Source organism: Acinetobacter sp. CWB-G5 (assembly GCF_019209785.1).
In the GTDB taxonomy this organism is placed as follows: domain Bacteria; phylum Pseudomonadota; class Gammaproteobacteria; order Pseudomonadales; family Moraxellaceae; genus Acinetobacter; species Acinetobacter johnsonii.
Map to the genome: position 1 here is coordinate 1 of NZ_JAHUTF010000008.1, position 56,829 is coordinate 56,829.

Consider the following 56,829-nt stretch of genomic DNA (forward strand, 5'->3'; position numbering starts at 1 on the left):
GTTTTGTTAATTATTTTCAAACTCATTCAAGACCTCCAGATTCTACCGCTTGGGCTAAATCCTTGTTTCTCAACAAGTTTTAATCAACATCACCGCCGATGGATGTGCATTCTACAGCATTTCTAATCCCTTGCAACACCTTTTCTTAATAAATATTTCTGCATGTTTATTTTTCAAACTCATAAAAATATAAGCACCTGTTATTTATGTAAAATATTTTTTAATAAATTTATCTACTTCCTAGTTAGCGCCATAAACCGCACCATCACATTCGCACAAATTAAACTTAACATATTGTTTTAGTTCATTTAAATAACAATATATCGAAATAATATTTAAATATTTTATTTAAATCGCTGTTTCTTTCTACTTTTTATGGTGAATATCCACTCAAAATGCTGTTTTCTCAGTCAATTTCTATCTTAGAACCCAAAACAGCCATTCTATTTCTAGAATGGCTGTTTCCAATCATCACAATATATTTAGAATTTCATACTGATACGCGCCCAATAATTACGTCCAATATTGTTGAATTGTTCTGTTGCAGCATAACCAAAGCCTGAACTTCCAAGTTTATTCAAATGCTCGGCATAGTTTTTATTCAGCACATTATCTATTCCGACTGAAAGGTCTAGATCTTTTTGGATATTATAAGTCCCATTTAAAGACAAGGTTCCAAAACCTTTACTGTCTTCTAAATCGTATCCAATGATATTGCCTTCTCGATAGCTGGTACGATCTTGTGCTGCCACCACACGCCATAACAAACCGAGATTATATTTCTCTTGCACATAGCGTAGATTGAAACGTCCTTCTAATGGTGCAATTTGCGGTAAAGCGGTGTGATCCGTTGTATTTTCACCCCATGCATACATGGCACTGATGTCCGCTTGAATTTGATCAGTAAACTGGTATGCCACACCTGCTTCAGCACCTGCAATGGTTGCATCGACATTTCGGCTTTTGGCTTCCAACCGCCCCATTGAACCTGTCGGAGTATATGTCACTAATATATAGTCTTGAATCAAACCTGCATAAACTGAAGCCCAAGATTTAAATGCACCCTGTTCATATTGATAACCTGCATCAAACTGCGCAGTTTTTTCATTCTCTAAATCAGCAAAGGTCGTACCTGTACTTTGATGGTATTTGGTACTAAACAATTCCCAATAATCAGGCACACGCTCTACATAACCCAAACCTGCGTAAGTTTTAACATGTTCCGCAAGTTCACTTTCAATTCGAATAAAACCACTTGGCAGGGTTTCTTTACGCTCTGTATCAGTGGCTAAGTTATCGATCTTCGCTTGATCGAGGCGTGCACCTGTCACCAGTTTATGCTGATCATTGAATGCATAACTCAGCTCACCGAAAGCCCCATAAGACTCAAAATCCATATCTCCGACACGAGCTTTATTTTGATAAGGAGACATTAAGCTGCCACTACGTTTAGTGTGCTCATTTTTTTGACTATCAATACCTGAAATAAGTTGCAATTGTCCCCAGTCCTGCGTCATAGCAACCCGTGCATTTAAAGTCCTACGAGCAACATTTGAAGCCATCGGCATTGACATACCATCTGCGGGATTAAATTTTCGCAAACTAAAATTATCCATGACATGATCGTTATAGCTATAGTCCACTTGCGCTTCGACTTTCTTGATCACCTCACTAATGTTTTTCTTTTCAACATGTAAACCCAGACTTTCGCGAGCAAACTTAGAACCATCCATACTACGTCCAGCATAGACTGCCTCACCATCACTCTTCCCACCTTTCAGCTCTATCCATGTGTCCTCATTCGGAGTCCAACCCAACGCGAGATCTGCATTCCACTTTTCCCAATCGGACGGAACCGTGTGACCCGCTCCATCTTGATAGCTATCTGCAATCGAACGGTTGGCATTTAAACGTGCGTATTTCGCTTCATCACCAACAGCGGCTTCAATATTCTGATCCAAACGACCATAAGAACCAAGCATGACACTGGCTTGCCCACGATAAGGTTTCGCCGAAGTGAGCTGTTCAGGCTCACGTTCAAAAATAACGGTTGCGGCTGAACCGGTATGCGCATACTGAACGGTTTGTGGCCCTTTCACTACTGTGATTTTGTCATAGCTTTCAGGAGAAATATAAGAAGCTGGATTATCCATACGACCTGGGCATGCGCCTAAATTTTCCGTACCATCTGTGAGGATTTTAATACGTGAGCCAAACATACCGCGGAAGGTGATGTCACCATTCGCGCCGCCATTTTTGATTTGGTTAAAACCCACAATACTTTGTAGGTAGGCTGCACCATCAACCGCAGGAATTGGCTGAGTGGGTTGTTTAGGGTCGGCATGTACAATCAGACCATGGGCATGATTGCCCTGCTGAGCCGTCACCACGATAGGCGCTAAAATGTGTGCGCTGTCTGCGTCAGCGGCAAATACTACGCTTGAAAAACAAGCAAGAGAAATCGCAGCCGCAAGAGGCTGTAAAAAGAATGTAGGCTGAGCCATTTTTATTCTCACTGAATCTATAAATACAACTAGGCTAGAGTCCGTTAAGACCCGAAAAATATATGTCTAGGTTTATACAAACAGTGGGGGTGCTCGCCCTTGAGGCAGTAAGAAGAGTTGTTGCAGTGCAAACCAAACATGCGCAAAGGCTTTTTGGAATGCAATTAAACGGACTTGAATACGGTCAAGTACCGCTTTTAACTCTAAATCAGGCGGCAACACGAGATTGCCATATACCGTACAGTATTGGCATTGATGACTTGCATCATGATGATTGTGTTCGGCAGGTTGTGAACTGAGTTCATGCTGAGCCTGCATTTCATGATGATGTGTGGAATGCTTTTCAGCATGAGAACTGAGATGTTCAACTGGTTTGAGTAAAAGCGCACGCGAAATAGTTTCACAGACCGGCGCAATTTGATATTGCGTCGGTAGTAAAGGCTGTAAAAAAACAGCAATCTGTAAAAACACGGCTACACAAGACAGTAGCAACGCAGCTCTAAAAAACAATCCATTCCATCCGAATTGAGAACGCGGCCAGTATAACAAAGCCCAATTGAAATTGGGCTCACTTTAAAGATGATTTTTAAGCAAAAAACTTAACCGCGTTTTACAGCCACTTTGTCTTTTTGGCGCTGACGGGTCAATTTTTCCACTTTTTCACGTGCGCGTTGGCGCTTTAGTGGTGACAAATAGTCGACGAACAATTTGCCATTTAAGTGATCCATTTCATGTTGAATGCAAACAGCGAGAAGTTCGTCAGCTTCGATCTCAAATGCTTGACCTTCAAGGTTAATTGCTTCGATCTTTACGCGTGACGGGCGCTCAACTTTGTCGTATATTTGGGGAACTGATAGGCAGCCTTCTTCATAGGGCTGCGTTTCTTCAGTCAATGGGGTAACTTTGGGGTTAATGAATACCAAAGGTTGATCTTTATGTTCAGATAAGTCCATGACAATCAACTGAATATGGCGATCAACTTGTGTCGCGGCAAGTCCAATGCCTGGCGCTTCATACATGGTTTCAAACATATCTGCAGCCAGCTGACGAATTTCATCAGTAACTTCTTCGACGGGTTCTGCAATGGTACGAAGACGGGGATCAGGAAAACTTAAAATAGGTAATAAGGCCATACTGCGTCCTCAATTATGCCATTGATCAAAAAACCAAATGAAGGGAATGCTTGATCAAAAAAATGTGTGTAATATCGTTATTATAACGCAACTACATACATAATTTTAGGAATTATGATAATGAAAAAGGTTTTTATGGGCATGCCATCTTTTAGTGCCTTGGGGTTTAAGCAACACATGTTAGCACTTGCGGTTTGCGTAAGTGTTGGCGCAGGCGTCATTTCAACAGCTCAAGCTGCACCTACACGAAATTACAATCCACCTGCTTTAAAAGCCAATGCACCGAATGTTTATGTGGTGAAAAAAGGCGATACCCTGTGGGATATTTCTAAACGTTTCCTAAACAATCCTGTGCGCTGGCCTGAAATTTGGGCCAGCAATAGACACGTCAAAAATCCGCATTGGATTTTCCCGGGTGACCGCTTACTGATGTGTACTCATGAAGGCCGTCCAATTATTGGTAAAGACGAAGGCGATGGCTGTGAAGGGATTATTCGTCGTTATACAGGCGGCACTAAACTTCAACCTCAAGCACGCGTTGAGTCTTTAAACAATGCCATTCCTGTCATTCCACTGGAATACATTAAAAACTGGCTTGAACACAGCACTATTCTTTCAGAGGAATCTCTAGAAGGTACACCATATATCGTTGGTGCTGCCGATCAGCGTGTCATTGCAGGTAAAGGTCAAACCGTTTATGCACGTGGCCAAGGCATTGAAGTCGGTCAACGCTACGCGATTTACCGTGAAGGCGAACCGTACATTGTGACGGATGCAGAGGGCAAAAAACAAAATCTAGGTCTAGAATTGACTCAGGTTGGCTCAGCCATTGCCATTCGTGGTGAAAATGACATGTCCACTTTAGAAATCACAGATTCGTATAATTCTGAAGTACGTCGTGGTTATCGCGTACTGCCTGAATACGACGCCATGCTTCCAACCTTGTTCTACCCAACACATGCACAAGATGTGACTGGGGGTGGACAAGTGATTCGTGTTCAAGGTTCGATTGGTCTAGCTGCGAAGCATTCAGTTGTAACCATTGACCGTGGCACAGTGGATGGCGTTCAATCGGGTTATGTGTTCTCGGTTAGTCAAAAGGGTCAAGAAATTCGTGATCCGAAAACCAATGAAAAACTGACCCTTCCAACGGAGCGTATCGGCAACATCATGGTATTTAAAACCTTTGACCGTGTCAGCTATGCTTATGTGCTCGACAGCGAACTACCAATGAACTTGGGCGCGAAAATTTCTCCCTCTGTAGTGGATGAATAATCCGTTGCCTTAAGGTGTATATATGCTGAACTCTTTATCACATGAACAGATTGCAACAATCACCCTGTGGTATTTAGTTCAGCATTCTTTATCGAGCTTTCAAAAACTACAGCAGCATTTTGGCACAAGCGCAAAGGCTGTTGCTGCCTCCAATCTTCAGATCTGGCCAAATCTCGGCTTACACAAAAGCCATCTACAACGTGTCGCAGAAATCCAAACGCCTGCTGGCCAACTCAAATTACAAACTTTACTGCAGGACGTCCAAGCCAGCTGTGATTTTATTTTACTTGATACTGACAGTCATTATCCCTCGCAGCTGCTGCCCTATGCTGACCGACCACCGATTTTATTTGGTCAGGGCAATCCACAAAGTTTACTCCAACCTCAAGTTGCTATCGTCGGCAGTCGAAAACCCAGTCCGCACGGCAAACAAGTGGCTTATGACTTTGCTTATTACCTCGCCGAAAAAGGCTTTTATATTTGCAGTGGTTTAGCTGAAGGCATTGATGCTGCGGCGCATCAGGGCGGCTTAAAATATCAACGTACCATTGCAGTGATGGGCACAGGCTTAAATCTCACTTACCCTTCCCAACATCAAGCCCTGCGTACGCAAATATTAGAAAATAATGGCTGTATTATTACTGAATTTTTACCACATACACCGCCTTTACAGCATAATTTTCCACGGCGGAACCGCATCGTCAGTGCATTGAGTTTAGGGGTTGTGGTTGCAGAAGCCGCACTCAAAAGTGGCTCTCTAGGAACCGCCCAAAGAGCTGCAGAACAAGGGAAAATCATTTTTGCGATTCCCGGTCATATTTACAGCGAACACCATCAAGGTTGTCATCAACTGATCCGAGAAGGGGCGATTTTGATCGATCATCCTGAGCAAATCATTGAAGACTTGGCACTCCCCACTCAATGGCATAGCCAATCCCAGTCACAAGAAACCACCCCAAGTGCTAGTATTGAGATCCCATCTGATTTACTCGAACTTTATAATCAACTGGATTGGGTTGGACAAAATATGGATCAACTTAATTTCAAACTTAACATCGATATTGCCACACTCACTAGCCAGTTAATGGAACTGGAGATTTTAGGACTCGCACAACAACAGGCTGGCAATTATCTGCGTTGCCGTTCCAGCCAATAAGGTTCACAATAACCCTTTATGAATCAATAAAAGGTACAAATTGTAATGATTACCACCTCTGTGACTGAAGCGGCGCAATGTTTAAAACAAGGTCAAGTTTTAGCATATCCAACAGAAGCAGTATGGGGTTTAGGCTGTGATCCGTATAACGAACAGGCCTTTCTAGATATTTTACAGATTAAGCAGCGCCCGATTGAAAAAGGGGTGATTTTACTGGCTGGGCAAATTGCTCAAGTTGAACCGCTTTTAGAACATTTAGATCCTCGCATCCGTCAGCAAGTGATCGACAGCTGGAGCGATCGTAGCCCATCAGAACGCGCAACCACGTGGTTACTACCGGCAAATGAACTCATTCCGACATGGATTAAAGGCAATCATCCTAAAGTTGCTGTACGGGTAACTACGCATCCGATTTGTGTAGCGCTTTGCAATGCTTTTCAAGGCTTTATTGTCTCCACCAGTGCCAACCCCGCTGGATTATCACCTGCCCGTTCACTACAAGATGCCAACCACTACTTTGCCCAACAGGTCGATTATCTGAATGGTGACCTAGGCTTGAGCCAAGAACCGAGTCGCATACTCGATGCCGAAACTGGCGCAGTGGTTCGTGCCTAAAAGCATGCTCTTTCTCAGGATTTTTACTGAAAAATAGACAAAAAAAAGCTCAGCCATATAGGGATGGCTGAGCATAAAAAAGGATGTGTAATCACATCCAGAGGGTCTGAAAACTGATGAGCAAACACTTAATACCCGTTTTGACATTGGCCTAAGTTTGCAGTGGGCGTATTATGTAGCAAATTGCTTTTCTAAACAAATAGATTTTTTATATTAAAAACAGCGTTAAAACGCTGATTAATGGAGATAATTAAATTATAATTCAAATTATCTACCTATTTTTAATCAGCTTTTGCATACATTAAATACATAAACTATCTGAAATAGCATTAATAAATTAACTTATTAATGAATTATTCTATTAAAAAAACAACTCAAATGATCGTTTTTCAACCAATATCAATCCATCGAGTTTGCTAAAGGTGGCGTTTTTAATACTGTTTTACGCTGTGCCAGTAAAATACCACAGATAATGACCACGCCACCGACCGTATGATAAACCGTCCACGCCTCTTTCAACCAGACATAGGCAATCACTGCGGTAAAGACAGGCATCAAGTTCATGAAAATACTGGTTCGATTCGGCCCTAAATGGGTAATGGCTAACATCCACAGTAAAGGCGCAACCAAAGAAGGGAAAATACTGGCGTACATGACACTTGCCGCGTTTTGACTATTGATTGAATCGAGACCGAAATAGACAATGAAAGGTAAATGGTAAAGCAGTGCAAAAAAGATCTGCACATAGAGACTCAGCATCAAGGGAATTTGCAATTGCCACTTTTTCAAAAACACCCCATAAAAGGCATAGAAGAATACCGCAACCACCATCAGGACATCACCTAAATGCCCGCCCGATTGAACTAGGCCTGCAAGATTGCCCTGCCCAATGATATAAACCAAACCTGCAAAAGATAAAATACTCCCGATCATCGCAAAACGATTTGGAATATCTTTTAAGATCAGCAGTGAAACAAAAATGGTAAAGATCGGAATAAAGGCATTAATCAGTCCCATATTGGTTGCAGTCGTATAATGCGCTGCGGTATAGGCTAAACCCTGATACAACACCAGGCCAAATGCACTTAGCACTGCCAACTGACCTAAATGTGCTCGAATTAATACCCACTGCCGACATAAAGGTCGCACGACAAAAGGCGTTAACAGAATGAAAGCAAAGAACCACCGATAAAAACTAATACTGACTGGCGAAATGAAATCTGCTACATAACGCGTAACGACAATATTGATCGACCAAATGAGTACGGCAATGATAGGGAGACTCAAAGCCCAATACATACGTTGTGGTGTGGTACTCATTCTTTTTCCCGTTTAGCTTTTGTTTGCAAAATTTAAATGAATGGTAAAACATTTTTATGATTTATTCGAATATCATTTGGGTATCACACATAATTGATACATTTATCTTAAAATATAAAATTCATAAAAAACATAATATTAAGACAATATAAAACTATACATTTCAATAAATTGATGTATTTCAGCAGCTTCACTCTACAAAAACACCATAGAACAATGTCAACGATCTCTGCATCGTATTGATGCTGTTCTAGCGAACGTATTTTTTAATTGATTGGTCATTGCTCTTAGACTCTGGCCTACAAAAACATATTTCCCGATAGAAGGATGTCGTTATGAAAAAGTTACTTTTAACCACAGTTTGTATGGCCACACTTACTTTGGCTGCGTGCGAAAAAAAAGGAACTGAGCCAGCCGTTGAGCAAACGACGTCTGCATCTGAAGCGACCTCAACCGAAGCAACCACTATCGTTGCTAATCACAGCAATAACAATATTGCCGATATTCAAGCCGATTTGTTAGCTGTACAAACGCTATCGAATGCCAAAGCTCAAGAAGCCGCCGCGTTTCAAAAAGAAGTGAGTGCAACCTTAGAGAAAAAGGATCCCGCTCAAATTAAAAATATGGTTGAAAAAACAGAAACCTATGTGAAGCAATTTAATGATGAATTAGATGCCTTAACCTTAAAAAGTGCTGAAGTAGATGCTTTACGTGAAAAAATGCAGGACGCCAATGATCTGGGTGTCGAGCTCACCAAAGAAAGTACAAAAACAACGCCAGATAGCGCGAAAATCACCGAACTTCAAAACAAAGCCACTGAATTGCAGAAATCGATCATTGCTGACGTAACGGCTTTGGAAGCGAAAGTCAAAGCGGCTCCAGCGTCTTAATGACCCCCCTACCCTTTAAAGCAAGCCTTGGCTTGCTTTTTTGTTGCGATCAATCCGCAAATGGGCGTGACTTTGTCGAACGCTTCCAACACAATAAAATGCACATCGTATAAGGACACGCAAATGAGCACTTCGATTTATAATATTCCAGTCAAATCCATTCAGGGCGAAGACATCAACTTAAACCAATACCAAGGTAAAGTTCTCTTGGTGGTGAATGTGGCATCTAAATGTGGCCTCACACCGCAGTACGAAGGTTTAGAAAAACTCTATCAATACAAAAAATCACAGGGTTTAGAGATTCTAGGTTTTCCTGCCAACAATTTCTTGGCACAAGAACCGGGTTCAGACGCTGAAATTCAAGAATTCTGCTCTTTAAACTATCAAGTGGATTTCCCGCTTTTTTCAAAAATCTCGGTTGCTGGGGATGATAAGCATCCGTTATATGAAACGCTCACCCAAGCGGTGCCTGAACGCATTGGTGAAGGCCCTTGGTGGAAAGACTTGGTGGACTATGGTTTAACACCGAACGAACCACCTGAAGTGCTGTGGAACTTTGAGAAATTCTTAATCAATAAAAATGGCGAAGTGGTTGCGCGTTTTGCACCAGACATTACGGCCAATGATCCGCGTATTGTCGATGCTATCAATGCTGAATTGGCCAAATAAGCCGGAAGCTGTTTATAAGCAGTCAGATTTAACGGCTGCTTATATTTTATTTTTTAAATGAATAATGGCACTCGAATCGGTTCGATCTTCATGATTCCTTCTTTATTTTGATGATTTTACAACACTTCATTCACGATCAATCAAATACTTCACTCTATGATGCATCTATCCGCTCAAGACAACCAAAAGTGAAGCTCATGAATACATTTATAAAAGCAGCTATTTTATCTATCTCAACCGCATTGATTGCCCTTCCTGCACTAGCAGCACCACAAGAACAACATCAGCAACATCAAGCAGCTCAGTCACATGGACATGCGCAAAAGCAGACATCAAATGGACATCAACAGCCAACCCAAGCCACTGTAAAGAAAGCCAACCGTCCATCTCAAGACTGGAAAGCAGGTCAAAAACTCCCAAGCCCTTACCATAGCAATGCCTATAAAGTAGATCACCAAAAATACAAAAAACTCAGCAAACCCGGTAAAAACCAACAGTGGATTAAAGTGAATGGCGACTATGTACTGACAGACATTCGCAATCATTCCATTATTAAAATCATTGCTGGTTAAACTGCTGTAAATGAAGAGTGCTCAGGCACTCTTTTTTTTGTTTTAAAAAGTTTTGTTATGACTTTGAAACCCAGCATTTTATCTACACATTTTGCCCTTATATTAAAAAACACATAGCCCAATATTGATTTGATGATGAAAAAGCTTTTACAAAACTTAGTTCTTCCTTTTGCACTGTTTAGTTCAGGCATCCTACTCATTGGCTGTGAGCAAGCAACAGAGCCGAATCAGCAAGACATCCAGACTGAGTCATCTGAGCAAAACCAATCTGCGAGTACACAAAACCCTGACAAAGCTGAACTGAAAAGTGGCAACATGCTCTATATCGTGCGTGATGTGGCAGATATGCAATTAAAAGCAGGTGAATACGTCACTCAGCTGCAAGAAACCCAAAGTGACTTGCAGGCCGCAATTGAACAGCACGATCAGCAACAGTTGCAACACGCCGCAACAGCTTTGCAGCAACAGCTCACAGGTTTCAATAATGCCTTGAATGGCCTGAATCTTAAAACCCAAGAAATCAATGATATCCGTGAAAAACTACTGTCTGCAAACCAACAAGTGTTAGCTTCGCCTTTTTTAAATGGACAAGTGGATTTCAGCCAAGTCGACTTTAAAAAGATGCAACTGCAAATGGGCACAATCCAATCTGAAATGTTGAAACTGGCTTCAATGATGATTCCTCAGCAAGCTGAGAATGATAGTTCAAACACAAACCAATCTTAAAATATGTAAATAGTGGTGCTTTCAGCAATAGAGTAGGAGAAAATGACTGCAACCATTTTCTCCTAATTTGATTGAGACACGATTTCACACGTGCAGCTGATTATTTTTATGGGCATCCAAGCTTCGGGAAAATCGAGCTATTATCTGCTGAATTTGGCACATAGTCATTTGCGCATCAACCTCGATATGCTGAAAACACGGCATCGTGAAAAAATCATTTTTGAAGCAGGACTGGCCTCAAAAACCAAAATGGTAATTGATAATACCAACCCTACGCCAGCCGATCGTGCGCGTTATATTGCCAGTGCTCAGGCCGCAGGCTTTGAAATTGTTGGCTACCTCTTTGAGACTGAGCTTAAAGGTACACTGGAACGCAACCACTTACGTGAAGGCAAAGCCTGCATTCCTGAAGTCGGAATCAGAGCCACCGCTCAAAAATTTGAACCTCCACACTACGCTGAAGGCTTTGATGCATTGTATAAAGTTCGTATTCTCGGGCAAGGTGAATTTTCAATTTTACCCATACAGATTTGAAGCTTTAATGAAAAAACATTAACTATTTCTCATTTTTAGGCTACCATGTACAAATAAGAAACACAGAAAAACATTTTTATAATGAAAAAAGTCATTCTTGTGATCGCCTGTTTAGCAATCATCGTCTTTGGCGGGATGCACTTTTTAATGCCTGAAAAAACCACGCCACACTTAACACAGTTTTTTTCTAAAGAGCATAAAGAAGTTCAACGTATTCAGGACTGGCTCAAATACAAACAACAGCAGCAGTTACTTTTGGTCGATGTTACAAGCCCTGTCAGCCCCAAACAACAAGGCGCTTATGCTGAATACATCAAACAAAAAATTGAGCTCAACCAGCAAAATATTCAGCGCCTGCAACTCAGCCGCTATCAAAGCAAAGCGTTTAAAGAGCTACAACAGCTCGAAATTCATGCGCTAGAGCAATGGAATACCTTATTCCAAACGCATATTGTAGATGCCTTCATTGAACAGCAACATTTCACTGAAATTCCAGTTGAAGAATACCAACAATTTGATGCTGAAGCGCGCTATGCCTTACAAAAGCAAGAAATTTTGGTTCTCGAACACTTACAACAATTGCTGCAACAAAACAGCCCTTATCTGTCTGACATCGATCATAGCCTACTCAGCGATTGGCTTTATTACCAACTGATGCAACATGAAATCCATCCGGTTATCTCTGAATGGTTGGAAGTCGAAACAGATATACCTCGACGAAGCCGTCAAGATGCAATGCAAGACTTAAGACTATATAAGCGGTTTAACCCGAATACTGATGAATATAAGTACATCATGTCACTCGAAACACAGCTTTGGCATGCCGAACACCCATCTTCAAATTTGCTTGCACAGCCGTCCAATACCATGTCCAATTCGGATATCGAAATCGATCCAGAGATTGTGATTCCTGAAGATGAACCTCAAGTTGAGCAAATCAAAAAGTTGATTGAGACTCAACACAATAGCGTTAGCCGCATGATGTTCAGCCAATTGCGTCAAAGCTTTTTGAAATAAATTTAAAACAATCCTTTGAGCTCACACCTCATCAAAACGAAGACTGTTCCTGAGTTTTGCTCTGCGCTAACCAATCTTTAAAGGCCTTTTGCATAGCGTGACGCTCATATGGCTTGGCTAAACGTGATTCCATCATTGAGAAATCACCTTTATAAGCTGCTTCAATCATGGCTTTGGTCAGCTCCTGAATGCTCGCGCGACCCCGATGTTCATATTGCAATATTTCTTCTGAAGTCAGTACCAAGTCCCAACACGACACCACTGAGCTCATGTCGACTGCAATACTCAGATAATAATGCTCAAAATCTTGGTAAAGTTCCCAAAAGTGGGATTCATGCGCAATCAGGTTCATCTTCATCTTCGCTTACAGAGAAGCTTTCAAAATATAACTTCTGTTGAATAAAAGATATGCAACTTTAGATAGTCGTGCCCCTGCTAAACGAAATATATCAAGCATAGGAGCGCTGGTTCAGCTGAGTTTCAAAAATTGAGTATTCAAAGTATTCTACAAGCCAGCGTACAGTTAAAGGACGAAGCACTATCATGCAAAACAAAGATTGCATGTATGCAGCAGACCAATCCAGTCCATTTGAACAATGACAGCTAAGAAACCAACAAACTCATCATGAAATAAACAATTGACGCATTTTTATCAACAGACATAAAAAAAGCCACCTTTCGGTGGCTTTTTTTAATCTCAAACCGTCTCTTATTGAGCGCGGTTTTTGATTTTGCGGATGGTTTCCAACTGAGCAGCAGTTTCTGCAAGAGCAGCCAAAGCAGCAGCAGAGTCCAAGTCGCTCTTTTGATTTGCAAGCAATTGTTCAGCGTGTTTACGCGCTTCAAGAATTGCTGCTTCATCTAAGTTTTCTGCACGGACTGCAGTATCTGCAAGAACCGTAACAACATGCGGTTGAACTTCTAAAACACCACCAGATACATAGATTAACTCTTCTGTACCGTTTTCAAGCAGAACACGGATTGTACCCGGCTTGAGTAAAGTTACTAGTGGCGCGTGACCAGGCATAATACCCAATTCACCACCAGCACCTTTAGCAATTAGCATCGTTACAGTGCCAGAGTACAAAGACTCTTGGACACTTACAACATCACACTGCATAGTCGACATGAGAATCTCCTAAATTAGGTAACTAATTAAAGTTTCTCAGCTTTAGCAATTACTTCGTCAATACCACCAACCATATAGAACGCTTGTTCTGGAATGTGGTCATATTCACCAGCTAAAAGACCTTTAAAGCCACGAATCGTTTCTTTAAGCGGTACAAGTTTACCAGGAGCACCAGTAAACACTTCAGCTACGTGGAACGGTTGAGAGAAGAAACGTTGGATTTTACGCGCACGGTAAACAGTCAACTTATCTTCTTCTGCAAGTTCGTCCATACCAAGAATCGCGATGATGTCTTTCAATTCTTTATAACGTTGAAGAACGTTTTGAACTGAACGAGCAATCTCGTAATGCTCAGCACCCACTACTAGTGGATCTAACTGACGTGAAGTTGAGTCAAGTGGATCGATCGCTGGGTAAATACCAGAAGATGCGATGTCACGGCTCAATACTACAGTTGCATCTAAGTGAGCAAACGTAGTTGCAGGCGATGGATCTGTTAAGTCATCGGCAGGTACGTATACCGCTTGGATTGACGTAATCGAACCAGACTTAGTCGATGTAATACGTTCTTGAAGAACACCCATCTCTTCTGCAAGTGTCGGTTGGTAACCTACTGCAGATGGCATACGACCTAGAAGTGCTGATACTTCAGTACCTGCTAGTGTATAACGGTAGATGTTGTCTACGAACAATAATACGTCACGGCCTTTGCCATTTTCGTCTTTCTCGTCACGGAAGTACTCAGCCATCGTCAAACCAGTCAACGCTACACGTAAACGGTTACCCGGTGGCTCGTTCATCTGACCGTAGACCATTGCTACTTTGTCTAGAACGTTTGAGTCTTTCATCTCGTGATAGAAGTCATTACCTTCACGAGTACGCTCACCAACACCAGCGAACACAGATAAACCTGAGTGCGCTTTCGCGATGTTGTTGATCAACTCCATCATGTTTACAGTTTTACCAACACCGGCACCACCGAACAGACCAACTTTACCACCTTTAGCGAACGGGCATAGTAAGTCGATGACTTTAATACCAGTTTCTAAAAGGTCAGTAGAAGCTGCTTGTTCAGCATAAGAAGGTGCTTGACGGTGAATCGGCAAACGCGCTTCAGTCGCAACTGGACCAGCTTCGTCGATTGGGCGACCAAGAACGTCCATGATACGACCCAAAGTCGCTGTACCCACTGGTACAGAGATTGGAGCGTTAGTATTCGTTACGTTCAAACCACGCTTAAGGCCTTCAGTAGAACCCATTGCAATAGTACGAACTACGCCATCACCAAGTTGTTGCTGAACTTCTAATGTAGTTTCAGTGCCATCAACGTGGAGAGCGTCATAGATCTTAGGAACGCTGTTACGTTCAAACTCGACGTCGATAACCGCGCCGATGATCTGAATGATACGACCGCTACTCATTGCTGTCTCCTCAATTCAAAATAATGTTAAACGGCAGCGGCACCACCAACGATCTCAGAAATTTCCTGAGTAATCGCGGCTTGACGCAGCTTGTTATAAATAAGTTGTAGGCTCTTGATCAAATCACCTGCGTTGTCCGTTGCAGCTTTCATTGCAACCATACGAGCTGACTGCTCACACGCGATGTTTTCGATCACGCCTTGATATACCACAGACTCGATATAACGAACCAATAAGCCATTTAAAAGCTCTTCAGCTTCAGGCTCATAGATATAATCCCAACCGTATTGACGGTTAAGGGTCTTGTTTTCTTCAGCAGTTGCTAAAGGAACAAGTTGTTCGATTTTTTGATTTTGAGTCATGGCATTGACAAAGCCGTTTGACACAAGATAAATACGATCTAACTCGCCTTTATCAAATGCGTCTAACATCACCTGTACAGAACCAGATAACTGTTCAAGGCTTGGTGTATCACCGACATTTGTCGTAGCACCCAGCACTTTACCGCCGTAGTTTTTAAAAAACGAAACCGCTTTTTGACCAATTAAAGCAAATTGAACTTCAATTGACTGCTCTTGTTGCTGTTGTACGTGTTTAACCACTTTTTTGAACAAGTTAATGTTCAAACCACCAGCAAGGCCACGATCTGAAGACACAATGATATAGCCAACGCGCTTAACCGGGCGTTCAACCATATAACGGTGTTTGTATTCAGGATTCGCTTGAACCAAGTGAGCAATTACACGGTGCATATTTTCGGCATACGGACGGCCTTGAGCCATGCGCTCTTGCGCACGACGCATCTTAGAAGCTGCTACCATCTGCATCGCGCGAGTAATTTTCTGCGTGCTTTTGATACTAGCTACTTTGGCGCGAATTTCTTTTAAATTTGCCATACGCTTAACCTAGTATTCGAAGGCCCTTTCGAGCCCTCGAAGGTTGATCCGTGAACCAAACCAAAACTAAATCCAACTGAAGTTGAAATTAGTAAGTTTGAGTCGCTTTAAAGCTTTCAATACCTGCTTTGATTGCAGCTTCGATGTCTTTGTTGTAATCACCAGTTTCATCGATGTTTTGCATTAACGCAGCATTTTCTGAACGGAAGTAAGAGATTAACGCAGCATCAAAGTCTACGATTTTCTTCACTTCAACGTCAGCCATATAGCCTTCGTTAGATGCATAAATTGAAACAGCTTGGTCAGCAATTGAATATGGAGCATATTGTTTTTGCTTCATTAATTCAGTTACACGTTGACCATGTTCAAGTTGCTTACGAGTTGCTTCATCAAGGTCAGAAGCGAACTGAGCAAACGCTGCCAATTCACGGTATTGCGCCAAAGCAGTACGGATACCACCAGACAATTTTTTGATGATCTTAGTCTGCGCTGAACCACCAACACGAGATACAGAGATACCCGCGTTCACAGCAGGACGAATACCTGCGTTGAATAATGATGTTTCAAGGAAGATCTGACCGTCAGTGATCGAAATTACGTTCGTTGGTACGAATGCAGATACGTCACCCGCTTGAGTTTCAATGATTGGCAATGCAGTTAATGAACCAGTTTGGCCTTTAACTTCACCATTCGTGAATTTCTCAACGTAGTCAGCAGAAACGCGCGAAGCACGCTCAAGAAGACGAGAGTGAAGATAGAATACGTCACCTGGATACGCTTCACGACCTGGTGGACGACGTAATAACAATGAAATTTGACGGTAAGCAACAGCTTGCTTAGACAAATCATCATAAATGATTAGTGCATCTTCACCGCGGTCACGGAAGTATTCACCCATTGTACAGCCAGAGTATGGAGCCAAGTACAACATTGCTGCTGGATCGGCTGCAGCTGCTGCTACAACAGTGGTATACGCCATAGCGCCAGTTTCTTCTAGCTTGCGCACAACGTTAGCAATAGTCGATTGTTTTTGACCAATAGCTACGTATACACATTTAATGCCAGAGTTTTTCTGAGCGATGATCGCATCGATCGCCATCGCTGTTTTACCAGTTTGACGGTCACCAATGATCAACTCACGCTGACCACGGCCTACAGGGATCATTGTATCTACTGATTTATAACCAGTTTGTACAGGTTGATCTACTGATTGACGCCAAATTACGCCTGGTGCTACTTTTTCAACAGCATCAGTTAATTTTGCATCAATTGGGCCTTTACCATCAATTGGGTTACCCAAAGCATCTACTACACGGCCTAAAAGTTCTGGACCAACCGGAACTTCTAATACACGACCTGTGCAACGCGCTTTTTGACCTTCTTGAAGGCTTAAGTAGTTACCTAAAACAACGACGCCCACTGAATCCTGTTCTAGGTTCAGTGCCATACCGTATAAGCCGCCGTCGAATTCGATCATTTCACCGTACATTGCATCAGCAAGGCCGTGAATACGCACAATACCGTCGGAAACCATAACAATGGTCCCTTCGTTTTTAGCGGTCGCGCTGGTGTCCAGATCGCCGATACGCTGTTTAATGAGCGCACTGATCTCGGATGGATTCAGTTGTTGCATTGCGCTATACCTCAATCTTTTTAAAGTTCAGTCTTCATATGCAATTAAGCAAGAAGACGAGTCCGCATTTTTTCTAGCTTGTTAAGCGCAGAATCATCTATCACTTGGTCGCCTGCACGAATAACAACACCAGCAATAAGCTCTGGTTTAACTTCTACAGAAACATTTACCGCAGCTTCGAATTTTTTCTCTAAAGCATGTGCAAGTAATTGTTCTTGTACAGAAGTCAATGGGAATGCAGATTCAATCACTACATCCACAGTATTGTTATTCTGTGATTTGAGCTGCTCGTATTCAGCAGAAATTTCAGGAAGAAGCGCCAAACGGTTGTTTTCAGCAAGCAATGTCAAAAAGTTTGACACTGCTGCAGTTTGGTCTTCGCCTAATACTTTTGCAAAAAGACTTACCTGCTCAGCAGGAGTAAGCTCAGGGCGAGTTAAGAAAGCTGAAAATGCTTCGTCTTGCACCGCAGCACTGAGCAAGTTCAATGCAGATGACCAAGAGTCAGTTGCATTTTGCTCAGAAGCGTAAGCAAATGCTGCTTTAGCGTACGGGCGTGCCAACGTCAAGAGTTCAGCCATAATCCGCCTCTCTTAAAGTTTAGCAGCCAGCTGAGTCAGCATGGCATTGTGAGCTTCAGCATCAACTTTTTGGCTAAGAATTTTCTCAGCGCCTGTTACTGCAAGATCAGCAACTTGTTGACGTAATTCTTCACGAGCAGAATTGATTTCTGTATCAACAGCTTCTTTTGCTTGTTGACGAATACGCTCACCTTCAGCTGACGCTTGAGTACGAGCTTCTTCTACCAATTGTGCACCGCGACGGTTCGCTTGTTCGATCAATTGAGCCGCTTGCGCTTTCGCTGCATCTAATTCAGCTTTAACTTGAGCTTGCGCATCCGCAAGATCAGCTTTTGCTTTTTCAGCAGCGTTTAAGCCATCAGCGATTTTACGCTGACGCTCACTAATCGCATTGATTAGTGGTGGCCATACAAATTTCATGCAGAATGCGACAAACATCGCAAATGCAATCGCTTGGCCAATCAATGTGAGGTTGATATTCATTGCTATTCCTCAATAGTTTAATTTAGGAATTAAGCTGATTAACCTACAAATGGATTAGCAAAGATGAAGAACAAGCCAATACCAACACCGATCATAGGCACAGCATCAAGAAGACCCGCGATTAAGAACATACGAGTTTGAAGTTGTGGAGCCAATTCTGGTTGACGTGCAACAGCTTCAAGGAAGCGACCGCCTAAAAGACCAAAACCAATCGCAGTACCTAAAGCACCAAAAGCGATCAAGATAGCAGATGCAATTGCAACTAGACCTAAAGTGAGTTCCATGATAATTCCTCAGAGGTTAGGTTTATACCAAATTAAATTAAAAAATTGTGCGCCCAACCATCCAGTGATAGTTGGGCATTACCATTAATGCTTTTCGCTTGCCATGCTCAAGTATACGATAGTCAGCATCATAAAGATGAATGCTTGTAGCGTGATAACAAGAATGTGGAAGATCGCCCAAGGCACAGACAACGCCCATTGGATCCAGAACGGTAATAATGCGATAAGGATGAAGATTAACTCACCTGCATACATGTTACCGAAAAGTCGCAGAGCCAATGAAACTGGACGTGCAAGAAATGTTACTAATTCAAGAATTAAGTTCACTGGAATCAATAACGCTTTTGCAACTGGGTTACTTGGGTTAAATGGGTTAAGTGCTAATTCGCCAACGAAACCACCAATCCCCTTTTCGCGGATACTGTAGAACAAGATCAGTACAAATACAGACAAAGACATACCTAGGGTAATGTTTGGATCTGTAGAAGGTACAACCTTGAAGTAAACGTGATGAGGATCCATACCAAATACACTTGCACCAATCAGTTGAGCTGTATACGGAATAAAGTCAACTGGGATTAAGTCCATTGCGTTCATGAGGAAAATCCACACGAAAATGGTCAATGCAAGTGGCGCAATTAAGCGTGATTTGCCATGGAAAGTGTCGCGAACACTTGAGTCCACAAACTCAATGATCATTTCAATTGCAGACTGGAACTTGGTTGGAACACCAGAGTTTGCAGCTTTCGCTACACACCAGAACAACAAACAGAAAATCACACCAAGAGTGATAGACCAACCCATTGAATCCAAGTGAATAGCAGTGAACCCCATCTGTTGAGCTTCTTCAGCAGTCTCAGCCAACTTCCATGAACCGTCTGGCATTTTGCCATAAGTCATATTCGTCAAGTGATGCTTGATATACTCGGTCGAAGTAAGGGCATGTTCTTCAGCAGCCATAAATCACACCTGGTCAATGTCAAATACAAATAGAGAGAACGAACATCGCGTGCTGCTTGATATCTCGTCCATCTCCTAAAAAACTTTTCAATTTTTTGTAGTGCTTATTAAACTCGTTTTTGTTGACGCGACACCCAAAATGGAGCAACCCACGTCATGGTTTGAACGAGCATAAAACCACAAAACAACGCCACCGCTGACAACGGTTTGACATTGCTTAAAATTAAAATGAAACCAACAATCACTATTGCAAACTTACCCATCATGCCTTTATACATGTTCGCAAGAACTTGTTTAGAAGCGCGAGCTCCTGCTGCTCGAAACGACTGCCATGAAAAATAGCAAGTCGCAAGCCAACACACGAGCGCACCTAATGCTGCACTCAGGGCTGCGGTTGAGTCTTTCACGACCCAGCCGATCAAGGCTGAAACAGGAATCATACATGCTTGTAAGAGGACTAAAGCTTTCGCTAATCGTCGGTCAATCAAGCGACTAGTTCGGCTCATTATTTATTCACTCACAACAATCATGCTTGACAAGTTTAGCTGATGATTATTTTTAATCGCAGGCATTATAGAGTTACACCCCTGAACATGCAATCTTTTCCCGACCTAAGTCGAGTTTTTTTCTATGTTTAAATTGCTTTTAAACTAATCAATTATTGTTTAATTTTTGCGTTACTTTCGCGCATTTAGCACACATTTATGCACATGATCGGCCAATTGCTTCCATGCGCTGACAAAATCCCCTGCCCCAGTCATGCTTTCATCAACCGCTTGGAAAACCAATGGGTTCAACTTTTGATATTGTGCTTGACTGGCATGCACTTCGGCCAAAAGGCACATCTTTGAATAAGGGCGGCTGTCATTTAAGTATTTGATTTGCGCAACCGTAGGGGCAATATGTGGGTCATCTGTCAAGGCGCCTGCAAAGCGTAAGTTTAAAGGTCGCTCAATGTATTGATAGGCATCATGAAAAGACCAATACGGGCGAGCTTGGGTACTTTGACTATATATAGCTGAGGCTTGCAACATTTTCTGAGCAAAGATTTTGGCATTGTTCCAGTAGCGCTCCTTATACTCAGGCATCTGCTGTGAACGCAGGCCTGCAATAAAGAAACCGATACGTACCGCATTGTTTGGGTCAAGCCAAACATGGGTATCAATGGTATTTTTTAAGGCATCACCACGGGTATTTCGTAGTGGTAAGGCATTGATAATGCCTGAATCTAAAATAGAAACTGCTTTATCATTGGGGGTCAGGAGTTTATCCAGCGGTGCTTCATGTGCTCGTCCCAACCAAATAACCAAGCCTGCATCCTGAATGATTTTACGATGCATTGGGGTCAAACTCACATCATGTCCAGATTGATCGGCCAACAATAAGGTTGGTTTTTCAATGCCTTTCGTCACTTCCTGTGCAATCAAGTAAATCGGCTGTGTAGAGACAACCAAGTCTTGCGTCCAAGCAACACTACTAAACAGCGCAAACGCAAAAAAAGCCAAGAAACGGGACATGGGGAGCAATCACTAGAAATACAATTAGTGTTATAATATAACAAATCGACAAAAATACCTATGCCTAATCGAAACTCTCTGCGCTTCATGTTAAGATTTAATGTCGTTTTTCTTTTATAAATTTTGCACTTGAGGTTTGTTATGAGCGCTTGTTCTCACGAACACCACCATGCTTTACATGATGTGCATGGTCATCACAACGTTGAGACGCGTTTGGCTGAAGCAGAAGTCTTGTGCGCAACAACTGGTGCGCGCCTAACCCCCTTAAGAAAAGAAGTCTTGGCATTGATCCTGAATGCGACAGGCCCGATGGGTGCGTATGACTTATTGGCTAAAATTAAAAGCAATGCCGATCGCCCTGCTGCCCCACCGACGGTGTACCGCACCTTAGACTTTTTATTAGAAAAAGGTCTCATTCACCGACTCACCTCGATTAATGCCTATATTCCGTGTTGCCATCCCCGTGAAGGCCATCAAGCCGCCTTTCTCATTTGCACTGATTGCAAATCAGTGACAGAGGCCTCTGCTCAAGGATTATTACAACAACTCGATGCACTTTCCGCAGCCGATGGTTTTACGGCACAACATAGCATTATCGAAATTTCAGGAATTTGTCAGCAGTGTCGCCACAAATAAGCCTCGATCCTGTTCTGGTCGAACTCTCCCAAATTAGTGTTCGTATCGATGAACGCGACATTTTAAAGCATGTCGATTTTGTCTTACATGAACGGGAAATTGTGACCCTGATTGGCCCAAATGGTGCTGGAAAATCCACGCTCATTAAAGTGCTATTGGGTATTGTGCACCCTAATACTGGCGACATTAAAACAACAAAGCCACTCAAGTTTTCTTATGTACCACAAAAGTTTAATCCCTCACATAGCCTACCGCTTAGGGTGAAAGACCTCTTGGCTTTGGAAAAATGTGATCCTGTAATCAAGCAAGAAATTATCTACGATACTGGGATCAGCAAACTTGAAAATTCTAAAGTACAGCAGCTTTCAGGTGGGGAACGACAACGCGTTTTACTGGCTCGTGCACTGTTACGTCAACCCGATATTTTGGTTCTCGATGAACCGATGCAGGGCTTAGACATTCAGTCTGAGGCTGAGCTGTACTACTATGTGCGCAGTTTACCCGCCAAATATGGTTGTGCTGTGCTCATGGTTTCACATGATTTGCAGTGGGTCATGCAAGGAACTCATCGTGTGGTGTGTTTGAATAAACACATTTGTTGTAGCGGCCTGCCTGAAAGCGTGCAACAACACCCTGAGTATCAAGCCATTTTTGGTACCAACCGCGTGTTCTATCAACATCATCATGATCACTGTGCACATGGTGATAGTGCAACGCCTTGTCAGCATGACGCTCGTCCACACATTCACCCTGAACCGGAAGCTTAAGTCATGATGGAATGGTTACAACTGCTGTTGCCTGCATGGATTATGGGCACACTTCTGGTCTTTTTAACTGCGCCACTAGGCTGTTTGATGCTATGGCGCCGCATGTCTTTCTTTGCCGACACCATGGCACATGGCACGTTACTGGGTGTCGCGATTGCAGGAGCAATGGCGTTGCCCCTGTGGATGGGTGTGGCTTTTATTGCGGGGCTGTTGGTGGCGATCCTTTGGGTTTTGCATGATCCACGTTTACCGAATGATGCATTACTCGCACTCTGTTCTGCGACCTTGCTCTGCTCGGGTCTGATGTTTATTCAACATATTCCAAGCTTAAGACCTGAGCTACTCAGCTATTTATTTGGTGATTTGCTCACGATCACATGGGCAGACCTGCCCGTTTTTGCCACTGTTATTGTTGTTGCATTGGCAGTGCTTTATAAAAGTTGGCAAGCTCAAATTCAAATCGCGATCGATCCTGATATGGCCATCAGTGAAGGTGTCAGTGCGAAATGGCAACGTTTGATTTTTATGTTGCTACTGGCTTTATTTACCATTTTGGCGCTTCGTGCAGTGGGTTCTTTACTGATGGGTGCCTTGCTTGTCATTCCAGCACTCACCGCTCGACTGCTTGCCCACTCTCCAAAACAAATGGTGATTTGGGCCTTTGTGATTGCGCAAATTGGGGTGACGGTTGGCTTATGGTCCAGTGCAGGGCTGAATACCTCTACAGGGCTCAGCATTGTTTTAACCATGTCGATTTTGTTTGCGTTGATTTTTATCGCGCAGAAGTTTAAAAAACTGACATAACTAAATGGGCCATAAACGTTATTTTATCAGCGCATGTCTACTCGGACAAAAAGTCCGTTATGACGGCAAAGACTGCTTAGTCTCTCAGTTAGTTGAAACCTTGCTCGATAAAAATTATGTCAGCTTATGCCCTGAAGTCAGTGCAGGACTTCCAACCCCGCGTCCCGCAGCAGAAATTCACCACGGGTCAGGTGCTGATGTTTTATTAGGCCACGCACAGGTTTTTTCCTCAGATGGTCATCAGATTAGCGAGGTCTTTATTCAAGGTGCTTACAAAGCTTTAGCATTAGCGCAAGCCAATCACGTTACCCATGCTGTGCTCAAAGCCAATAGCCCATCTTGTGGCAGTGATGGCATCTATGATGGCTCATTTACTGGGCAAAAAATTGTAGGGGAAGGAATCACTGCCGCCCTATTTCGTCAGCACGGTATACATGTGGTTACCGAACAACAGTTTTTAGTAGAATTGACGCAGACTAAACTTACTGATGAACCAAACTAAGCAGTCCCGCCGCACAACTGAACAATACTGCGAAAGTACGATTGAGATATTTTTGCTGTCGCGGTGATGTTAAGAGTTTTAAAACTTTCGCTGCCAATCCCGTATATCCTGCCATCACAATCAAATCAATCGTAACCATCGTGACGGCCATCATCGCATACTGACTCCACTGCGGTTTAGACAAATCCAAAAATTGCGGTAAAACTGCCAATAAAAAGACGATTGCTTTGGGATTGCTCATATTGACCAAAAAGCCATACATCACCAATTTGGAGCGAGACTTAGTCGATTGTTCTTGTTGAATTTCAATCGATTGGATGGGTGCCATCCATTGTAAATAAGCCAAATACAATAAATAAGCCACACCAAACCACTTCACGACCCAAAATGCCCAAGGCGTTGTGGCAAAAAGCACCCCTACCCCAGCGGCTACAATACCGATTTGCACCAACAAGGCGAGTTGTAAACCCAGCGCATTCCAATAGCCATGCCGAAAACCGTAGTTAAGGCCACTCGACATTGACGCAATGGCCCCTGCCCCTGGAGAAATACTAATGATCCAACATGCGAGTACAAAGCCAAGCCAAATTTGAAATGACATAGTGGTATTGAGAAAAAAATGACCTTTAGATTATATGATCTTTCATGCTTTTAGGGTTTATTATTCATCAATGAATTTATCACTTAAGGCTATGAAGCTGAAACTGCATAAGGCACAATAAGTACAGCCAATAGAAATAACAATTTTTTTAGGAGCCATGAATGACCGCCCAATCTGTAATTCTACCATTACCTTCAGATCATGCCCGTTTTATTGTTTTACGTTTAAAAGATTTAAGTATTGAAGAACTTAAAGAAAAATTAGAAGATTTATTTTCCACCCGTGATCGTCTTATTACCCAGCATCCACATGCGCAAATTAAAACGGCTGTTGCTTTTGGCCCTGAACTTTGGGCACAACTTCATCCTACAGCGCCTGCAGGGTTTAAACAGTTAGAGCCCATTTATGGCTCTTTCAATATGCCTGTTTCACCTGCGGATGTTTTAATTCATATTGCAGCTCAGCGTACCGATATTTGTTTTACCCTTAGTCAATCGTTCTTCGAAGGCATCCAAGATAAAGTTGATGTTTTAGATGAACGGGTCTGTTTCCGCAATTTTGATGGTCGAGATTTGACTGGTTTTATTGATGGTACTGAAAACCCGCAGTTCCCCGATGATCGTGCTGCAACGACCTTATTAAGTGAAGATGCAGGAGTATTCGCAGATGGTTCTTTTATCTTTGCACAGCGCTATTGCCATGATTTGGAAAAGTGGAAAAAATTAAAAGTTGATGCTCAAGAGCAAGTCTTTGGACGGACAAAACTTGAAAGTATTGAACTAGATGATGACGTTAAACCTGAAAATTCTCACGTTGCACGTGTCGTGGTTGAAGATGATGAAGGCGAGGAAATGGAAATCCTACGTCACTCTCTTCCATATGGCGATGGTAAAGGTGAGCAAGGTTTATTTTTTATTGCCTATACGAAAGATTTAAGCATTATTGATGCGATGTTACTGCGAATGTTTGGCACCAGTGGTGATGGAATTCATGACCGTATGCTTCATTTTGTGACTCCTGTGGACGGTGCTTATTATTTTGCGCCGAGTGAGGAGCTGTTGGAAGAAGTGTTGGAAGGGTGATTTTTAAATGCTTAACTATAGTAAGGGCCTACTGTAGTTAAGCTAATCTTTTACAATTCGGCTTTCCATACGCTATTTTTCATCAGCTTCCCATCTTTAATATGTAATACAATATTATATTGAGCAGCTCCACCACTACTTAATGAGTTGATTATGTATAAATCATTGTTTTTCTGATAAATCTGAAAATCAGCAAGTTCATTCTTACTACTGAGCCCATCTTTTGGAAAAAAATAGTTTTCCAATTGATCTAAATTAATAATAATTTTTTGTTCTTGGGTCTTAACTACAATTCTGTTCAACTGAAGAAAATTTGCAGTAGGGAGGTCACCATCCGTACCATAAAAAGCCTTCCCTTTATACAAACTGTATAACTCGCTCCCCTTTAGACTTTTGGAATAATTTTTTGAATTCAAATCCGCATCCTTCGCTGAGATCTCAACTGTATATAAAGAATTCCTATATAAAGTAGTTTTAACATCATATTTTTTTAATTTGATTTTGTTATAACCATCAAATCTATTAATTCTATTATTATAAATATAACCATTCACACCAGACGATGAGTTAATAAAACAAAAATTATTCACAATATCATCTACACATGAAACTATTTCTCCATTCTTCTGTTTAGATATAACCTTAGAGCTCAAATCTGCTAATTCACGAACATTAACATAGCCATCTTTATCTTGAATTAATCCAAAATCAGCATAAATACAACTACTAATCGTCATTAAAAAAGGGAAAAAGATATAATTCATTTTATTTTTGCTCATTTAGGGTAAGTTCCTTTTTTATCGCGGATGTATTTAATTTTTATATTAGGATATTGACGCTGAAAGTTTATGATTTTTTCTGCCAAAATTTCAACATCCTTATTCTGCGCACGAGTACAACCCATTGTAACGCGCCAGCCCTGCTTTTCAGCGTAAGGATCTTTTAAGCCAGAGCCTCCTCCATGAACCCAACGAGCCCTTGTATCAGTACTACGAATTTTAGTAGTTCCATATGCTGCCCCCAACTGACTTGTCCTAGTGCCACCAGAAATAATTGTATAAAATCCAGTAAACGCCCCATCAGCATTACTTTTAGCTTTACTAGACACTCGACTTCCTGATTTGAAACTAAAAATCTTGTTACCTAAATGATCATAAAAAACAGTATATCCACCTTTGGGCTCTTCAAACGGGCCATAATCCATATCTTGAAATGTATAAATAACAGCCATCCCATCAGATATTTTCACTTTCACGTCCTTTGTATTCCCATTCAATTGCGTTTTATTTTTATCAATTTTTGGAGGCTCTTTTACCTTTTGATTATTAACCGCTTCTTTTGCTACTGGAGTACTCAACTCAATCATATTATTAAATTGTTGAGCACTGTTACTAATACTACCCGTCGGCTTCGCTGTGTGATTCTTCGAAAACTCAAGAATATCTAAATTTAAATTACCTAAACCAATATTGTTAAAAATTTGGTTTAAAACACTATTAGATGGTTTGTGCCTCAAGTATTTATTTATCTTTAGTTTCTTTCCAACTGCAATATTATTTATGTTACTTATCTTATTATCTTTTGCTATTTCCTCTATAGTAGTGCCGAATTTTTTAGCAATTCCTGCTAAGGTGTCACCCGATTTCACACTATAGCTTTCACTCACACCCAAAAATAGAATCTGACCAACCTTTATCTTGTTCTTATCTTGAATATTATTATCTTCTATAATTCTATTTACAGTTGTAGCATTAGATTTAGCAATTTTTTCTAGAGTATCCCCTTTTTTTACAACGTATCCTGCTGTAGAACTAGTATGTATTAAATCTTTGTAATTATCAGGAAGTATAATAGTAATTATTTCATCACCAATTCTTGAGAGTATAGATTTAGACTCTCCTTTTGAATTTGTTTTCCCAAAAATAACATTTATTTCTGTTTCATTACCCCTATCCATTGATAAATGTGAAGGCTTTTCATTACTCGAATTTTTAACAGTTGCCAAAATATAATTTTTATTCTTAACATCTGAACCATTATTATCCGTTAGTTTAATTTTGGTTTCTACCTTTTGCTTCAGTAGAGCTGTTAATACTACTAATTTCTGTTTGAAAATTCTTTCATACGCTCTAATTGCATCCTTCCTCCATTTGAAATTATATGCTCGCTGCTTACCACGATCATCATTATAATATCCCGGACCATCATGATGAAGCATATATATTAATTGCCAGTATTTCTCATCACTAGGCTTAAACCCCCAATTAATAGCCAGCTCTTTATTAAATAAAAATGCAACCAAAACACCATATGATCCGATAGTTGCATCAAAAACATTGTTCCCTCTCATATCAATGTCTACACCAATCAGCTCTTTAGCTCTTTTTCTAAATGCATTTGCTGTATCCTTTGTATATTGTGCAAGTCCTGCGGCACTGGTGGTTCCAGCCGCTGCATCTGGATTAAAACCAGATTCTGCTAAACAAATTAATAAAGTATAAGCCGTTTCCTTATAATCAAGGTTATACCTCGAACATAGCGAAATAATAATGTCGACTATACTCTTAAAGTTAGCCTCTTCAATATCACCATATATTCTAGAATTTCCTTTATTTTTTTTATTGGCTGGTATAGGAATACCGATCAAAGAGTAATCTACAATTTGTTCATCTGTATAAGCATAGCCTTTTTTTGGACGCAATATCTCATATATCTTAGACATTATTCTTCCCCATAAACTGCATTAGCAGATATAACTTTTATTCTTTTTATTTTCATATTATCTATAATTTTTTTAGCGTCTTTTTTTGGAGTAATAACTCCATTTAAATTTAAAACAACTGGTTTTCTAAATTCATTAAACTCTTCAACAGTCATTGCATTGATGTTATTTGAGACACCTTGATTTAGGAGAACAAAACTATTTCCTTCATGCTCTATACATGAAAAACTAATAGGGCTTAAATACCCTTCTTCTAAGATTATTTTTTCCTTATGATTCATTTTATCTATTACTGGTAAGTTAATTACGGTTTTTTCATCAATTAACAATTTACTACTTCTACATTGTCTAACGATTCCTCCACTACCTCTATCAACAAGTCCCTCCTCAGAATCATAACAACTCGAAAGAATTTTAATTCTTTTCTTCCCACATTTTATTTCTTTTGATTCATATTTTTTATAATTTAAACTCCCTCCATCTGATAAATCAGAAGAGTTACACCCATAAACCATTATAGATATCAATAAAATAACCAAAAAATTATTCTTCATTTATTTCACCATTATCTTCATCAATTAGCGGAGAATCTATATGATTAAGCTGTTCATACTCATACGTTGTTTGTGGTTGGAACCAAATGTCTTGGGTTACCTCTTCAATAATTTCCAAATTCAAACTTTCATCACTTGATGAGGAATATCCAGTTACTGTCATACCATTATCGTCTGTCGCTCCTAAAATTTGTTGTCCGGATGGTAAGGTTAATTTATATTTTTGTCCTTTTACTGGATTATTTTGCTGATCCCTAACAAGAAAATTTCCATAAAACATACTTGGTAAATTAGGTAATTCAGCATTTACTATGGCCCCACCCACAAAACTATGCTGCCCCGCCTTACTTTCAAACTTTCCACCTGTTGTCGTAAAAATTCCATCTCCATTGATTTTGAGCTGTGAACCACCAGCAGTCAGTACAATTTCTTTCGGACTGGTTATTTCTATTTTATCTTCTGTTGAAATTAGCTTAATCACCTTACGCGCAATCGCTTCTATTGCATCATCTTGCGCCTGTAATTCAACTTTTCCTTTCGCAGCAAATGCCTTTAGCCCTTTTTGCGCAGCAAATAAGCTCACCTTATCCTGTGCATGCGCAATAATATTCTTCTGGGCACTTAAGTTGATGGATCCCTGTGCACTTTCAGCGATGTCTTGAGAAGCCTGTAAAACAATATCTTCAGGCGTCGTTAAAGCAATACCATTGGGGGAAGCCAACAGCATTAAAGCCTGACGAAAGATTTTCGCTTGAGCTTGATTCTGAGTATCCTGCGTTTGCTCTGCCTCTTGAGCATATGTCTCCATAAAACCTTGCATGGAGCCCAATGCCTGCATGGGATGAACATCCAATTTGCTGCCTTTATTAAAGCTTCCGCAAGCACTGGTCAGGTCAAAGTCTCTCATATCAACATTCGCAATCACTTTACCAACATCTTTTAAAGCGCCGAGTGGATCCGCATTCAATTTGTCTTTCACGCCTTGCAACTGACTTTTTAAAGCATCTGTACCATGTTCTTCGAGGTTATCAATAAAGGCTTTTAAATTTTCTATTGAAGCCTCTGCATCCTGAAAATAATCTTTAAATTCATTGATCAAATTGTCTGTGTCTTGACCAAATTTTTGAATATCCTCAATAAAACCACCACACGTTTTTAATGCCGAAATCGGATCCTGACTGACTGCAGTTTTAAATAAACCAACAGTTGCTTGGAGGGCTTGATTGGCCCCTTTTAGCTCTACAGACTGAATCAATTTAGGCAGACGATTGATCACATTCAGTGCATCAGTCTGTTGTTTAACAGCCAAAGTACTCAGCATGTGCATACTGTCATGACCTTGCTGCAAGATGGACTGGGCTTCGGATGCAGCCAAATGATCTGTGACCGCTTGATCCTGTGCATAGGTACTAATCAAGAGGCCTTTGCCTGCACGCATGGCTCCCCATTGATCCGTTCTTAGCTCAAACCCCTCACCACGCCCATCACTGTTCTCAGTTTCTTTTGGATGACTGAGGTTACCGAGATTGAGCTGACTCGCTCCATGACTGCTGTGTAGCTGCACACTAATTTGCCCTGTCGTATCATCAAAACGCAGTTGGTTAAAGCCTTGCCCTGCAACCTCTTGTGAACGAATCCCGCTGAGTTTTTTCGTCGCAGGCAATGTCCCTTTCACATCAAACATGGTTTGGTGGCGCTCGGCCTCATGAATGCGTCCTACTACAAAGGGTCGATCGACATCCCCCTCAAAGAAGTCGATGACCACAATTTCTCCAACACGCGGATGAAAACGTGCGCCATACCCCTCACCCGCCCATGGGGTCAATACATCGACCCAAGCCGAGTCCGTGTCATTGTCATTTGCACCCGCCCCACCATCATGAGCATGGTCATCACTACGTGTAAACATAAAGCGAACTTTAATCCGTCCCCATGCATCCACATAAATTTCTTCCCCTTCAGGCCCGACAACTTTGGCACGTAAAGGATAGGCTGCTGGACGGTGTATCCACGCTTGATATTCAGGAACAATTTTGACCTCACGGCGTACGACAAAGAGTTCATTGGCTTGCCGTTCCTCATTCAGACCTTGCCAGCGACTTCCTTTTAATAACAGATTGATTTGCTGTAATAACTCTTTGGGTAAATTATTTTGGTTATAAAAAACTTTGCCTAAAATGAGAAATTCACGCTCTGCGGACACATGCTGTTCTATTTCAGGATGATCCACCATTTCAAACCAATAGCCCACTTGCGCATCTCGAACGCTACTTTTTGCTGTGAAATATTTGGCCTGAAGCTCATGATATTGGTTCAGTTGTTGGTTGAGACGATCTAGTTGACTGCTATTAGCAGACGTGGCCTGATCCTCACCTTGTAGATCAGCCGTCCATGCTGGACTGACACACCAGACTTGTTCCAGACCCAAACTTTCATTGTCTTGTTGATCACTATGCTGATGTGCACTCAATACAGCCTGACTCTGATCTTGAGCTAAATGTTGCGCTTGCCAACGCTGCGTCTGTACCGTGGTGGATTGTAAGTGACGTTCAGCAATAAAACTGGTGATGCTATCAAAAGGCTCAGTGGCATGGCTGCGGTGGAAACGAATCTTTCGGCGGCCCAGTGCTGTAAAAGCTTGATTATCATCCATCAAACGAAGTTGCTGTGCCTGAATCGGTTCCGACGAACTGAGCACCGTCGGAGCTTGTTCATCGATCAACCAATTAATCCCTTCACTCCGCCATAGTCGAGTGAGAAACTCAGCGTCGGTTTCATTAGACTGCATGACAAAGGGTCGTACATCATAATCACGGCTCAAACCGTCTAAGTTCAGACTTAAGCTGGCTGCAAATAACGTACTGTGACTTTGCCATTCGCTAAACAGAGTTTCAGTGATTTCACGAACACTTTTACTCATAAACACGCGACTGTTTCTGCGCTTATGCCACAGTGCTGTTGCATCTTCAACGGTAAGTTTATAAACAGTTAGCGCACCATCACTTTGCCCCTGACTGGCACTGGTAATCACCCCCGTCAGACGAGAAAGCTGCCCCACATCCGTGACCTGATCAACCGCGACACGCCCACCAATAAACTGTTTTAAAGGCAGATAAGCATTGGTCGATAGACATAGAATTTCAGCTTTTAAGCCTTGATTGATTCTGTGCTCGCCCTCAATGCGCTGAATAAACACCTGTGTGTTCAAAGCCGAATTGGAAAAATGAATATGCAAAGCACGTTTTTGTGAGCCGAATCCAAAGGATTCCAGCATTTTATAAATAGAATTGAACATGATCATTGTTAAGTTATTGGTTTTTATACTTGTGCGCGGAGTGTACAAAATGTCTTTTTTTTAATCTAGTAAAATAATGTTAATGAAGACGCAGCTCTCAAAAAACAAAAAGGAGCATTACGCTCCTTTTTGTTCAATCTCATTTTCAGCTTTAGAAGGCGACACGTTTATAGTGACGATACTCTGGCTTCCAGAAGTTTTTCTCAATCGCGTGTTGCAATTGCTCATCACTAATAATCGGGGCTACACCTGCATCCATTGCTGCTTTGGCCACTTTAAAGGCTATCAGCTTAGAGACTTTCTGAATTTCATCAATCTCAGGCAATAAATCTGCTGTAGGGTTGGTCAACATCGGTGAGCAATCTGCCAAAGCATTACTCGATGCAATTAACATCGAATCGGTCACACGGGTTGCATTGGCCGCAATCACGCCTAACCCAATGCCTGGGAAGATATACGAGTTATTGCACTGCGAAATATTATAAATTTTGCCTTGATAATTTACAGGAGCAAAAGGACTGCCCGTCGCAATCAAAGCCTTTCCGTCTGTCCAGTGAATAATATCCGCTGGCACTGCTTCAACACGCGACGTTGGGTTAGACAGTGGCAATACAATCGGACGATCACAGTTCGAAGCCAAAGTGCGAATTACTTCTTCAGTGAATAAGCCCGGCTGACCCGATACCCCAATCAACACGGTAGGTTTGGCATTTTTCACGACATCGAGCAGTGAAATCACCTCTTCAGCATTGCCCCATTGCGCTATCACGTCTGGCTTTTGCGCCAATTTACGTTGAAAATCAAGGAGATTCGGCTGATTTTCAGTGATTAAACCAAAACGATCGACCATATACACGCGTGCACGCGCTTCAGCATCAGTTAAACCTTCAACTTTCATCTGCGCAACAATTTGCTCAGCAATCCCACAGCCTGCTGAACCCGCACCTAAGAAGGCAACGGTTTGATCTTTGAGCTGTTTACCTGCTGCACGTGATGCAGCAATCAAACTGCCCACAGAAACGGCTGCGGTACCTTGAATATCATCATTAAAACAACAAATTTCATCACGGTACTTATTCAATAACGGCATGGCATTATTTTGTGCGAAGTCTTCAAATTGAATCAACGCTTTCGGCCAACGACGCTTGATCGCAGCAATGACTTCATCAACAAAAGCATAGTACTCATCACCACTGATGCGCGGTTGATTCCAACCCATATAAATTGGGTCATTCAGTAACTGCTGATTATTGGTCCCGACATCGAGGGTAATTGGTAAGGTGTAAGCTGGGCTAATACCACCACACGCGGTATAGAGCGACAATTTTCCAATCGGAATACCCATCCCGCCAATACCTTGGTCGCCCAAGCCTAAAATACGCTCGCCGTCGGTAATCACAATAACTTTGACATTTTTCTTGTTGATGTTATGCAAGATGTCATCAATATGCGCACGGTCTGGATAAGAAATAAATGTGCCACGATGGCGGCGATAAATATCCGAGAAACGCTGACAGGCCTCACCCACCGTTGGAGTATAGATAATTGGCATCATCTCACTTAAATGGTTTTCAATGAGGTGATAGAACAAAGTTTCGTTGGTGTCTTGAATATTACGCAAGTAAATGTGCTTATTGATCGCATCATTAAAAGCACAATATTGTTGATAAGAACGCTGACTTTGTTCTTCAATGCTTTCTTCAACATGTGGAATTAAACCATGCAAGTTGAAGCGAGTGCGCTCTTCTTCCGTAAACGCCGATCCTTTATTTAACAGCGGCAACTCAAGTAAGGTATTGCCCGCATAAGGGATGTATAAGGGTTGTTTTGTCTTTAAATATTCTGTCGTCATTACCTATCTCATTATACATAGATTTAGATGAACCTATGGGGAGAATCTATGCATCTAATTCGGCTACTAGCTTAGCGCCATTTACTCGTCTTTTGATATTTATAAGCGTGATGCAATTATCAAAGCGATTTAGTCTGAAAATAAAAATCAAGTTTGCGGCAATCTTTCAGCCAAATAGCGCATGGATAAAATTTGAACTTGAATAAAGCTCAAGCTAAGCTAGCGCTTTTATTTCTTCTTTATATTAAAAATGATCATCAAAAAACTGATGTTGTTGAGCCTTACGTGTCTTTGCCTCACACAAATGACAGCATGCCAATCCATTTCTACGGCGCAAACTACAGTGAGTGATAAAATTACAGGGCTATTTGGTCATAACGAAAAACTGCCTGAAATCGATCCCAAAGGCATTGTTGATATCAGTAAAGCCACCATCGAGCAATATGAGCAACTCAGTGCAAATTTACCCTTGAACCAATGGGTCTATTTGGAAAATGAAAAACAAGGGATTTATCAGCTACAAAACAAATCGACCGAAGGCTTTGTACTCTCACTACGTCTGAATTGTAAAAGCAGCAGTCATCCCCCTACGTTTGAGCTTCAAGATGCGCAAGGCAAACGTATTTTATATGGCTATGATAAAGAAGCAGGACAGATTCAGTTTTTACTCGACAACAAAAACTATGGCAATCCCTTTGATCCATTTCAACGCCAAACCCTAAGTCGTTTTCAACAACAGCTTGCCAGTGCCCAAGTGATTAAGCTCTTTCATGCAAGCAAACTGTATCGTTTTCAAAACCAAAATGCGGAACTCCTAAGCAAACCTGTCTCATGCCGTGAAAATAGCTAAAATGGAGGTTATTTGGGTGGGTTCAAATGTGACATATCGACAAACACACCGGTCAAACGGCGCACAATCGGTAGCACAATGAGCACTACAGGATAGGCCACCACCCAAGACATCATCCATGCGGACAGCCAAACCTGTAGGAAATTGTCCACCCAACCCAAATTGCGCCAAAGATTGATCATCGAAATAATGCCACTCATAAAAAATGAGATAAAAAACGGCAAAATAAACATTGCATATTTTGCTGGCAACTTGGGAATATTGCCAATGATCATCGGCCGCTGTTCAGACACGTTTTATCCTTAAAAGTATGCGTTTTAGTTTTCATCATACTGCGCTTTTCATGTTTATTGCAGCGCAATCGTTAGCAGTTTTCGAACATTTTTTATTCTATAAAAATGGATTCACCTAAAGACGCGGAAATTTGCTATATTTAGCGTTTTTCTGCGACATCAAATTTTCGACTGAATATGAACACGGCAATCCAAGCAGCTCTCGAGCACGCAGTGCAAAACCTTCAAGCTGAAGGCGTCCTTCCAGCAGACTGGAACAACAGCAGTAATTTGACGCGTACCAAAGACCGAAGCCATGGTGACTTCGCGTCCAATATCGCGATGATTGCCTCTAAAGCTGCGGGTATGAAGCCACGTGATTTAGCCGAAAAAATTCTTGCTGCACTGCCTGAAGTGGCGGACATCAGCAAAGCAGAAATCGCAGGTCCTGGCTTTATTAACTTCTTTTTAAATGCTGACCAACGTTTTGCTGTACTTGATCAAATTCAAGCGCAAGGCAAACAATTTGGTCGCACTCAAGCCAATGCTGCGAAGAAAATCCAAGTAGAATTCGTTTCTGCCAACCCAACGTCTAGCTTGCACGTTGGTCATGGTCGTGGCGCAGCATATGGGATGACGGTTGCAACCTTGCTTGAGGCAACAGGTGCAACGGTAGACCGTGAATATTATGTGAATGATGCAGGCCGTCAAATGGACATCCTTGCAACATCCACCTATTTACGCTATCTAGAATTAACAGGCCAAGAACTGGTTTTCCCTAAAAATGCCTATCAAGGCGATTATGTTAAAGAAATCGCTCAAAGTATTATCGATGCTGATGGCGATGCCTACGTCCGCCCTGTGGCAGACGTCTATAAAGATGTCCCTGAAGATGTGCAATATGCAGAAGAACTCGATGCTGAAGGCAATAAAGTTGTCCTTTCAGGCGACAAAGAAAAGCATATTGATGGTTTAATCCATAATTCACAAAGCTTAATCGGTGAAGCTTACCGCGTATTCCACCAAGCAGCGCTGAATGCAATCTTAGATGACATCAAAGATGACTTGGGCGAGTTTGGCGTAACCTTTAACCAATGGTTCAGCGAAGCCTCATTGACAGACAAAATTGATGAAGCTTTAGAAACTTTAGAACAACGTGGTTTCTTATACGAAAAAGACGGCAATATTTGGTTCAAATCGACTGAATTTGGCGATGAAAAAGACCGTGTTGTGAAGCGTCGTAATGGACAAACCACTTACTTTGCTTCTGACATTGCTTATCACCTGAATAAATTACAACGTGGCTATACCGATATCATTGATATCTGGGGCTCAGACCACCATGGCTATATTTCACGGGTCAAAGCCGCGATTGATGCCTTGGGGTATGATTCGAAAAAACTGACTGTGCTTTTAGTTCAGTTCGTCAGCCTATGGCGTGGTGGTGAGATGGTACAAATGTCATCTCGTTCTGGTCAATTCGTGACTTTGCGTGACCTGCGTAAAGAAGTGGGCAATGATGCTGCGCGTTTCTACTACGTGATGCGTAAGTCTGAACAACACATTGACTTTGACTTAGACCTTGCAGTTTCACAAAGCAAAGACAATGCGGTGTACTACATCCAATATGCGCATGCACGTGTCAATCGTATGGTCGATGTGAAAGCACCTGAAAAAGGCATTACTTTTGATCGTAGCAAAGCAGCTGATTACGATGCGACCTTATTAACTCTTGATGCTGAAACTGAAATTCTTGCCAAACTTGCGGCCTATCCTGAAATTGTGCTTCGTGCAGCAAATAGCTATGAACCACACCAAGTGGGTAACTATTTGAAAGAACTCGCAGCATTATTCCATGGTTGGTATAACTTGGATAATACAAGAATTATCGACGAACAGAATATTGCCCTTTCGCAAGCCCGTTTATTACTTTCAATAAACGTACAACAAGTTTTGCGTAATGGTTTAGAGTTACTAGGTGTGTCTGCACCTGAGACGATGTAACCAGCAAAGCAAAGCTTCAAGTATGGCTGCAAGACCGAAAGCTATGCTTGAGGTAATGATGTAAAAAGCAACGCTTTGCACATCGTCGCAAGACACAGGACTATGCCCGAAGTAACCATATCAACCCTGATGTATTGCTCGCTTTGCGAAACTTGAATTTTGCAAAGCGATTCTTTATTTTACGATGATGCCTCTTTGAATCCATTGAGGCCAAGTATTAAAATAAAGAAAAGAATGGGCTAGTCCCTCATATTGATTAAAAGAAAAGAGGTTTCCACGTGTTTGGAAAAACGCAGCGCGGTGTATCTGAAAGACCGAACAAACCCAAAAAGCCACTGATTCCAGCTTGGCTCGGTACACTTGTGGTCATTTTAATCGTGCTCTGTTTTGCTGTAGCACTGTTACTGTGGAAACCTTGGGCACCAGTGAAGCCGAAAGGGCAAATCACTTCGGAACATTATCAAGAAGAAACCAATAAAGACTACCGTTTCTATGACCTACTGCCACAGCAGCAAGTGACGCCGATTCCTGATCAAGCCATTCCTGAAACTAAAGATAATCCAAGCACCGTGGTGATTGTTGAAGCACCTGCTGCCGAAGAAAGTACCCCTACTGAACCGGGTTTAACCGAAACAGCGCCAGTACCACAAGCACCAAGTTTTATATTGCAAGTCCGCAGTTACCCTGACCCAGACAGTGCCGATGCACGTCGTGCAGAAATTATCTTAAATGGCCTCTCTGCCGATGTAGTCAAAACCGTTGAAGGCGGCCAAACATGGTATCGCGTGATTTCAGGGCCATATGACTCGCAAGAAGCCGCAGTGATTGCGCAACAAACCCTACAACATAGTGGCATTGACTCAATTGTGGTCAAACGCTAAAACAAAAAAAGGATGCCTCGGCATCCTTTTTTATACTCTGAGTTTGGTGAGAAAATTTTGAATCAATTGCGCAACATGCTCTGCATGCACATAAGCCAAATCATGTTGTCCCTGTGACACGATGTGCAATTCTGCATGTGGTATTTGACGGTGTAAGGCCTGCCCCACCGCAACAGGACTAATCGGATCTACATCGCCCCAAATCAACAAAACTGGACACTGGATACGCTCCAGACTGTCTGTCAAATCAGACTGATGCTGAACAAACCAATCAGGAACCGTAAAGCTCTGTTGATAATCCTCTCTCCAATCCGCCACCTGAAAAAAACTTAAATCAATGCCACCTGAGGTTGCCACGAGTACCAAAGCCTGTACCTGCTCAGGCTTTTGTAAGGCAGCTTGTACTGCAAAAATGCCACCCATCGATTGTGCAACGACCACAGAAGGCTGTTGGATTTGATTCAATACATCGTCTTGTAAGCTCTCAAAACTCTGCACATCCACATCATCAGCATAACCACCAAAGCTCGGATAAGCGACGACCATGGTTGAATCGTCCTGTAGGAGTTGGATAACAGGTTGCCAAAATGCCGTATTGCCCGATGCACCAGGCAAAAAAATCAGGTTCAAATCATCACCACCCACTAGAAACCACTAAGCTCTTTAGCTTTTTTAAATGCTGGGCGCTGCTGAATGCGCTGTGCATAAGTAACCATTTGAGGGTTATGGGCTTTTACCCGCTCTTGCATCGCCACCACAGGAAAGCTCATTTGAATATCAGCAAAGGAAAAATCACCTGCAAAATAGTCATGTTGAGATAAATAATTTTCCAAATATGCACTGTGCTCTTTCAAGCGTGGATTAATAAAGCCACCTTTAACTCCATCACAAATTTTATTGGCAAGCGGTTTAATTAGAAAGGGAACATGCTTGGGTACATTACTCATCACCAAGGTCATAACCAAATATGGCATCAACGAGCCTTCGGCATAATGCATCCAGTAGTTGTATTGCATTAAGTCCTTTGGATTTTTCGGTTTAAACTTGTGCTCCGTATCGTAGGTGGCTTGCAAGTATTCTAAAATCACCGCAGATTCTGCAATGACCAAATCACCATCGGTCAAAACAGGGGCTTTGCCTAAGGGATGAATGTTTTTTAACTCAGGTGGCGCAGCATAGGTCGGTAGGCGTTTATAAAACTTCACCTCATACTCCAGCCCTAACTCTTCCAAAGCCCATAAAATGCGTAAAGAGCGTGAATGTTCCAAATGGTGCAGAGTGATCATTGTTTTACCTTTTGTTTTAATTGAAATCTAGCCCTCACTTTACGCTAAAATTTGGATTTTGCACCTGTCGATACACATGAATATCCAGTCGCACAAAATCCTTTACCGCCTATAAAAAACCGTCAAGCGAGTTAAACAATTGAGGTTTCAATCTCGACGGAACGTAATAAAGTTTTAGTGACTGGTGTTTTTTGACAGATGTCTAAGATTTTTTGGCGTGCTTCTTCTGTCAATGTTTGCTCAAACGACAAACGACGGCTGATCCATTCTCGGCCTTCTTTATTGGCATTAAAATCTGCTTCGACACTAAAAGCCCCCCACTCAATACCTTTGTGCTGTGCATACATCCGTAGGGTAATCATGGTGCAGGAAATCAAACCTGTACAAATAAAATCATAAGGTGCTGGGCCTTTGTCCTGACCGCCAAAAGACGCTGGTTTATCGGTGATGAATTGATGTCGCCCACTGCTTACTTCACCAGACCATGCTTCGACACATGTTTTGACTTCTGCATTCGCAATTATTGCCATTTTTTTATTATCCCATTTTTCATTGATATTATTTTGAATAGGTTTCAAGTATTGAAACTGTCCACCTATTCTATTTTTAAACAACTTTTCGCAGTATTGCCTTTATTTTGAAGCGCGCATTTGGTCTGGAAATGCTGGTGCTTCCAGTCGTGGCCCTTCATAGTCAGGAATTGAACCAAAACGTTCATCTTGCGCAATCCACTGATCACGCGCAATTTTCAATTCTTCTTGAGTACGACCAACAAAATTCCACCACAGTAGAATTGGACTTTCAAACGGCTCACCACCTAACAGTAACAAGCGACTACCAGCATGGATTTCAATTTCAATCGCACTTACACCCTGCTCGAGTACCACCATATTGTCTTCAGTTAGTTCGTGCCCATTGACCGTAGCCGTTCCTTCTAAAGCCATAAAGCCATATTCAAAGTTAGGATTGAGTGTTAAACGGGTTTTGGTGCTTTCTGCTGCGCTTAAATCCACCCCTAACAGCTCGGTATAAACACTCACAGGTGAAGTGGTATTTAAAAACTCTCCGACCAAAACAGTAAACTCCACCCCATCTTTTTCCACCACTGGCAGTTCTGGATAATGATCGAAACGAGGTTCAACAGCAATTTGTGCATCGGGCAATGCAATCCACAATTGTGCCGCATGCATTTTGGTTTCCGTATCTGGTGCGACTTCCGTATGGGAAATCCCATGTCCTGCGGTCATGAGGTTGACCTGTTTTGGACGAATCAGCTGTTTGCTACCCAAACTATCGGTATGCATCATGGTGCCTTCAATCATCCATGTAAAGGTTTGCAAACCGATATGTGGATGTGGGCCAACATCTAAACCGTCCCCTTGAGGGAAGGTTACAGGGCCTGCGTGATCTAAGAAACACCATGCACCAATCATTCGTTTATGGCGACTTGGCAGCGCGCGTTTGATGACCGTCCCTTGGCCGATTTCAGCACTTCTCAGTGGAAACTCTTGAATGAATTGATTTACGTATTTTTCACAGTCATCCGAATGTGAAAGTTCAGTATAGTTATTATTCGTCATGTGCTTACTCATTACAGATCCATATGTCCTAGATCATAACAAGCAGATTCCCAACTGCACATCCCTAAAAATAGAATGCTGATTCTTAAACTTGGGACAATATCTTGTGTTTTCAAAACTTAACTACAAGGCAATGAGTGGATGTAAAAATGTTGTTACATCTTTATAAGGTGTGTTTTTGCTCTGCTAAAGTGTTTTAGAAGTGAGGAAAAGCCATCGCTTAGGAAAAATCAAAAGTTTTCTTTATCGCAAGCGATGTAATAAAATTCCACTTTAACTAAAAAACTATAACTTGTAATTTTCATCGTATAGTTGCTGCTTTTTTTTTTCTTATCCTTTACAATTTAAGGTTGCGAATTTGAACCAAACCGAGCCTCCCTCAAATGCAATCTGAACTTTTCAAAATTCCTGCTTTCCCTGAGCAAGCCAATACAACTTTTAAGTTTATTGACCTATTTGCAGGTGTGGGAGGTTTTAGAATGGCTTTACAGAACTTAGGTGGAGCTTGCATATTTAGTAGTGAATGGAATCAAAATGCCCAAATTACCTATGAAAAAAATTATGGTGAAAAACCAGATGGTGATATCACTCTAAAAGAAACTAAAAATAAAATCCCTCAACATTTTGATATCTTATGTGGTGGATTTCCATGCCAAGCATTCTCAATAGCGGGTTATCAAAAAGGGTTTGAAGAAACTCGCGGTACATTATTTTTTGATATTGCTGATATTGCCAAAAAACATCAACCCCGTGTAATTTTCTTAGAGAATGTTAAAAACTTACTTACTCATGATAAAGGTCATACGTTTCAAGTTATTAAGAATACGCTAGAAGAACTCGGTTATGCCGTATATTTTCAAGTCTTAAATAGTATGACGCATGCCAATATTCCTCAAAACCGTGAACGTATTTTTATTGTTGCCTTTCATATAGAACAAGTTCCCAACCATTCTAAGTTTCAATTCCCAAAAGCAATTGAACGAACTAAATCCATTCATGATTTTTTAGAAACTGAAAAAGTAGATCAAAAATATTATTATCAGCCTGATCACATGTATTACCCAATATTGAAAGAAAGTATGACTTCTCGTGATACGTTATATCAATGGCGTCGTGTGTATGTTCGTGAAAATAAAAGTAATGTTTGCCCAACTTTAACGGCAAACATGGGTGCAGGTGGTCATAATGTACCACTATTGATAGATAATTTTGGTATTCGAAAATTAACACCTAAAGAATGCTTTGCATTCCAAGGCTATCCTGTTGAACAGATGGTTTTTCCTGAGAAAATGGCAAATAGTGCACTTTATATGCAAGCAGGTAATTCAGTAACTATGCCATTAATTCAACGAATCGGAGAACAGATTCTAAAAGTTATCAACTAAGTATTTTTAAACTATGTTATTTACTGTATAACTAGTAACTTATAGTTATATCTACAGTTCGTAATATGGTTAGCTTCGCTCAAATTGATCAAAAAAATGATGGTGAATATTTAAAATTATTAGATGCTATCAGCAAACTTTCTGGTTTATTCAGTGAAAGTGGAACACCTTTTATTAACTATCGTGTAGCTGAAAATGTTTTCTGTAAAAGTTTCAATGCAGAAAATTTATCACGTTCAGATACTGCCTATGATGCAAAATATCAGAATAGTATTGGCATAGGTTTAAAAACTTTTATTTGCGAAAAAGAATTTAGCAATGAAAAGATTGCTGAATTTAATGCTCTTTCAAAAAATCTGTCTGCACTTCAAGGCAAAGAATTGGCTCAAGAACTTGCAAAATATCGCAATGAACGCATTGAATTAGCTAATCGTCTCTATAATATCACTACTGGGCTCTATCATATCGTCGCACGTAGAAATTCAGAATTGGTACTTTTTGAAACTGATTACAATAAAATTAATATATCCAATATCAAAAATATAAAAACAACTAAAGCAGGAATTTCATTCGAAGATGGATCACATCAATATTCTTTTAACTTTTCAAAAAGTACTCTTTTTAGAAGGTTCTATATCCCTCAAGATGCTTTTACATTACCTATAGAAATTATTGAAGATCCCTATACATTATTACTCGATTTATTTGGTAACCAAAGCTTTAAAGAAGCTAAAAACAAGCTAATAAAGGGTGAAAATTTTATAGTTCTTCCTCTTTATGGAATGAAAAATAAAGAAAAATTTGTTTTCGAAAGTAGTGGTTTAAATCAATGGAATGCTGGTGGCAGAACAAGAGATATAGGTGAAGTATACATCCCTATACCTAAAAAAATTCATGAACTTTTTCCAAAATTCTTCCCACCCAAAGATCATGTTTTTGAACTAGAAGTACCTACTGGTGAAGCATTTTCAGCTAAAGTATGCCAACAAAATTCCAAAGCTTTAATGACAAATCCAAATAGAGCCCTTTCAGATTGGTTATTAAGAAAACTTTTACAACTTCAAGAAGGTGAATTAGCAACTATTGAAAAGCTCTTAGAATTAGGCTTTGACAGTGTCATTATTTACAAGGACAGTAATAATAAATTTAGGATTGATAAAGCAGAACTTAATGGTTATGAAACTTTTATTAATGAAGAATAAAAAAGAGCGCCTAAGCGCTCTTTTTATAAATAATTCTCTTCGCTACCACGAGTATCTTGCACAAAATTCAAAGCAGTACTTTGAATTTTATTCATGGCGTAATTTAGGCAAGAAGCTTCGCTTCTTGAAATCCCTATAGCCTCAAGCATAGCTTTCGGCGTAAAACTGGCATGAAGCTATGCTTCATGCCAGTTTTACTCCCATTCAATTGTCGCTGGTGGTTTAGAAGAAACGTCATAAACAACACGAGAAACATCTTTAATTTCATTCATGATACGCGTTGAGATTTTATCAACTAGATCATAAGGAAGATGTGCAAAACGTGCTGTCATAAAGTCAACCGTTTCAACCGCACGAAGCGCGATCACCCATGCATAACGACGACCATCACCTACGACACCAACTGATTTAACAGGTTGGAATACCGCAAATGCTTGCGCAGTTTTATCATACCAACCGCTTGCACGAAGCTCTTGCATAAAGATGTCATCTGCAAGACGTAAAATGTCTGCATATTCTTTTTTCACTTCGCCAAGAATACGTACACCAAGACCTGGACCAGGGAATGGATGACGGTAAAGCATTTCGTGTGGCAAACCTAAAGTTGTACCTAAACGGCGAACTTCATCTTTAAATAAATCACGGATCGGCTCAACCAATTCAAAAGCTAAGTCATCTGGTAAACCGCCCACATTGTGGTGAGATTTAATCACATGTGCTTTACCATTTTTGGTTGCAGCAGATTCGATCACGTCTGGGTAAATCGTCCCTTGTGCAAGGAAGTTTACGCCATCAAGTTTACGCGCTTCTTCAGCAAAAACTTCAATGAACTCACGACCAATGATTTTACGTTTTTTCTCAGGATCAACTTCACCCGCAAGTGCAGTCAAGAAACGCTCTTCAGCATCGGCACGAATCACACGGATACCCATGTTTTTCGCAAACATGTCCATCACTTGCTCACCTTCGTTCAAACGGAGTAGACCGTTGTCAACGAATACACAAGTCAATTGATCGCCAATTGCACGGTGTAAAAGTGCCGCAACAACGGATGAATCCACACCACCCGACAAACCTAAAAGAACTTTCTGATCGCCAATTTGTTGACGTAGTTGTTCAACACGCAGGTCGATGATGTTTTCAGAGTTCCACAGGCTACGACAGCCACAAATGCTGTGTACAAAGTTAGATAATAACTCTGCACCTTTTGCAGTGTGCGTTACTTCTGGGTGGAACTGAATACCGTAGAAACGACGTGTTTCATCAGAAACCATCGCCACTGGGCAGCTTGGCGTGCTTGCAGTAATTTGGAAACCTTCAGGAATCGCCGTCACTTTGTCGCCATGACTCATCCATACTTTAAGCTGGTCTTTGGTGTCTTCAAGATCACCAATCAACTTGTCACGGACTTGGATGTTGACTTCGGCATAACCAAACTCATGCACAGTACCCGGCTCAACTTTACCGCCAAGCTGTGCAGACATGGTTTGTAAGCCATAGCAAATACCCAAAACGGGTACACCTAAGTTGAACACAACTTCTGGCGCACGTGGGCTGCCTTCTTCGTGTACGCTCTCAGGACCACCTGATAAGATGATACCGTTTGGATTAAATGCACGAATGTCTTCTTCAGACATGTCATAGGCATACATTTCAGAATATACGCCAGCTTCACGTACGCGGCGTGCAATAAGCTGGCTATATTGAGAACCGAAATCCAAAATAAGGATACGATCTTCAGTAATTTGAGTATTGGTAGTCATGACAAACAACTATGAAAGGCAAACGAATATAAGCGCCGTATTCTAGCATTTTTCCGCGCATAACGCACATAATTCGGACAAGCTTTATACAACGCTTAAAACCCAATGGTTTTTATATCAAAAAGCACGCTTTCGCGTGCCTGATGTTTATTTCAAAACTTTTTCTATTTTAACGACTTCAATATCGGTCGGTTTATAACGATGTGTATCCACCTCGCCCACAACCTGCACTTTATCACCTGCTTTAATATTAGATGCTTTCCATAAATCGTCATCAATATCCAGCAAAATAACCCCTGTACCATCGCTGAACTCGTAGTGGTCTTCATTGAGATGTTTCAGCAGTGTGCCTTTTAAAGTGACCGCCGTTTCATCTTTGAGCTTTGCAATGGCTGATACAGAGACATGATTCTTTGCTGCTTCTTGTAAAATGATATGGTCATCTTTAGCCCATGCACCAGCGGCAAGACTTAGACTTGTAATACATAACCCTATTTTAAAAAGATTTTTCATCTTATTTTCCTCATGTTTTATTGATCTTGATCAAAACAAAAATGGACGTCCACACCGTACTTTTTTGTAAAATGAAAAGCAGCATCGTGAATGCTGCTTTTCATTTTGAATTATTTTTCAATCAGATGATCTAGACTCATTTTTCCTGCACCATGCAGCATTAGAAAAAATAGACCACCTGCCATGGCAAAATTTTTCATAAAATTAATGCTGTCTTGCGCGCCATCGTGAAAAATAAACGCGGTAATAACACTAAATAGACCTAAGCCAAACGCAGCAAAGCGGGCTTGAAAACCAAATAACAGCGCTAAGCCACCACCAAACTCAACTAAAATGGTTAAAGGTAATAGCGCTCCGGGAACCCCCATAGACTCCATATACCCTACAGTTGCGCTATAAGCTGAAATTTTCCCCCAGCCTGCAACAAGGAAAATATAAGCCATGAGTACACGGGCAATTAAAGCTAAAACTGCATCTGTATTGGGTTGATTGACAATATTTTTGACCACAACATTTGGATTAAACATTTTTACACCTTTAAATACGTTTTATTTGAAGTTGTAGCTATCTTAATGTTCTCTATTTTTAGAATAAATATGCATTTTCATCACGCATCGTTTCAAAATAAGAACACCAGTAGCTAAATTTATTTACGTTTTAATACTGACTTCTGATAACGAGACTGCTAGGATTTCCGCACTCTTTTGCTTATTTGTGCCCCATGGAACTGATTGATTTTATATTACATGTCGATGACCATCTGCTTGAGTTTATCACCAACTATGGGGTTTGGATTTATGCAATTTTGTTTCTCATCATCTTTGTGGAAACAGGTTTGGTGGTCATGCCGTTCCTACCCGGCGACAGTTTATTGTTTGCCGCAGGTGCCTTAGCAGCATCCACAGGTGCAATGAATCCGTGGTTCCTTGGTGTTTTACTTTTTATCGCGGCCGTACTGGGCGATACGCTGAATTATCACATTGGTCGTTATATTGGACCGCGCGTTTTTGAAATCGAATCCCGTTTCATCAATAAACAGCACCTAATTAATACACAAAAATTCTTTGAAAAACATGGTGGTAAAACTATTATTTTTGCGCGTTTTATTCCTTTTGCGCGGACTTTTGCACCTTTTGTAGCAGGTACAGGAAAAATGGATTACAAATTTTTCCTGTCTTATAACCTAATTGGCGCATTCTGCTGGATTGGTTCATTCATTACTTTAGGCTATATTTTTGGTAATGTGCCTATGGTCAAAGACAATTTCACGCATCTGATTTTCGGCATTATTATTATTAGTGTCTTGCCGGGGATCATTGGTTTTATTCGTGCCAAATTAAAGAAAAAATCAACCACTGAAGCTTAAGCAAAAAAGCGTAGAATCACGGGAAACATACACACCACCAACAACATGGCCGATCCTTTATATAAGAGATCGGCTTTTATTTGCTTGGACTCGCCCGATAAAATGGCACGGCCAAAAGACATCCAGAACAGTGCCGTTGGCAATAACACCAGACTAAACACCGCAAACACCAAAAAGAAATTGGTGGGATTATCCCAAGCTTCATAGGGAAAAATACCCGCAGCAAATAAGACCGCTTTCGGATTTTTCAAAGTAGAAAAAAATAATTGTTTAGGTCGAATCGAGGTAAAACGTTGATTATGTTTTTCTAAGTGCGAGCTTTTCCACAAATGAAAAGCCAACCAGAACACATAGACTGCGCTCAGTGCATGTAAAAGGTCTATCAGATAAGGCCAAGTCGGTGTACTGAGATGAATCAGGAGTGCCCATAAATTGATGGCATAGAAATACCCAAACAGTTCTGCGGGTACAAGTAAGCTGGTCTTCGCCAGACCTTGCTGATGTGCAGAGCTTGCGAGTAAAGCATTGGTTGGTCCCGGAATCATCAAGACAGCAATCATTGCCAATACAAACAGCCAACTCTCAATCATAGACATCCAACAACAGCATTAAAGATGCGCAATTTAGCCGAAAAAGAGCGGTTTCCTCAAGTCAAAGCGGGAAAAAACACAGAACCCATGAGGTAAAAAAGTGCGTATTAAAACGATAGTCCATTGTTTTATTGAAATTATTTTCGAAACATTTTGCTAAGATTTTAATGACTGCTGAAAGGTTGAACCCTTCAGCAGAATGAATAAATGCGGCATTAATTCGTCTTATTTTGCACAGTAATCGCACAGCCTTTGAATTTTGCAGCTTGTACAATCGCCTCTTGCTGACCCAAAAGTCGTGAAATTTCAGTTTTTTTGGTGTTCGATGATTGTCCCATATTGAGTGAAACGCTTGGACCAAAGCCCCAACCACCACCATGACTCCAACCACCGCCCAGCCCTACATCGACTCCCATACCAGTGCGTTTCGCAGTGGGTACACCTTCATCTAAATGTTGCTGAATCCTATTATATTCCGCTTGTAACTGTTGGCAGTTCAAAGCTTGATACTGTGTAGGAGAGACATAAGTTGGTTTAACCGTTGTGGCACAGGCGCTCAATAACAGCGTACTGCCCACTAAAAAAGCAATTGTGATATTTTTCATGCTGAATCTCGCAGTTTATTATTCTCAATCTCATTGAACAATGATTGATAGGCCTGCGTCAATTTATGATCGTGTGCTAAATGAATTAAGGGTAAATTTTTGTGGTGCGATTCTTTCATCAACACCGATGGGGGCAACATACTTTCTAGTACAGGAAGACCTTCATCCTTCAGCTGTTGCACCACTTCACGCGGCAGTTTGGCCTGCGCTTGGAACTGATTCACCACAATGCCTTCAATTTCCAAATGATCATTATGATCATCTTGAGTTTCGAGCACATTTTCGATCAAAGTTTGCAGTGCGCGTTTAGAAAAGACATCACAATCAAACGGAATCAGGACTTTATTGGCTGCAATCAACGCCGACAAAGTAAAGAAGTTAAAGGCTGGCGGTGTATCGATATAAACACGATCATATTTTCCAGCAAGCTGTTGTAACGCATCGCGCAGTTTATAAATTTTATGTTTTGACTCTAACGCATAAGCCAATGCTCCCAGGCTTGGGCTGGCTGGAATCACATCCAAATTTTTAAAAGGGGATTGGTGTACATAACTTTCTAAGCCTTTAGCTCGTCCTTTGAGGATCGAACCAATGGCACTGCCCAATAGACTTTTATTTTGAGCCGTTCCAAGCACTTCTTCAAAATAGTTTTCAATATTGGGTTCTAAAGCTGGCTTGTCTGCCGAATACGTTGCGTCATCGCCCAGCACATACTGACTCGAATTCGCTTGCGGATCGAGATCAATCAGTAAGGTTTTTAAACCTTGATGTGCACTTATTGCTGCCAAATTCACTGCAATACTGGATTTGCCGACACCACCTTTTTGATTAAATACCACACGTGTATGCATGAAATCCCCTCCCTCTTGTTATTTTTCCGCTATAGATAGCAGTGTAGCGCAGAACAATCGCTGTGCCGATGATTATGTCTAACAATTAGCCAAAGTTTGGTTTAATCATGACTAAACCTAAAATGGATATCATCGCAACCACGGCCAAAAATAACCCTGCTCGGCGCTGTGCAAGAAAAATACTGTCTTCTTTTTTATAAGCTTTCGACAAAGAGGACAACATCACTAAAAATAAAACCACTTTGGCATAAAACCATGTTTGCACATCAAAGTTTTTCATGACCAAAAGGGCAATGCCAGTCAGTACAATCACCAGCATGCTTAAGTGCTGAAGGGCAACAAAAGCCGTTCGACCCGCTGGATTAGGCTGATTGCCTTGAATGCCTTTAAATAGCGTCATGGCACGCGCCAAAATCACTACACATGCCAAGCTGACCGCACTCATATGCACGATCTTAATCAATAATTGTGTTTCCATGGTTGAATCTCTGCTTAGCTTTTCGGGGCATGTGCGCAATTTGGACTAGAAGTGTCTTGTCCTTGCCATTCTTCAGGTAGAAAGGCATGAATAGCTAAAGCATGAATTTTACCTGGACTAAGTAAATCTCCTGCTACTGCATAAATTTTTTGATGGCGCTGAACTAAACGTAATCCCGCAAAAATATCACTCACCACAATCACTTTAAAATGTGATTCTTTCCCTGGGAAATAGCCGCCATGACCAGAAGATTCATTCACGACTTCTAAATGTGATGGGGAAAGCTGTTGTAAGCGTTCAATCAGTTGCTGCTCCAAGCTCATACCTGTCTCCAAAAATGATGATTCGTTCAAAGTATACCTGTTCCTTCGGGATGTTGAATGCGTAAAACTCTTTTCACTAGTATGAGACACAACGTTTCGCGAGTAAAAGTTAAAAAAGCTCAAGGTATAGTCTAAAACTGGCTTTATTTTATGCAATTAAACTCAGCTTTTTCATAAAGCTATTGACCCTGAACTTGCTTGCTGTATCATACAGCGCTATGCGGGAATAGCTCAGTTGGTAGAGCACAACCTTGCCAAGGTTGGGGTCGCGAGTTCGAGTCTCGTTTCCCGCTCCAAATTTTTTTCAGTGTAAGTTTTAGCAAAAACTGCTCAATACGCGGGAATAGCTCAGTTGGTAGAGCACAACCTTGCCAAGGTTGGGGTCGCGAGTTCGAGTCTCGTTTCCCGCTCCATTTTTTAGTGTAAGTTTTTATAAAAACTGCTCAATACGCGGGAATAGCTCAGTTGGTAGAGCACAACCTTGCCAAGGTTGGGGTCGCGAGTTCGAGTCTCGTTTCCCGCTCCAAATTCAAAAAAGCCCTCATTGAAAGATGGGGGCTTTTTTATGCATTTCTGAACCTTACTCAAATTAGTATACTAACTCTGACAATCAAAAATGCTGAATTAAGACATCGAACCAATGAGGGATGTCTAAAAATAGAGCATCCCTTGTTGTAAGAATCCATCCTAATACTGCTGCTATACAATGAACTTGGAATTAGATTGTTCTTATTTGGAAATTCATCTTACGCATTCAAACACATTAAAACTTCACCAAATCCCCTTTCAATGCCACGCCAGCCATCGCCGTGCCTTTCGCGCATTGGTAAGTCGTCGTACTCCGTGTTTCATTCGACTTATAGAAACTCACTAGGTTGGTCACAGCATTTGCGCCATTGGCTTTGGCTGTATTTTGAAATTGAATCAATGCCGAACGAAGTACGTGATCACATGAACTTTCCGCAGATTTGGCAAAACCATTGGTCTTTTTATTGGTCACTAGGCCCTTTTCAATCACCTTTCCGCCCGACTTGGTGCCCGCCAAATAAAATTTCACTGAGCCATCTAGCACGCCATCTGCAACAGCACGGTTTACCGCTTCTTGAAATTTAAAATCATACATTTTATCGGCAGCCTGAGCTGATGCAATCGCACCTAAAGACAACACAGCGACTGCACAGATTTTTTTGAATAACATGGTTCTACCCTTATTTTATTAGACACGTTTAAAAATCAAGGAGGTATTAATCCCCCCAAAAGCAAAATTGTTGCTCATCATAATTTGCGTTTCTGCTGAACGCATGTCTGAAACAATATAATCCAGATCGCCACAAGCACTATCAATCTGATCTAAATTCAGCGTAGGCACCAACTGATTACGTCGCATCATTTCGATACTCAACCATGCCTCAATAGCGCCGCACGCCCCGAGCGTATGGCCAAAATAACTTTTTAATGAGCTGATCGGTTTTTTACCCAAGATCCGCGCAGTGGCTTGTGATTCGGCAATATCCCCCTGATCGGTCGAAGTGCCATGCGCATTGACATAATCAATATCCGCGGCAGCAAGCTGTGCATCTTTCAATGCCAACTGCATACAACGTCCCATCATTTCAGAATCAGGTCGAGTCACATGCTGACCATCGGTATTGCTGCCATAACCGACAATCTCAGCATAAATGGTCGCGCCACGCGTTAGTGCATGTTCATATTCTTCTAAAATCAAACAGCCTGCGCCTTCACCCACCACCAAACCATCCCGACCTGCATCAAACGGGCGTGGCGTTGTCTCTGGATGGTCATTTTGCACACTGGTTGCTAACAGGACATCAAACACGGCTGAACCGGCAGCACTGAGCTCTTCTGCCCCACCTGCAATCATCACAGTTTGTTTGCCATATTTGATGGCTTCATAAGCCTGACCAATGGCCATGGAACCCGAAGTACAGGCACTTGAGGTTGGTAGGGTTAAACCCTTTAAACCAAAATACACCGTCATATTGACTGCACTGGTATGTGACATCATACGAATGTAGGTCGTGGCATTCAGTTGACTCATATTGTGCTCAATCAACATGGCACCAAACTCACGTACCGCATCGACACTGCCCGCAGAGGAACCAAAAGCCACGCCTGCATCACCACTTTTTAAGATATCCGCATGCAGTAAACCTGCATCTTCCAATGCTTTTTCAGCACATACGGCAGACATTAAAGCAACGCGGCCCATGCCACGGGTCACCTTACGGTTAAAATGCTTCGGTACAGTAAATGACTCTACTGGACCAGCCAGTTTACTGCGTAAATCGGGATAAATTTCCCAGTCAGGCATATAGCGAATGCCGCTTTTGCCTTGTGCAAACTGCTCAAAAATTTGTTCTGCGGTTTCACCCAAAGAGGTAATCCCAGACATGCCTGTTACGACAACACGTTTCATTAGATCAAGCCTCCATTGACTGAAATCACTTGGCGGGTGATATAACTGGCATCATCACTACATAAAAACTTCACCGCTTTTGCGACTTCTTCCACCTGCCCCATACGTTGCATCGGGATCATCTTCAAGGCGTGTTCTTTAACTTCTTCCGTGACCATTTCTGTTTCAATCAAGCCTGGAGCCACACAATTCACCGTGATTTTGCGTTTGGCCAATTCCAGTGCCAATGCTTTGCTCGCACCAATCAAGCCTGCTTTGGCAGCACTATAGTTCACCTGACCTCGATTCCCCATGATTCCAGACACCGAAGATAAAGTCACAATACGTCCGCCCTTTTTCAAGCGGATCATCGGCATCATCAGAGGTTTCAGCACATTATAAAAACCATTCAGCGAAGTAGAAACGACGTCATCCCAGTCTTCATCGGTTAGTGCGGGGAAAGCACCATCACGGGTTAGTCCTGCATTCAACACCGCACCATAAAAAGCACCATGCTGTGCCATATCTTGCTCTAAAATAGCGGCAATCTTTTCACGCTCATTCACATCGAACATCAGTACATGGCTGGCCTGCCCAAGCGCTTGAATTTCCTGAGCCACGGCTTCAGCCTCAGACTGTCTTGAACGGGCATGTACCGTGACATCAAAGCCTGCCTTTGCCAACTCCAAAGCAATCGCTTTACCTATTCCACGACTCGAACCCGTGACTAAAATTCTTCTGTTCACACTAATTTTCCAATGATTTCATTCATATTTTCAGGCTCAAATACGCTCAACATAGCGTTGAACCGATGTTCTTGATATTCAATTTCACAATTAAACTGCCCCAAACCTTCGTGCAGATAACTTTGTTCTACTCGAATCCGCACGGTTGTGCCCAAACTAAAATAAGCACAAAGCAACTGCATTTTACGCGTTCCCAATAAAAAGCCAATTTTCGGTGGCAAGCCCTGAGTTTGCCCTTTATAACCGGCATAGGCACTAATGGTCTGCGCCATCAACTCAATGCTGCTCCATGTGGGCAAGCCTTCTGGCTCACAAAACATCAAATCTGGCGTGATGTGAAGTTCTGCAATAGCAAATTCATCATTGGCTTCAATCAAATGGCTCACGAAAACCATCGGTTTCGCATGCGGAATAAACTGTACTGCGTCCATCATGACAAAGCCGTCCCGAAAATTAAACTGATATTGCTCCCCCCAAAAGCAAAAGAATTACTCATCGCATAGCGAATGGGTGTCTTCAAATGCGGTGTAAGCACATAGTTTTGCCTAGCCAAAGCCTCGTCCAATTCACCGGCATGATGCAGCGGCAACCATGATTGATCTAATAAAACCTGCTGGCAAATAAAGGCTTCAATTGCACCCGCTGCCCCCAGACAATGCCCCGTTTTATGTTTGGTGCTGCTCAAGGCCACAACTGCATCAGAGAAAACAGTCTGTACCGCCTTAATCTCCATCGCATCATTTTGCGGTGTGGATGTTCCATGCAAATTTAAATAACCAATATCACCTGCTTCAAGCTGTGCCATATCTAAAGCTTTTTGCATCGCCTCCGCAGCCCCTTTCCCTTCTGGATGTGGTGCTGAAATATGCCATGCATCCATTGACTCGCCACTCGACAACAACATCACGGGGGCAGGCGCTTTGGACAGTAAAAACAATCCTGCCGCTTCACCAATATTAATGCCGTCACGGTTGGCACCACAAGGCTGACAAATTCCGCTCGATAAGCTTTCTAAACTATCAAATCCATTTAAGGTCAGCTTGCATAGGGTGTCGACTCCACCCACTAAGACAGCATCAGCCAGATCTGCATTCAGCAGACGTTGCCCCGCCGCCAGCGCTTTAGCTGCCGAGGAGCAAGCGGTAGAAATGGTATAGGCAGGCCCTTCCCAGCCCAAATACTGTTGTAAAGCTTTCGCTAAACTGCCCATTTCTTGCTTTTGGTGCTGTACAGACTGCGGTACTGACTGTTGAAACTGTGCTTTTAAAGTAGGTTCATTATCCGCGATGCCTGAGGTTGACGTGCCGATAATCACAGCAAGACGTTGTTTGGGAAACTGTGCAGTATAAGCACGAATATCAGTTTCAATGTGCGACAAAGCCGTCAGGGCAAAACGTAGATTCCGTGAGTCTGCATCGCTCAAGCTTTCAGGCACTGCTTGAAGCAAGGCCTGATCAAATGCCCCAACCCAGACCAAACGCCCTGCAATCAGATCTTCTCGTTGCGATAGAGTATTTTCTGTGCTTGTTAATGCATGTTGAAGCTCAGCTACATTGTGTCCCAAAGCCGACAGTGCCGCACTGAACTGAATGCCCACGGCTGAAACATGCTGTAGATTTTTAGTCATGATGGTCACCTTGATCATCTTCTAAAGTATTGCTCACCGCGCTGATCACCATCTGATAAGGCACTTGCAAATTATCCAGTTCAATTGCCCCCTCATTTCCCTGAATTTTCAACACAGGCTGCTGCTGTATATAAATGGTATCAGCTTTCTGTACGACCGCATTTTGAGCCGCATGTAACGCAGCAAAATTTGGATAGGTTGCATACAGAATATCGCGCACCACATAATCAAAAGGCAACAGTTTCATCGGCTCAATCCGTTGTTCAACGTCTACCTTTTGACCATCAAAACTGAGCTTAAACAACTGCTGCCCCGTAAGGCTGAGCGCTAACATGTCAAGCGACTGTCCCCGCTGTTGCTGGTACAGTAAAAAGCTGAAACTCTGGCTTTTCCACTGCACTTCAATTTGGTCTTGGCGCTGGTAATTTTGCGCCCCCCACTGCGGAGTTGCGAGTCCTTGCGCTTCAGGAATCCAGCTTTGGCAAGCACTACAAAATAATGTACTGGCTAAAATCCAACTGACGGTTTTCAAATGCAGCTTAAATTTCATCAGTTAGTGACTCTTTCTGCACTTGTTCTTCGCGGCAATATTCTGCCAAAGTACTTAAGCGTTGTTTGGCATTACGGTGCATGGGGTTGTTCGCATCCCATGCATAGCCAGCCAATAAAGAAGCTATCATGCGACGAATTTTTTCATCTTGTCTGTTCGAGAACACTACATCCTGAAATTCACCTGAATACCATAACTCGACATAGGCACGGAACACTTGAATGCCTTTACGCAGCGGCTTTTCATATTGCTCCATCCAATCGACCGCCTGACCTTGCAACACCTGTTCAACCAATGGCACGGCTAGACTAGACGATTTTAAGGCAATCGTTACCCCTGAAGAAAAGACAGGATCGAGGAACTCACCTGCATTGCCAAGTAGTGCATAGTTGTTGGATGCCAAATGTTTAACATCAGCAGAGTAGCCCACCAAAGTACGTACAGGCGTGTCATGTTTGGCGTGACGCAGTACATGCGACAAACTGACATCATCGGCCAAAATACGCTTCTGTAAGGCTTCTAAGTCATAGTCCGCACTGCCGTCATAACCATATTTTTCAAAGAAATCTTGCTCCGCCACAATACCAAATGAAGAACGTCCATCAGCAAAGGGAATCAGCCAATACCATGCACGGTGGTCTTTTTCATGCACAGTAATTAAGATTTTCTCACGGTCAAACTCAGGGTCATTCAATAGACCGTCTTCAATGTGGGTAAAGACCGCACGGCGCACGGGAAAGTCCGATGGGCTTTCTAAGTCAAGAAACTTCGGCAGAATGCGGCCAAAGCCGCTGGCATCTAAGAGGAACTTGCCTTGAATTTGATAGCTGTCACCTTGCGCATCTTCCACCGTCAAAATCGGCTGTGTGGATGCCACATCGACCGCCAAAACTTCATGACCAAAACGGATATCTGCCCCCATTTTTTCGGCTTGCTGCGCCAAAAGCTGGTCAAAGTTGGCACGTCGTACCTGCCATGTAGTGCCTGGGCCTTCACTAAACTTTTGAGTAAAGTCATAAAAACTACGCTGTGTGCCTCTTAAAAAAGCTGCGCCATTTTTAAACTGAAAGGCATATTCATCAGCATGGGTACGCACTGTCTCCAACAAACCCGCTTCTTCTAAAAACACCATACACTGTGGCAATAAAGACTCACCGATGGAAAAACGCGGAAAAAATTGCTTTTCGATGACCGTGACTTGGTAACCTTTTTGGCGCAGCAAAGCTGCGGCCGAGCTGCCTGATGGCCCCGCCCCAATAATTAAAACATCTGTCTGTTGCATGGTGCTCATTGCACTGTACCCTTTGACTCAGCTCTTTGGCTGATATTGTTGAACCACCACATGTTTTGCATCGGAGGATGTAAAAAGTGTGGCATAAATAAATGAAAAAATAACGCCCAGCAACACCGT

Annotated in this window: 62 protein-coding genes and 3 tRNA genes (1 of these 65 only partly in view); 23 read left to right on the forward strand and 42 right to left on the reverse strand. The window is 41.8% G+C overall.

Annotation, left to right across the window (positions count from 1 at the left end):
- Positions 1-482: 482 nt before the first annotated feature.
- From KVY11_RS12325 to def, 3 genes are all read right to left on the reverse strand, one after another.
- Positions 483-2,504 (reverse strand): TonB-dependent copper receptor, encoded by a 2,022-nt coding sequence (locus KVY11_RS12325; RefSeq protein ID WP_218289109.1) that lies wholly within the window; start codon positions 2,502-2,504, stop codon positions 483-485.
- Between the two features lie 72 nt (positions 2,505-2,576).
- Positions 2,577-3,014, reverse strand: a complete 438-nt coding sequence (locus KVY11_RS12330) for a DUF2946 family protein (protein ID WP_078389804.1) — start codon at positions 3,012-3,014, stop codon at positions 2,577-2,579.
- A gap of 89 nt (positions 3,015-3,103) precedes the next feature.
- Positions 3,104-3,637 carry a peptide deformylase gene (gene def / locus KVY11_RS12335; protein ID WP_004684452.1) on the reverse strand — a complete coding sequence of 178 codons (534 nt, stop codon included), beginning with the start codon at positions 3,635-3,637 and terminating at the stop codon, positions 3,104-3,106.
- Between the two features lie 120 nt (positions 3,638-3,757).
- On the opposite strand from def, the gene KVY11_RS12340 reads away from it, so the two are divergent.
- Genes KVY11_RS12340 through KVY11_RS12350 form a run of 3 tightly spaced genes read left to right on the forward strand, consistent with a single transcriptional unit; the run spans position 3,758 to position 6,683 of the window.
- The gene (locus tag KVY11_RS12340) at positions 3,758-4,912 is read left to right on the forward strand and encodes a LysM peptidoglycan-binding domain-containing protein (protein WP_218289110.1); all 1,155 of its coding nucleotides are present in this window, start codon (positions 3,758-3,760) and stop codon (positions 4,910-4,912) included.
- A 22-nt stretch (positions 4,913-4,934) separates the two neighbouring features.
- Positions 4,935-6,068 (forward strand): DNA-processing protein DprA, encoded by a 1,134-nt coding sequence (gene dprA / locus KVY11_RS12345; RefSeq protein WP_218289111.1) that lies wholly within the window; start codon positions 4,935-4,937, stop codon positions 6,066-6,068.
- Between the two features lie 45 nt (positions 6,069-6,113).
- On the forward strand, positions 6,114-6,683 hold the full coding sequence (locus tag KVY11_RS12350) for an L-threonylcarbamoyladenylate synthase (RefSeq protein WP_218289112.1): 570 nt from the start codon (positions 6,114-6,116) through the stop codon (positions 6,681-6,683).
- Between the two features lie 399 nt (positions 6,684-7,082).
- Here KVY11_RS12350 and KVY11_RS12355 read toward each other — a convergent pair whose 3' ends face one another.
- A complete protein-coding gene (locus KVY11_RS12355) occupies positions 7,083-8,003 on the reverse strand; it encodes a DMT family transporter (RefSeq protein WP_218289113.1) in 921 nt (306 codons plus the stop codon).
- 335 nt (positions 8,004-8,338) lie between these two features.
- Between KVY11_RS12355 and KVY11_RS12360 the strand changes: the two genes are divergently transcribed.
- The 6 genes from KVY11_RS12360 to KVY11_RS12385 all read left to right on the forward strand — a co-directional run bounded on the left by KVY11_RS12360 (position 8,339) and on the right by KVY11_RS12385 (position 12,411).
- Positions 8,339-8,893 (forward strand): hypothetical protein, encoded by a 555-nt coding sequence (locus KVY11_RS12360; protein ID WP_087013940.1) that lies wholly within the window; start codon positions 8,339-8,341, stop codon positions 8,891-8,893.
- Positions 8,894-9,016: 123 nt separating this feature from the next.
- Positions 9,017-9,562 (forward strand): glutathione peroxidase, encoded by a 546-nt coding sequence (locus tag KVY11_RS12365; protein WP_218289114.1) that lies wholly within the window; start codon positions 9,017-9,019, stop codon positions 9,560-9,562.
- Positions 9,563-9,759: 197 nt separating this feature from the next.
- Entirely contained in the window at positions 9,760-10,134 is a 375-nt protein-coding gene (locus KVY11_RS12370) for an RcnB family protein (RefSeq protein WP_218289115.1), read from the forward strand.
- A gap of 135 nt (positions 10,135-10,269) precedes the next feature.
- Positions 10,270-10,860: a hypothetical protein gene (locus KVY11_RS12375; RefSeq protein ID WP_218289116.1), complete on the forward strand. Its 591-nt coding sequence runs from the start codon at positions 10,270-10,272 to the stop codon at positions 10,858-10,860.
- A 90-nt stretch (positions 10,861-10,950) separates the two neighbouring features.
- Entirely contained in the window at positions 10,951-11,394 is a 444-nt protein-coding gene (locus KVY11_RS12380; protein ID WP_218289117.1) for an AAA family ATPase, read from the forward strand.
- An 81-nt stretch (positions 11,395-11,475) separates the two neighbouring features.
- A complete protein-coding gene (locus KVY11_RS12385) occupies positions 11,476-12,411 on the forward strand; it encodes a hypothetical protein (RefSeq protein ID WP_218289118.1) in 936 nt (311 codons plus the stop codon).
- A gap of 31 nt (positions 12,412-12,442) precedes the next feature.
- Here KVY11_RS12385 and KVY11_RS12390 read toward each other — a convergent pair whose 3' ends face one another.
- The 11 genes from KVY11_RS12390 to KVY11_RS12440 form a co-directional block, all read right to left on the reverse strand.
- Entirely contained in the window at positions 12,443-12,763 is a 321-nt protein-coding gene (locus tag KVY11_RS12390) for a hypothetical protein (RefSeq protein WP_087013932.1), read from the reverse strand.
- A gap of 357 nt (positions 12,764-13,120) precedes the next feature.
- On the reverse strand, positions 13,121-13,540 hold the full coding sequence (locus KVY11_RS12395; protein ID WP_058868679.1) for a F0F1 ATP synthase subunit epsilon: 420 nt from the start codon (positions 13,538-13,540) through the stop codon (positions 13,121-13,123).
- Positions 13,541-13,566: 26 nt separating this feature from the next.
- Positions 13,567-14,961 carry a F0F1 ATP synthase subunit beta gene (gene atpD, locus KVY11_RS12400; RefSeq protein ID WP_004684425.1) on the reverse strand — a complete coding sequence of 465 codons (1,395 nt, stop codon included), beginning with the start codon at positions 14,959-14,961 and terminating at the stop codon, positions 13,567-13,569.
- Between the two features lie 26 nt (positions 14,962-14,987).
- Positions 14,988-15,857 (reverse strand): F0F1 ATP synthase subunit gamma, encoded by an 870-nt coding sequence (gene atpG / locus KVY11_RS12405; RefSeq protein WP_004984038.1) that lies wholly within the window; start codon positions 15,855-15,857, stop codon positions 14,988-14,990.
- An 88-nt stretch (positions 15,858-15,945) separates the two neighbouring features.
- On the reverse strand, positions 15,946-17,490 hold the full coding sequence (atpA, locus tag KVY11_RS12410) for a F0F1 ATP synthase subunit alpha (protein ID WP_004684423.1): 1,545 nt from the start codon (positions 17,488-17,490) through the stop codon (positions 15,946-15,948).
- Between the two features lie 44 nt (positions 17,491-17,534).
- Positions 17,535-18,071 (reverse strand): F0F1 ATP synthase subunit delta, encoded by a 537-nt coding sequence (locus KVY11_RS12415; RefSeq protein WP_004984037.1) that lies wholly within the window; start codon positions 18,069-18,071, stop codon positions 17,535-17,537.
- Between the two features lie 12 nt (positions 18,072-18,083).
- The gene (locus KVY11_RS12420; RefSeq protein ID WP_004684420.1) at positions 18,084-18,554 is read right to left on the reverse strand and encodes a F0F1 ATP synthase subunit B; all 471 of its coding nucleotides are present in this window, start codon (positions 18,552-18,554) and stop codon (positions 18,084-18,086) included.
- Between the two features lie 38 nt (positions 18,555-18,592).
- The gene (atpE, locus tag KVY11_RS12425) at positions 18,593-18,838 is read right to left on the reverse strand and encodes a F0F1 ATP synthase subunit C (RefSeq protein WP_000424060.1); all 246 of its coding nucleotides are present in this window, start codon (positions 18,836-18,838) and stop codon (positions 18,593-18,595) included.
- An 84-nt stretch (positions 18,839-18,922) separates the two neighbouring features.
- Positions 18,923-19,798 carry a F0F1 ATP synthase subunit A gene (atpB, locus tag KVY11_RS12430; protein ID WP_004684418.1) on the reverse strand — a complete coding sequence of 292 codons (876 nt, stop codon included), beginning with the start codon at positions 19,796-19,798 and terminating at the stop codon, positions 18,923-18,925.
- A 107-nt stretch (positions 19,799-19,905) separates the two neighbouring features.
- Complete coding sequence (locus KVY11_RS12435; RefSeq protein WP_004684416.1) at positions 19,906-20,304, reverse strand: ATP synthase subunit I; 399 nt, start codon at positions 20,302-20,304, stop codon at positions 19,906-19,908.
- A 171-nt stretch (positions 20,305-20,475) separates the two neighbouring features.
- Positions 20,476-21,315, reverse strand: a complete 840-nt coding sequence (locus KVY11_RS12440; protein WP_062031755.1) for a metal ABC transporter solute-binding protein, Zn/Mn family — start codon at positions 21,313-21,315, stop codon at positions 20,476-20,478.
- 141 nt (positions 21,316-21,456) lie between these two features.
- Here KVY11_RS12440 and KVY11_RS12445 point away from each other — a divergent pair, with 141 nt between their 5' ends.
- Genes KVY11_RS12445 through KVY11_RS12460 form a run of 4 tightly spaced genes read left to right on the forward strand, consistent with a single transcriptional unit; the run spans position 21,457 to position 24,024 of the window.
- Positions 21,457-21,951: a transcriptional repressor gene (locus KVY11_RS12445; RefSeq protein ID WP_004984035.1), complete on the forward strand. Its 495-nt coding sequence runs from the start codon at positions 21,457-21,459 to the stop codon at positions 21,949-21,951.
- A complete protein-coding gene (znuC, locus tag KVY11_RS12450) occupies positions 21,936-22,718 on the forward strand; it encodes a zinc ABC transporter ATP-binding protein ZnuC (RefSeq protein WP_218289119.1) in 783 nt (260 codons plus the stop codon). Before KVY11_RS12445 ends, znuC begins: the two co-directional genes overlap by 16 nt.
- A gap of 3 nt (positions 22,719-22,721) precedes the next feature.
- On the forward strand, positions 22,722-23,522 hold the full coding sequence (znuB, locus tag KVY11_RS12455; protein WP_218289120.1) for a zinc ABC transporter permease subunit ZnuB: 801 nt from the start codon (positions 22,722-22,724) through the stop codon (positions 23,520-23,522).
- Positions 23,523-23,526: 4 nt separating this feature from the next.
- The gene (locus tag KVY11_RS12460) at positions 23,527-24,024 is read left to right on the forward strand and encodes a DUF523 domain-containing protein (protein WP_218289121.1); all 498 of its coding nucleotides are present in this window, start codon (positions 23,527-23,529) and stop codon (positions 24,022-24,024) included.
- Here the strand turns inward: KVY11_RS12460 and KVY11_RS12465 are convergent.
- On the reverse strand, positions 24,005-24,625 hold the full coding sequence (locus KVY11_RS12465; RefSeq protein WP_218289122.1) for a LysE family transporter: 621 nt from the start codon (positions 24,623-24,625) through the stop codon (positions 24,005-24,007). The genes KVY11_RS12460 and KVY11_RS12465 overlap by 20 nt on opposite strands.
- A 161-nt stretch (positions 24,626-24,786) precedes the next feature.
- Here KVY11_RS12465 and KVY11_RS12470 point away from each other — a divergent pair, with 161 nt between their 5' ends.
- Positions 24,787-25,707, forward strand: coding sequence for a Dyp-type peroxidase (locus KVY11_RS12470; RefSeq protein ID WP_218289123.1), 921 nt, complete (start codon positions 24,787-24,789; stop codon positions 25,705-25,707).
- A 50-nt stretch (positions 25,708-25,757) separates the two neighbouring features.
- Here KVY11_RS12470 and KVY11_RS12475 read toward each other — a convergent pair whose 3' ends face one another.
- The 5 genes from KVY11_RS12475 to KVY11_RS12495 all read right to left on the reverse strand — a co-directional run bounded on the left by KVY11_RS12475 (position 25,758) and on the right by KVY11_RS12495 (position 34,130).
- On the reverse strand, positions 25,758-26,486 hold the full coding sequence (locus KVY11_RS12475) for an SH3 domain-containing protein (protein WP_218289124.1): 729 nt from the start codon (positions 26,484-26,486) through the stop codon (positions 25,758-25,760).
- Complete coding sequence (locus KVY11_RS12480) at positions 26,483-28,429, reverse strand: LysM peptidoglycan-binding domain-containing protein (RefSeq protein ID WP_218289125.1); 1,947 nt, start codon at positions 28,427-28,429, stop codon at positions 26,483-26,485. Before KVY11_RS12480 ends, KVY11_RS12475 begins: the two co-directional genes overlap by 4 nt.
- Positions 28,429-28,983 (reverse strand): hypothetical protein, encoded by a 555-nt coding sequence (locus KVY11_RS12485; RefSeq protein ID WP_218289126.1) that lies wholly within the window; start codon positions 28,981-28,983, stop codon positions 28,429-28,431. Before KVY11_RS12485 ends, KVY11_RS12480 begins: the two co-directional genes overlap by 1 nt.
- Positions 28,973-32,278 carry a type VI secretion system Vgr family protein gene (locus tag KVY11_RS12490; protein WP_218289127.1) on the reverse strand — a complete coding sequence of 1,102 codons (3,306 nt, stop codon included), beginning with the start codon at positions 32,276-32,278 and terminating at the stop codon, positions 28,973-28,975. The genes KVY11_RS12485 and KVY11_RS12490 overlap by 11 nt, the downstream gene beginning before the upstream one ends.
- 151 nt (positions 32,279-32,429) lie before the next feature.
- Positions 32,430-34,130, reverse strand: a complete 1,701-nt coding sequence (locus KVY11_RS12495) for an NAD-dependent malic enzyme (protein ID WP_087013913.1) — start codon at positions 34,128-34,130, stop codon at positions 32,430-32,432.
- Between the two features lie 250 nt (positions 34,131-34,380).
- On the opposite strand from KVY11_RS12495, the gene KVY11_RS12500 reads away from it, so the two are divergent.
- On the forward strand, positions 34,381-34,980 hold the full coding sequence (locus KVY11_RS12500) for a hypothetical protein (protein ID WP_218289128.1): 600 nt from the start codon (positions 34,381-34,383) through the stop codon (positions 34,978-34,980).
- Between the two features lie 8 nt (positions 34,981-34,988).
- Here the strand turns inward: KVY11_RS12500 and KVY11_RS12505 are convergent, their stop codons facing one another.
- A complete protein-coding gene (locus tag KVY11_RS12505; protein WP_004684392.1) occupies positions 34,989-35,273 on the reverse strand; it encodes a DUF2798 domain-containing protein in 285 nt (94 codons plus the stop codon).
- 177 nt (positions 35,274-35,450) lie between these two features.
- Between KVY11_RS12505 and argS the strand changes: the two genes are divergently transcribed.
- Both argS and KVY11_RS12515 read left to right on the forward strand, forming a co-directional pair.
- Entirely contained in the window at positions 35,451-37,256 is a 1,806-nt protein-coding gene (argS, locus tag KVY11_RS12510) for an arginine--tRNA ligase (protein WP_218289129.1), read from the forward strand.
- 278 nt (positions 37,257-37,534) lie between these two features.
- The gene (locus KVY11_RS12515; RefSeq protein ID WP_125274328.1) at positions 37,535-38,137 is read left to right on the forward strand and encodes an SPOR domain-containing protein; all 603 of its coding nucleotides are present in this window, start codon (positions 37,535-37,537) and stop codon (positions 38,135-38,137) included.
- A gap of 30 nt (positions 38,138-38,167) precedes the next feature.
- Here KVY11_RS12515 and KVY11_RS12520 read toward each other — a convergent pair whose 3' ends face one another.
- From KVY11_RS12520 to KVY11_RS12535, 4 genes are all read right to left on the reverse strand, one after another.
- Positions 38,168-38,767: an alpha/beta fold hydrolase gene (locus KVY11_RS12520; RefSeq protein WP_218289130.1), complete on the reverse strand. Its 600-nt coding sequence runs from the start codon at positions 38,765-38,767 to the stop codon at positions 38,168-38,170.
- A gap of 14 nt (positions 38,768-38,781) precedes the next feature.
- A complete protein-coding gene (locus KVY11_RS12525; RefSeq protein ID WP_218289131.1) occupies positions 38,782-39,423 on the reverse strand; it encodes a glutathione S-transferase family protein in 642 nt (213 codons plus the stop codon).
- 131 nt (positions 39,424-39,554) lie between these two features.
- Positions 39,555-39,953, reverse strand: a complete 399-nt coding sequence (locus KVY11_RS12530) for an OsmC family protein (protein WP_086210829.1) — start codon at positions 39,951-39,953, stop codon at positions 39,555-39,557.
- Positions 39,954-40,055: 102 nt separating this feature from the next.
- Positions 40,056-41,003, reverse strand: coding sequence for a pirin family protein (locus KVY11_RS12535; RefSeq protein WP_218289132.1), 948 nt, complete (start codon positions 41,001-41,003; stop codon positions 40,056-40,058).
- A 383-nt stretch (positions 41,004-41,386) separates the two neighbouring features.
- Here KVY11_RS12535 and KVY11_RS12540 point away from each other — a divergent pair, with 383 nt between their 5' ends.
- Both KVY11_RS12540 and KVY11_RS12545 read left to right on the forward strand, forming a co-directional pair.
- Entirely contained in the window at positions 41,387-42,388 is a 1,002-nt protein-coding gene (locus KVY11_RS12540) for a DNA cytosine methyltransferase (protein WP_218289133.1), read from the forward strand.
- Between the two features lie 65 nt (positions 42,389-42,453).
- The gene (locus KVY11_RS12545) at positions 42,454-43,590 is read left to right on the forward strand and encodes a restriction endonuclease (RefSeq protein WP_218289134.1); all 1,137 of its coding nucleotides are present in this window, start codon (positions 42,454-42,456) and stop codon (positions 43,588-43,590) included.
- Positions 43,591-43,784: 194 nt separating this feature from the next.
- On the opposite strand, the gene guaA is transcribed toward KVY11_RS12545, so the two are convergent.
- From guaA to KVY11_RS12560, 3 genes are all read right to left on the reverse strand, one after another.
- Positions 43,785-45,353 (reverse strand): glutamine-hydrolyzing GMP synthase, encoded by a 1,569-nt coding sequence (gene guaA, locus KVY11_RS12550; RefSeq protein ID WP_058868664.1) that lies wholly within the window; start codon positions 45,351-45,353, stop codon positions 43,785-43,787.
- Between the two features lie 147 nt (positions 45,354-45,500).
- Positions 45,501-45,866 (reverse strand): NirD/YgiW/YdeI family stress tolerance protein, encoded by a 366-nt coding sequence (locus KVY11_RS12555; protein ID WP_159126986.1) that lies wholly within the window; start codon positions 45,864-45,866, stop codon positions 45,501-45,503.
- 110 nt (positions 45,867-45,976) lie between these two features.
- Positions 45,977-46,393: a DoxX family protein gene (locus tag KVY11_RS12560; protein WP_218289135.1), complete on the reverse strand. Its 417-nt coding sequence runs from the start codon at positions 46,391-46,393 to the stop codon at positions 45,977-45,979.
- A 194-nt stretch (positions 46,394-46,587) separates the two neighbouring features.
- Here KVY11_RS12560 and KVY11_RS12565 point away from each other — a divergent pair, with 194 nt between their 5' ends.
- Positions 46,588-47,232: a DedA family protein gene (locus tag KVY11_RS12565; RefSeq protein WP_218289136.1), complete on the forward strand. Its 645-nt coding sequence runs from the start codon at positions 46,588-46,590 to the stop codon at positions 47,230-47,232.
- On the opposite strand, the gene KVY11_RS12570 is transcribed toward KVY11_RS12565, so the two are convergent.
- The 5 genes from KVY11_RS12570 to KVY11_RS12590 form a co-directional block, all read right to left on the reverse strand.
- Positions 47,229-47,822 carry a LysE family translocator gene (locus KVY11_RS12570; protein ID WP_005401909.1) on the reverse strand — a complete coding sequence of 198 codons (594 nt, stop codon included), beginning with the start codon at positions 47,820-47,822 and terminating at the stop codon, positions 47,229-47,231. The two genes, KVY11_RS12565 and KVY11_RS12570, sit on opposite strands and share 4 nt — an antisense overlap.
- Positions 47,823-48,037: 215 nt before the next feature.
- A complete protein-coding gene (locus KVY11_RS12575; RefSeq protein WP_168159528.1) occupies positions 48,038-48,427 on the reverse strand; it encodes a hypothetical protein in 390 nt (129 codons plus the stop codon).
- Positions 48,424-49,278 (reverse strand): ParA family protein, encoded by an 855-nt coding sequence (locus tag KVY11_RS12580; RefSeq protein WP_104221872.1) that lies wholly within the window; start codon positions 49,276-49,278, stop codon positions 48,424-48,426. Before KVY11_RS12580 ends, KVY11_RS12575 begins: the two co-directional genes overlap by 4 nt.
- Before the next feature lie 85 nt (positions 49,279-49,363).
- A complete protein-coding gene (locus KVY11_RS12585; protein WP_218289137.1) occupies positions 49,364-49,756 on the reverse strand; it encodes a SirB2 family protein in 393 nt (130 codons plus the stop codon).
- A 14-nt stretch (positions 49,757-49,770) separates the two neighbouring features.
- Positions 49,771-50,079 carry a BolA family transcriptional regulator gene (locus KVY11_RS12590; protein WP_005401913.1) on the reverse strand — a complete coding sequence of 103 codons (309 nt, stop codon included), beginning with the start codon at positions 50,077-50,079 and terminating at the stop codon, positions 49,771-49,773.
- A 220-nt stretch (positions 50,080-50,299) separates the two neighbouring features.
- Between KVY11_RS12590 and KVY11_RS12595 the strand changes: the two genes are divergently transcribed.
- The 3 genes from KVY11_RS12595 to KVY11_RS12605 all read left to right on the forward strand — a co-directional run bounded on the left by KVY11_RS12595 (position 50,300) and on the right by KVY11_RS12605 (position 50,605).
- Positions 50,300-50,375 (forward strand) — tRNA-Gly (locus KVY11_RS12595).
- 41 nt (positions 50,376-50,416) lie between these two features.
- Positions 50,417-50,492, forward strand: a tRNA-Gly gene (locus tag KVY11_RS12600).
- A 37-nt stretch (positions 50,493-50,529) separates the two neighbouring features.
- Positions 50,530-50,605: transfer RNA gene (locus KVY11_RS12605), tRNA-Gly, on the forward strand.
- Between the two features lie 237 nt (positions 50,606-50,842).
- Here KVY11_RS12605 and KVY11_RS12610 read toward each other — a convergent pair.
- The 8 genes in view from KVY11_RS12610 to KVY11_RS12645 are tightly spaced (at most 18 nt apart) and all read right to left on the reverse strand, a layout consistent with a single transcriptional unit that may run on beyond the window.
- Entirely contained in the window at positions 50,843-51,277 is a 435-nt protein-coding gene (locus KVY11_RS12610; RefSeq protein WP_159153433.1) for an excinuclease, read from the reverse strand.
- 18 nt (positions 51,278-51,295) lie between these two features.
- The gene (locus KVY11_RS12615) at positions 51,296-52,516 is read right to left on the reverse strand and encodes a beta-ketoacyl-ACP synthase (RefSeq protein WP_218289138.1); all 1,221 of its coding nucleotides are present in this window, start codon (positions 52,514-52,516) and stop codon (positions 51,296-51,298) included.
- Positions 52,516-53,241 carry a 3-ketoacyl-ACP reductase FabG2 gene (locus KVY11_RS12620; RefSeq protein WP_004684334.1) on the reverse strand — a complete coding sequence of 242 codons (726 nt, stop codon included), beginning with the start codon at positions 53,239-53,241 and terminating at the stop codon, positions 52,516-52,518. Before KVY11_RS12620 ends, KVY11_RS12615 begins: the two co-directional genes overlap by 1 nt.
- Complete coding sequence (locus KVY11_RS12625; protein ID WP_218289139.1) at positions 53,238-53,675, reverse strand: 3-hydroxylacyl-ACP dehydratase; 438 nt, start codon at positions 53,673-53,675, stop codon at positions 53,238-53,240. The genes KVY11_RS12620 and KVY11_RS12625 overlap by 4 nt, the downstream gene beginning before the upstream one ends.
- Positions 53,672-54,868 carry a beta-ketoacyl-[acyl-carrier-protein] synthase family protein gene (locus KVY11_RS12630; protein WP_218289140.1) on the reverse strand — a complete coding sequence of 399 codons (1,197 nt, stop codon included), beginning with the start codon at positions 54,866-54,868 and terminating at the stop codon, positions 53,672-53,674. The genes KVY11_RS12625 and KVY11_RS12630 overlap by 4 nt, the downstream gene beginning before the upstream one ends.
- Positions 54,861-55,418 carry a DUF3261 domain-containing protein gene (locus tag KVY11_RS12635; RefSeq protein ID WP_218289141.1) on the reverse strand — a complete coding sequence of 186 codons (558 nt, stop codon included), beginning with the start codon at positions 55,416-55,418 and terminating at the stop codon, positions 54,861-54,863. Before KVY11_RS12635 ends, KVY11_RS12630 begins: the two co-directional genes overlap by 8 nt.
- Positions 55,408-56,709 (reverse strand): NAD(P)/FAD-dependent oxidoreductase, encoded by a 1,302-nt coding sequence (locus KVY11_RS12640; RefSeq protein WP_218289142.1) that lies wholly within the window; start codon positions 56,707-56,709, stop codon positions 55,408-55,410. The genes KVY11_RS12635 and KVY11_RS12640 overlap by 11 nt, the downstream gene beginning before the upstream one ends.
- An 18-nt stretch (positions 56,710-56,727) precedes the next feature.
- A protein-coding gene (locus tag KVY11_RS12645; protein WP_218289143.1) for an MMPL family transporter crosses the window boundary here: on the reverse strand, positions 56,728-56,829 show its 3' portion. The gene runs 2,223 nt beyond the window's last position; 102 of the gene's 2,325 nt are visible here — the last part of the coding sequence; the start codon falls outside the window, past its right edge; it ends in the stop codon at positions 56,728-56,730.

Bases quoted from the DNA above. Each gene is read 5' to 3' on its own strand.
- KVY11_RS12445 (WP_004984035.1), top strand. From the start codon at position 21,457: ATGAGCGCTTGTTCTCACGAACACCACCATGCTTTACATGATGTGCAT.
- KVY11_RS12340 (WP_218289110.1), top strand. From the start codon at position 3,758: ATGAAAAAGGTTTTTATGGGCATGCCATCTTTTAGTGCCTTGGGGTTT.
- argS (WP_218289129.1), top strand. From the start codon at position 35,451: ATGAACACGGCAATCCAAGCAGCTCTCGAGCACGCAGTGCAAAACCTT.
- KVY11_RS12415 (WP_004984037.1), bottom strand. From the start codon at position 18,071: ATGGCTGAACTCTTGACGTTGGCACGCCCGTACGCTAAAGCAGCATTT.
- atpB (WP_004684418.1), bottom strand. From the start codon at position 19,798: ATGGCTGCTGAAGAACATGCCCTTACTTCGACCGAGTATATCAAGCAT.
- KVY11_RS12420 (WP_004684420.1), bottom strand. From the start codon at position 18,554: ATGAATATCAACCTCACATTGATTGGCCAAGCGATTGCATTTGCGATG.
- KVY11_RS12365 (WP_218289114.1), top strand. From the start codon at position 9,017: ATGAGCACTTCGATTTATAATATTCCAGTCAAATCCATTCAGGGCGAA.
- znuB (WP_218289120.1), top strand. From the start codon at position 22,722: ATGATGGAATGGTTACAACTGCTGTTGCCTGCATGGATTATGGGCACA.
- KVY11_RS12625 (WP_218289139.1), bottom strand. From the start codon at position 53,675: ATGATGGACGCAGTACAGTTTATTCCGCATGCGAAACCGATGGTTTTC.
- KVY11_RS12530 (WP_086210829.1), bottom strand. From the start codon at position 39,953: ATGGCAATAATTGCGAATGCAGAAGTCAAAACATGTGTCGAAGCATGG.
- KVY11_RS12555 (WP_159126986.1), bottom strand. From the start codon at position 45,866: ATGAAAAATCTTTTTAAAATAGGGTTATGTATTACAAGTCTAAGTCTT.
- KVY11_RS12545 (WP_218289134.1), top strand. From the start codon at position 42,454: ATGGTTAGCTTCGCTCAAATTGATCAAAAAAATGATGGTGAATATTTA.
- KVY11_RS12480 (WP_218289125.1), bottom strand. From the start codon at position 28,429: ATGTCTAAGATATATGAGATATTGCGTCCAAAAAAAGGCTATGCTTAT.
- KVY11_RS12485 (WP_218289126.1), bottom strand. From the start codon at position 28,983: ATGAAGAATAATTTTTTGGTTATTTTATTGATATCTATAATGGTTTAT.
- dprA (WP_218289111.1), top strand. From the start codon at position 4,935: ATGCTGAACTCTTTATCACATGAACAGATTGCAACAATCACCCTGTGG.
- KVY11_RS12435 (WP_004684416.1), bottom strand. From the start codon at position 20,304: ATGAGCCGAACTAGTCGCTTGATTGACCGACGATTAGCGAAAGCTTTA.
- KVY11_RS12490 (WP_218289127.1), bottom strand. From the start codon at position 32,278: ATGTTCAATTCTATTTATAAAATGCTGGAATCCTTTGGATTCGGCTCA.
- KVY11_RS12610 (WP_159153433.1), bottom strand. From the start codon at position 51,277: ATGTTATTCAAAAAAATCTGTGCAGTCGCTGTGTTGTCTTTAGGTGCG.
- KVY11_RS12580 (WP_104221872.1), bottom strand. From the start codon at position 49,278: ATGCATACACGTGTGGTATTTAATCAAAAAGGTGGTGTCGGCAAATCC.
- KVY11_RS12440 (WP_062031755.1), bottom strand. From the start codon at position 21,315: ATGTCCCGTTTCTTGGCTTTTTTTGCGTTTGCGCTGTTTAGTAGTGTT.
- KVY11_RS12535 (WP_218289132.1), bottom strand. From the start codon at position 41,003: ATGACGAATAATAACTATACTGAACTTTCACATTCGGATGACTGTGAA.
- KVY11_RS12615 (WP_218289138.1), bottom strand. From the start codon at position 52,516: ATGAAACGTGTTGTCGTAACAGGCATGTCTGGGATTACCTCTTTGGGT.
- KVY11_RS12355 (WP_218289113.1), bottom strand. From the start codon at position 8,003: ATGAGTACCACACCACAACGTATGTATTGGGCTTTGAGTCTCCCTATC.
- KVY11_RS12635 (WP_218289141.1), bottom strand. From the start codon at position 55,418: ATGAAATTTAAGCTGCATTTGAAAACCGTCAGTTGGATTTTAGCCAGT.
- KVY11_RS12540 (WP_218289133.1), top strand. From the start codon at position 41,387: ATGCAATCTGAACTTTTCAAAATTCCTGCTTTCCCTGAGCAAGCCAAT.
- KVY11_RS12590 (WP_005401913.1), bottom strand. From the start codon at position 50,079: ATGAGCTTGGAGCAGCAACTGATTGAACGCTTACAACAGCTTTCCCCA.
- KVY11_RS12470 (WP_218289123.1), top strand. From the start codon at position 24,787: ATGACCGCCCAATCTGTAATTCTACCATTACCTTCAGATCATGCCCGT.
- atpA (WP_004684423.1), bottom strand. From the start codon at position 17,490: ATGCAACAACTGAATCCATCCGAGATCAGTGCGCTCATTAAACAGCGT.
- KVY11_RS12460 (WP_218289121.1), top strand. From the start codon at position 23,527: ATGGGCCATAAACGTTATTTTATCAGCGCATGTCTACTCGGACAAAAA.
- KVY11_RS12630 (WP_218289140.1), bottom strand. From the start codon at position 54,868: ATGACTAAAAATCTACAGCATGTTTCAGCCGTGGGCATTCAGTTCAGT.
- KVY11_RS12385 (WP_218289118.1), top strand. From the start codon at position 11,476: ATGAAAAAAGTCATTCTTGTGATCGCCTGTTTAGCAATCATCGTCTTT.
- KVY11_RS12640 (WP_218289142.1), bottom strand. From the start codon at position 56,709: ATGAGCACCATGCAACAGACAGATGTTTTAATTATTGGGGCGGGGCCA.
- KVY11_RS12325 (WP_218289109.1), bottom strand. From the start codon at position 2,504: ATGGCTCAGCCTACATTCTTTTTACAGCCTCTTGCGGCTGCGATTTCT.
- KVY11_RS12525 (WP_218289131.1), bottom strand. From the start codon at position 39,423: ATGATCACTCTGCACCATTTGGAACATTCACGCTCTTTACGCATTTTA.
- def (WP_004684452.1), bottom strand. From the start codon at position 3,637: ATGGCCTTATTACCTATTTTAAGTTTTCCTGATCCCCGTCTTCGTACC.
- KVY11_RS12570 (WP_005401909.1), bottom strand. From the start codon at position 47,822: ATGATTGAGAGTTGGCTGTTTGTATTGGCAATGATTGCTGTCTTGATG.
- KVY11_RS12585 (WP_218289137.1), bottom strand. From the start codon at position 49,756: ATGGAAACACAATTATTGATTAAGATCGTGCATATGAGTGCGGTCAGC.
- KVY11_RS12375 (WP_218289116.1), top strand. From the start codon at position 10,270: ATGAAAAAGCTTTTACAAAACTTAGTTCTTCCTTTTGCACTGTTTAGT.
- KVY11_RS12350 (WP_218289112.1), top strand. From the start codon at position 6,114: ATGATTACCACCTCTGTGACTGAAGCGGCGCAATGTTTAAAACAAGGT.
- atpD (WP_004684425.1), bottom strand. From the start codon at position 14,961: ATGAGTAGCGGTCGTATCATTCAGATCATCGGCGCGGTTATCGACGTC.
- KVY11_RS12565 (WP_218289136.1), top strand. From the start codon at position 46,588: ATGGAACTGATTGATTTTATATTACATGTCGATGACCATCTGCTTGAG.
- KVY11_RS12360 (WP_087013940.1), top strand. From the start codon at position 8,339: ATGAAAAAGTTACTTTTAACCACAGTTTGTATGGCCACACTTACTTTG.
- atpE (WP_000424060.1), bottom strand. From the start codon at position 18,838: ATGGAACTCACTTTAGGTCTAGTTGCAATTGCATCTGCTATCTTGATC.
- KVY11_RS12390 (WP_087013932.1), bottom strand. From the start codon at position 12,763: ATGAACCTGATTGCGCATGAATCCCACTTTTGGGAACTTTACCAAGAT.
- KVY11_RS12560 (WP_218289135.1), bottom strand. From the start codon at position 46,393: ATGTTTAATCCAAATGTTGTGGTCAAAAATATTGTCAATCAACCCAAT.
- atpG (WP_004984038.1), bottom strand. From the start codon at position 15,857: ATGGCAAATTTAAAAGAAATTCGCGCCAAAGTAGCTAGTATCAAAAGC.
- KVY11_RS12495 (WP_087013913.1), bottom strand. From the start codon at position 34,130: ATGACGACAGAATATTTAAAGACAAAACAACCCTTATACATCCCTTAT.
- KVY11_RS12475 (WP_218289124.1), bottom strand. From the start codon at position 26,486: ATGAGCAAAAATAAAATGAATTATATCTTTTTCCCTTTTTTAATGACG.
- KVY11_RS12465 (WP_218289122.1), bottom strand. From the start codon at position 24,625: ATGTCATTTCAAATTTGGCTTGGCTTTGTACTCGCATGTTGGATCATT.
- guaA (WP_058868664.1), bottom strand. From the start codon at position 45,353: ATGACTACCAATACTCAAATTACTGAAGATCGTATCCTTATTTTGGAT.
- KVY11_RS12500 (WP_218289128.1), top strand. From the start codon at position 34,381: ATGATCATCAAAAAACTGATGTTGTTGAGCCTTACGTGTCTTTGCCTC.
- KVY11_RS12575 (WP_168159528.1), bottom strand. From the start codon at position 48,427: ATGAAAAATATCACAATTGCTTTTTTAGTGGGCAGTACGCTGTTATTG.
- KVY11_RS12370 (WP_218289115.1), top strand. From the start codon at position 9,760: ATGAATACATTTATAAAAGCAGCTATTTTATCTATCTCAACCGCATTG.
- KVY11_RS12395 (WP_058868679.1), bottom strand. From the start codon at position 13,540: ATGTCGACTATGCAGTGTGATGTTGTAAGTGTCCAAGAGTCTTTGTAC.